The organism is Flavobacterium cryoconiti, assembly GCF_048158645.1.
GTDB lineage: Bacteria > Bacteroidota > Bacteroidia > Flavobacteriales > Flavobacteriaceae > Flavobacterium > Flavobacterium cryoconiti.
Window position 1 is genome coordinate 173,015 of record NZ_JBLNKW010000008.1, and the last position, 57,671, is coordinate 230,685.

Annotated in this window: 52 protein-coding genes (2 of these 52 running past the window's edge); 17 read left to right on the forward strand and 35 right to left on the reverse strand. The window is 31.1% G+C overall.

All coding sequences use genetic code 11. The features are described 5' to 3' along the window. On the reverse strand, nt 1-220 hold the 5' end (the start) of the coding sequence (locus ACM55H_RS12935; RefSeq protein ID WP_416836878.1) for an MFS transporter. 998 nt of this gene lie to the left of the window's left edge; 220 of the gene's 1,218 nt are visible here — the first part of the coding sequence; it begins with the start codon at nt 218-220; its stop codon lies off the left edge, out of view. Nucleotides 221-316: 96 nt separating this feature from the next. Between ACM55H_RS12935 and ACM55H_RS12940 the strand changes: the two genes are divergently transcribed. From ACM55H_RS12940 to ACM55H_RS12960, 5 genes are read left to right on the forward strand one after another with little or no spacing between them, the layout of a single operon-like run. After that, complete coding sequence (locus ACM55H_RS12940) at nt 317-919, forward strand: DUF1684 domain-containing protein (protein WP_416836879.1); 603 nt, start codon at nt 317-319, stop codon at nt 917-919. Continuing rightward, nucleotides 919-1,575: a TatD family hydrolase gene (locus ACM55H_RS12945; protein ID WP_416836880.1), complete on the forward strand. Its 657-nt coding sequence runs from the start codon at nt 919-921 to the stop codon at nt 1,573-1,575. Before ACM55H_RS12940 ends, ACM55H_RS12945 begins: the two co-directional genes overlap by 1 nt. A 25-nt stretch (nt 1,576-1,600) precedes the next feature. Then, nucleotides 1,601-2,317 carry a tRNA threonylcarbamoyladenosine dehydratase gene (locus tag ACM55H_RS12950; protein ID WP_416836881.1) on the forward strand — a complete coding sequence of 239 codons (717 nt, stop codon included), beginning with the start codon at nt 1,601-1,603 and terminating at the stop codon, nt 2,315-2,317. 54 nt (nt 2,318-2,371) lie between these two features. Next, nucleotides 2,372-3,046, forward strand: coding sequence for an HAD family hydrolase (locus ACM55H_RS12955; protein WP_416836882.1), 675 nt, complete (start codon nt 2,372-2,374; stop codon nt 3,044-3,046). A gap of 50 nt (nt 3,047-3,096) precedes the next feature. Further along, a complete protein-coding gene (locus tag ACM55H_RS12960; protein WP_416836883.1) occupies nt 3,097-3,942 on the forward strand; it encodes a DUF2911 domain-containing protein in 846 nt (281 codons plus the stop codon). Nucleotides 3,943-4,008: 66 nt separating this feature from the next. Here the strand turns inward: ACM55H_RS12960 and ACM55H_RS12965 are convergent, their stop codons facing one another. The 13 genes from ACM55H_RS12965 to ACM55H_RS13025 all read right to left on the reverse strand — a co-directional run bounded on the left by ACM55H_RS12965 (nt 4,009) and on the right by ACM55H_RS13025 (nt 17,586). Further along, the gene (locus ACM55H_RS12965; RefSeq protein WP_416836884.1) at nt 4,009-5,736 is read right to left on the reverse strand and encodes a sodium:solute symporter family transporter; all 1,728 of its coding nucleotides are present in this window, start codon (nt 5,734-5,736) and stop codon (nt 4,009-4,011) included. A 122-nt stretch (nt 5,737-5,858) separates the two neighbouring features. After that, nucleotides 5,859-8,390 (reverse strand): PIG-L family deacetylase, encoded by a 2,532-nt coding sequence (locus ACM55H_RS12970; RefSeq protein ID WP_416836885.1) that lies wholly within the window; start codon nt 8,388-8,390, stop codon nt 5,859-5,861. A gap of 162 nt (nt 8,391-8,552) precedes the next feature. Beyond that, entirely contained in the window at nt 8,553-9,086 is a 534-nt protein-coding gene (locus ACM55H_RS12975; protein ID WP_416836886.1) for a hypothetical protein, read from the reverse strand. 169 nt (nt 9,087-9,255) lie between these two features. Beyond that, entirely contained in the window at nt 9,256-9,573 is a 318-nt protein-coding gene (locus tag ACM55H_RS12980) for a hypothetical protein (protein WP_039110683.1), read from the reverse strand. A 228-nt stretch (nt 9,574-9,801) separates the two neighbouring features. Next, nucleotides 9,802-10,323, reverse strand: coding sequence for a hypothetical protein (locus ACM55H_RS12985; protein WP_416836887.1), 522 nt, complete (start codon nt 10,321-10,323; stop codon nt 9,802-9,804). A gap of 172 nt (nt 10,324-10,495) precedes the next feature. Further along, the gene (locus ACM55H_RS12990) at nt 10,496-10,813 is read right to left on the reverse strand and encodes a hypothetical protein (protein WP_416836888.1); all 318 of its coding nucleotides are present in this window, start codon (nt 10,811-10,813) and stop codon (nt 10,496-10,498) included. A gap of 167 nt (nt 10,814-10,980) precedes the next feature. Further along, a complete protein-coding gene (locus ACM55H_RS12995; RefSeq protein WP_416836889.1) occupies nt 10,981-12,702 on the reverse strand; it encodes a BamA/TamA family outer membrane protein in 1,722 nt (573 codons plus the stop codon). 146 nt (nt 12,703-12,848) lie between these two features. Further along, nucleotides 12,849-14,048: an AI-2E family transporter gene (locus ACM55H_RS13000; RefSeq protein WP_416836890.1), complete on the reverse strand. Its 1,200-nt coding sequence runs from the start codon at nt 14,046-14,048 to the stop codon at nt 12,849-12,851. A gap of 168 nt (nt 14,049-14,216) precedes the next feature. Then, nucleotides 14,217-14,747, reverse strand: coding sequence for a mechanosensitive ion channel domain-containing protein (locus ACM55H_RS13005; RefSeq protein ID WP_416836891.1), 531 nt, complete (start codon nt 14,745-14,747; stop codon nt 14,217-14,219). A gap of 11 nt (nt 14,748-14,758) precedes the next feature. After that, nucleotides 14,759-15,343, reverse strand: a complete 585-nt coding sequence (locus tag ACM55H_RS13010; RefSeq protein ID WP_416836892.1) for a Maf-like protein — start codon at nt 15,341-15,343, stop codon at nt 14,759-14,761. Further along, nucleotides 15,336-16,256 (reverse strand): geranylgeranylglycerol-phosphate geranylgeranyltransferase, encoded by a 921-nt coding sequence (locus ACM55H_RS13015; protein WP_416836893.1) that lies wholly within the window; start codon nt 16,254-16,256, stop codon nt 15,336-15,338. The genes ACM55H_RS13010 and ACM55H_RS13015 overlap by 8 nt, the downstream gene beginning before the upstream one ends. 45 nt (nt 16,257-16,301) lie before the next feature. Then, complete coding sequence (locus ACM55H_RS13020; protein WP_416836894.1) at nt 16,302-16,829, reverse strand: KdsC family phosphatase; 528 nt, start codon at nt 16,827-16,829, stop codon at nt 16,302-16,304. Beyond that, nucleotides 16,813-17,586, reverse strand: coding sequence for a Rossmann-like and DUF2520 domain-containing protein (locus ACM55H_RS13025; RefSeq protein WP_416836895.1), 774 nt, complete (start codon nt 17,584-17,586; stop codon nt 16,813-16,815). Before ACM55H_RS13025 ends, ACM55H_RS13020 begins: the two co-directional genes overlap by 17 nt. Before the next feature lie 199 nt (nt 17,587-17,785). On the opposite strand from ACM55H_RS13025, the gene ACM55H_RS13030 reads away from it, so the two are divergent. Next, nucleotides 17,786-20,929 (forward strand): cytochrome c biogenesis protein, encoded by a 3,144-nt coding sequence (locus ACM55H_RS13030; protein ID WP_416836896.1) that lies wholly within the window; start codon nt 17,786-17,788, stop codon nt 20,927-20,929. Between the two features lie 53 nt (nt 20,930-20,982). Here ACM55H_RS13030 and ACM55H_RS13035 read toward each other — a convergent pair whose 3' ends face one another. Further along, complete coding sequence (locus ACM55H_RS13035) at nt 20,983-22,155, reverse strand: helix-turn-helix domain-containing protein (protein WP_416836897.1); 1,173 nt, start codon at nt 22,153-22,155, stop codon at nt 20,983-20,985. A 269-nt stretch (nt 22,156-22,424) separates the two neighbouring features. Between ACM55H_RS13035 and ACM55H_RS13040 the strand changes: the two genes are divergently transcribed. The 3 genes from ACM55H_RS13040 (at nt 22,425) to ACM55H_RS13050 (ending at nt 29,671) form a co-directional block, all read left to right on the forward strand. Then, nucleotides 22,425-22,895 carry a T9SS type A sorting domain-containing protein gene (locus tag ACM55H_RS13040; protein ID WP_416836898.1) on the forward strand — a complete coding sequence of 157 codons (471 nt, stop codon included), beginning with the start codon at nt 22,425-22,427 and terminating at the stop codon, nt 22,893-22,895. Between the two features lie 262 nt (nt 22,896-23,157). Further along, the gene (locus ACM55H_RS13045) at nt 23,158-26,568 is read left to right on the forward strand and encodes a beta strand repeat-containing protein (RefSeq protein ID WP_416836899.1); all 3,411 of its coding nucleotides are present in this window, start codon (nt 23,158-23,160) and stop codon (nt 26,566-26,568) included. Between the two features lie 25 nt (nt 26,569-26,593). Then, nucleotides 26,594-29,671 carry a fibrinogen-like YCDxxxxGGGW domain-containing protein gene (locus ACM55H_RS13050; RefSeq protein WP_416836900.1) on the forward strand — a complete coding sequence of 1,026 codons (3,078 nt, stop codon included), beginning with the start codon at nt 26,594-26,596 and terminating at the stop codon, nt 29,669-29,671. 101 nt (nt 29,672-29,772) lie between these two features. Here ACM55H_RS13050 and ACM55H_RS13055 read toward each other — a convergent pair whose 3' ends face one another. Then, complete coding sequence (locus ACM55H_RS13055) at nt 29,773-30,558, reverse strand: anti-sigma factor (protein WP_416836901.1); 786 nt, start codon at nt 30,556-30,558, stop codon at nt 29,773-29,775. Next, a complete protein-coding gene (locus tag ACM55H_RS13060; protein ID WP_039107274.1) occupies nt 30,558-31,088 on the reverse strand; it encodes an RNA polymerase sigma factor in 531 nt (176 codons plus the stop codon). Before ACM55H_RS13060 ends, ACM55H_RS13055 begins: the two co-directional genes overlap by 1 nt. 230 nt (nt 31,089-31,318) lie before the next feature. Between ACM55H_RS13060 and ACM55H_RS13065 the strand changes: the two genes are divergently transcribed. From ACM55H_RS13065 to ACM55H_RS13085, 5 genes are all read left to right on the forward strand, one after another. Continuing rightward, nucleotides 31,319-31,969, forward strand: a complete 651-nt coding sequence (locus ACM55H_RS13065) for a DUF4331 family protein (protein WP_416836902.1) — start codon at nt 31,319-31,321, stop codon at nt 31,967-31,969. A 26-nt stretch (nt 31,970-31,995) separates the two neighbouring features. Next, entirely contained in the window at nt 31,996-32,547 is a 552-nt protein-coding gene (locus tag ACM55H_RS13070) for a DUF4331 family protein (protein WP_416836903.1), read from the forward strand. Between the two features lie 89 nt (nt 32,548-32,636). Next, nucleotides 32,637-33,932: a tetratricopeptide repeat protein gene (locus tag ACM55H_RS13075; RefSeq protein WP_416836904.1), complete on the forward strand. Its 1,296-nt coding sequence runs from the start codon at nt 32,637-32,639 to the stop codon at nt 33,930-33,932. Between the two features lie 8 nt (nt 33,933-33,940). Further along, nucleotides 33,941-36,154, forward strand: a complete 2,214-nt coding sequence (locus ACM55H_RS13080; protein WP_416836905.1) for a TonB-dependent receptor — start codon at nt 33,941-33,943, stop codon at nt 36,152-36,154. 230 nt (nt 36,155-36,384) lie between these two features. Beyond that, entirely contained in the window at nt 36,385-36,972 is a 588-nt protein-coding gene (locus tag ACM55H_RS13085) for a glutathione peroxidase (RefSeq protein WP_416836906.1), read from the forward strand. Nucleotides 36,973-37,049: 77 nt separating this feature from the next. Here the strand turns inward: ACM55H_RS13085 and ACM55H_RS13090 are convergent, their stop codons facing one another. The 11 genes from ACM55H_RS13090 to ACM55H_RS13140 form a co-directional block, all read right to left on the reverse strand. Further along, complete coding sequence (locus tag ACM55H_RS13090; protein WP_416836907.1) at nt 37,050-38,063, reverse strand: tRNA dihydrouridine synthase; 1,014 nt, start codon at nt 38,061-38,063, stop codon at nt 37,050-37,052. 93 nt (nt 38,064-38,156) lie between these two features. After that, nucleotides 38,157-38,369, reverse strand: coding sequence for a hypothetical protein (locus ACM55H_RS13095; protein ID WP_416836908.1), 213 nt, complete (start codon nt 38,367-38,369; stop codon nt 38,157-38,159). 401 nt (nt 38,370-38,770) lie between these two features. Next, complete coding sequence (locus ACM55H_RS13100; RefSeq protein WP_416836909.1) at nt 38,771-40,021, reverse strand: hypothetical protein; 1,251 nt, start codon at nt 40,019-40,021, stop codon at nt 38,771-38,773. A gap of 690 nt (nt 40,022-40,711) precedes the next feature. Next, nucleotides 40,712-41,920: an ImmA/IrrE family metallo-endopeptidase gene (locus ACM55H_RS13105; protein WP_416836910.1), complete on the reverse strand. Its 1,209-nt coding sequence runs from the start codon at nt 41,918-41,920 to the stop codon at nt 40,712-40,714. Nucleotides 41,921-42,076: 156 nt separating this feature from the next. Beyond that, entirely contained in the window at nt 42,077-42,775 is a 699-nt protein-coding gene (locus ACM55H_RS13110) for a hypothetical protein (protein ID WP_416836911.1), read from the reverse strand. A 160-nt stretch (nt 42,776-42,935) separates the two neighbouring features. Next, nucleotides 42,936-43,544, reverse strand: coding sequence for a hypothetical protein (locus ACM55H_RS13115; RefSeq protein WP_416836912.1), 609 nt, complete (start codon nt 43,542-43,544; stop codon nt 42,936-42,938). Nucleotides 43,545-43,688: 144 nt separating this feature from the next. Next, nucleotides 43,689-44,681 carry a PDDEXK family nuclease gene (locus ACM55H_RS13120; protein WP_416836913.1) on the reverse strand — a complete coding sequence of 331 codons (993 nt, stop codon included), beginning with the start codon at nt 44,679-44,681 and terminating at the stop codon, nt 43,689-43,691. 133 nt (nt 44,682-44,814) lie between these two features. After that, complete coding sequence (locus tag ACM55H_RS13125; protein WP_416836914.1) at nt 44,815-45,714, reverse strand: hypothetical protein; 900 nt, start codon at nt 45,712-45,714, stop codon at nt 44,815-44,817. Between the two features lie 165 nt (nt 45,715-45,879). Further along, on the reverse strand, nt 45,880-46,116 hold the full coding sequence (locus ACM55H_RS13130) for a helix-turn-helix domain-containing protein (RefSeq protein ID WP_416836915.1): 237 nt from the start codon (nt 46,114-46,116) through the stop codon (nt 45,880-45,882). Nucleotides 46,117-46,546: 430 nt separating this feature from the next. Then, nucleotides 46,547-46,939 carry a hypothetical protein gene (locus ACM55H_RS13135; RefSeq protein ID WP_416836916.1) on the reverse strand — a complete coding sequence of 131 codons (393 nt, stop codon included), beginning with the start codon at nt 46,937-46,939 and terminating at the stop codon, nt 46,547-46,549. Nucleotides 46,940-46,978: 39 nt separating this feature from the next. After that, entirely contained in the window at nt 46,979-47,257 is a 279-nt protein-coding gene (locus ACM55H_RS13140) for a helix-turn-helix transcriptional regulator (RefSeq protein ID WP_416836917.1), read from the reverse strand. 143 nt (nt 47,258-47,400) lie between these two features. On the opposite strand from ACM55H_RS13140, the gene ACM55H_RS13145 reads away from it, so the two are divergent. Continuing rightward, nucleotides 47,401-47,691 (forward strand): hypothetical protein, encoded by a 291-nt coding sequence (locus tag ACM55H_RS13145; RefSeq protein WP_416836918.1) that lies wholly within the window; start codon nt 47,401-47,403, stop codon nt 47,689-47,691. A gap of 148 nt (nt 47,692-47,839) precedes the next feature. Continuing rightward, the gene (locus tag ACM55H_RS13150; RefSeq protein WP_416836919.1) at nt 47,840-48,475 is read left to right on the forward strand and encodes a recombinase family protein; all 636 of its coding nucleotides are present in this window, start codon (nt 47,840-47,842) and stop codon (nt 48,473-48,475) included. A gap of 161 nt (nt 48,476-48,636) precedes the next feature. Here ACM55H_RS13150 and ACM55H_RS13155 read toward each other — a convergent pair whose 3' ends face one another. The 4 genes from ACM55H_RS13155 to ACM55H_RS13170 all read right to left on the reverse strand — a co-directional run bounded on the left by ACM55H_RS13155 (nt 48,637) and on the right by ACM55H_RS13170 (nt 52,926). After that, nucleotides 48,637-49,929 carry a hypothetical protein gene (locus tag ACM55H_RS13155; RefSeq protein WP_416836920.1) on the reverse strand — a complete coding sequence of 431 codons (1,293 nt, stop codon included), beginning with the start codon at nt 49,927-49,929 and terminating at the stop codon, nt 48,637-48,639. After that, complete coding sequence (locus ACM55H_RS13160) at nt 49,922-51,304, reverse strand: CFI-box-CTERM domain-containing protein (protein ID WP_416836921.1); 1,383 nt, start codon at nt 51,302-51,304, stop codon at nt 49,922-49,924. The genes ACM55H_RS13155 and ACM55H_RS13160 overlap by 8 nt, the downstream gene beginning before the upstream one ends. 18 nt (nt 51,305-51,322) lie before the next feature. Beyond that, a complete protein-coding gene (locus ACM55H_RS13165) occupies nt 51,323-51,481 on the reverse strand; it encodes a hypothetical protein (protein WP_416836922.1) in 159 nt (52 codons plus the stop codon). 353 nt (nt 51,482-51,834) lie between these two features. Then, nucleotides 51,835-52,926, reverse strand: a complete 1,092-nt coding sequence (locus ACM55H_RS13170; protein WP_416836923.1) for an SPFH domain-containing protein — start codon at nt 52,924-52,926, stop codon at nt 51,835-51,837. A gap of 190 nt (nt 52,927-53,116) precedes the next feature. Here ACM55H_RS13170 and ACM55H_RS13175 point away from each other — a divergent pair, with 190 nt between their 5' ends. Continuing rightward, nucleotides 53,117-53,332: a helix-turn-helix transcriptional regulator gene (locus ACM55H_RS13175; RefSeq protein ID WP_315193446.1), complete on the forward strand. Its 216-nt coding sequence runs from the start codon at nt 53,117-53,119 to the stop codon at nt 53,330-53,332. A gap of 152 nt (nt 53,333-53,484) precedes the next feature. On the opposite strand, the gene ACM55H_RS13180 is transcribed toward ACM55H_RS13175, so the two are convergent. The 3 genes from ACM55H_RS13180 to ACM55H_RS13190 form a co-directional block, all read right to left on the reverse strand. Further along, nucleotides 53,485-54,057, reverse strand: a complete 573-nt coding sequence (locus tag ACM55H_RS13180; protein WP_416836924.1) for a hypothetical protein — start codon at nt 54,055-54,057, stop codon at nt 53,485-53,487. Nucleotides 54,058-54,167: 110 nt separating this feature from the next. Further along, complete coding sequence (locus tag ACM55H_RS13185) at nt 54,168-57,191, reverse strand: sensor histidine kinase (protein ID WP_416836925.1); 3,024 nt, start codon at nt 57,189-57,191, stop codon at nt 54,168-54,170. Continuing rightward, nucleotides 57,169-57,671 carry the 3' portion of a LytR/AlgR family response regulator transcription factor gene (locus ACM55H_RS13190; protein ID WP_416836926.1) on the reverse strand. Its footprint extends 253 nt past the window's final position, so only the last 503 of its 756 coding nucleotides appear in the window; its start codon lies beyond the right edge, outside the window; it ends in the stop codon at nt 57,169-57,171. The genes ACM55H_RS13185 and ACM55H_RS13190 overlap by 23 nt, the downstream gene beginning before the upstream one ends.

Below are 57,671 nucleotides of genomic sequence, written 5' to 3' on the forward strand. Positions count from 1 at the left end.
CACCCAGCCAGGAACCTAACATGGATCCAAAACCAAAAGCGACCATAATCCATCCTACTTGTGCGTAGGAGAACTGTAAATCTTCTTTCAAATATTTAGATAGAAAAGGCAAAACCATCGTCCCAGCGCGATTGATAAAAGTTATCAAAGTAAGAATCCATACTTCTCTTGTGAATCCTCTAAAATTGTTAATGTAGCGTTGGAAAGCGGTTTGGAGCATATATAAAGTTATAATTTTGTAAAGGTAGAAAACTTTGTAGCGATGCGTCTTTGTAGCATTGTAACTTTTAAACTATTTTTGCTTAAAATTATAAAAATGAGAACACTATTCGCTTTGGTTTTTTTAGCGCAGTTTAATTTTGGCTTTGGCCAAGAAAAATTTGATGTTTCGGCTGTTGCCAAATTTCAAAAGGATTTAAATACAGAATATGCGGATGTTAAAACGAGTCCTTTGACAACCGAAGATTTGGCAGTATTTAAAGCGTTAGATTTTTACCCGGCTAATGAAAAGTTTTTTGTGATTGCTAAATTTGTAAGAACAAAAAAAGAAAAACCATTTGAGATGAAAACCTCGACGGACAGAAAACCTTTGTATGTGAAATATGGAGAAGTCTTTTTTACGCTTGATGGAAAAGAATTAAAATTGAATGTGTACAGGAATATTGAACTTTCGAAAAAAGCATCCTATAAAGACTATTTGTTTTTGCCCTTTTCTGATTTGACTTCGGGGAATGAAAGTTATATAGGTGGAAAATATATTGATTTGAGAATCCCAAAAGGGGATACAATTGTAATCGATTTTAATACTTCTTACAATCCGTATTGCGCTTATAGTCATAAATATTCCTGTCCAAAAGTACCTTTAGAAAACGATTTGAATATCGAAATAAAAGCTGGTGTTAAAAAATTTCATGACTAATGGAGTTCTTTAATTTGCATACCCATAAATTCACCAATGAACCTGGATTATTGGAATTAGTCAATCAATATCCATGGGAATTTGATGCTGCGATTCCATTTTATTCTATTGGAGTTCATCCCTGGTTTATTGTTGAAGAGCGTCTTGAATCTGATTTTGCGATAATCGAGCGCCAATTGGAAGAACCAGGTTGCCTTGCTATTGGAGAATGCGGACTGGACAAACGAATTGAAGTTCCAATGGAATTGCAACAATTGGTTTTCGAAAAACAGTTGCTTTTGGCACAGAAATATAAGAAACCAGTAGTGATTCATTGTGTTGCCGCTTTTCAGGAATTGATTGAGATTACAAAAAAATTAAATATTACTGTTCCAATACTAATTCATGGGTTTTCCAAAAGTGAACAGTTAGCGAAACAGTTATTGGAAAATGGATTTTATATTTCGTTTGGAAAATATTTATTGCTAAATCCCGAGCTGAAAACGGTTTTTAAAAGCATGCCCAATGATCGATTTTTCTTGGAAACGGATACTGCGGAAGAAAGTTTGGCAACCGTTTATGCTTTGGCAGCAAAATACAAAGGAATTTCGGTAGAAGAAATTCAGGAAATAGTGAATAGTAATTTTAATACTATTTTTAAACAAATAAACAGATAACCAAATTAACGAATAAACTTTTATTATGGCAGAGTGGACAGAAAGAGCCGAACTTTTATTTAAAAAAGAAGGTTTAAATAAATTACAAAATGCAAATGTACTAGTCGTAGGACTTGGTGGTGTGGGCTCCTTTGCAGCCGAATTTTTGGCGAGAGCAGGAGTGGGGAAAATGACAATTGTAGATGGTGATGTAGTTGATATTACCAATATAAACAGACAATTGCCAGCTTTGCATTCTTCTGTGGGACAACCAAAAGTTACGGTTGTTGGTGACCGATTAATGGATATTAATCCAGAATTGAAATTGACCCGCGTGCAGGAGTTTCTTTCGCCAGAGCGCGCTTTCGAAATTGTTTCGGAGGAATTTGATTATGTATTGGATTGTATTGACAGTGTGACTCCAAAACTGAATCTGATTATTGCAGCCAAAAGAAAAAGAGTAAAAATCATCAGCAGTATGGGTGCTGGCGGTAAAATGGAAGCTTCTAAAGTAAAAGTGACGGATATTACAAATACCGTGAATTGTTTCTTTGCAAAAACAATCAGAAGACGATTGAAAGAAGTGAAAATTGATAAATTGAAAGTGGTCTTTTCTTCTGAGATTCAAGATGAGTCCAGTTTAAAAATGACCGACGGTTCTAATTTTAAAAAATCGTTTTACGGAACGAACAGTTATATGCCAGGATTATTTGGATTATATGCTGCGGAAACCGTGATTCGGTATTTACTTAAAAAAGAGTAGTTAGTTTTCAGGTAGCAGATAACAGAAAGCAGATTTAAAAAAAACTAAAAAAAAATGATACAAACAGTAATTTTCGACATGGATGGTGTAATTGTCGATACAGAACCAGTACACCGTTATGCTTATTTCAAACAATTTGATGAATTGAACATTGCTGTCACGGAAGACTTGTATACATCATTTACAGGAAATTCCACTCGAAATATATTTCAGAAATTGAAAGAAAAATTCCACTTGGAGCATGATGTTGAAGATTTAATTTTGAGAAAAAGATCTATTTTCAATGATGCTTTTGATAGCAAAGAAGATTTAGAGTTATTAGAAGGTGTTGAAAAATTAATCAAAGAATTACACGAAAACGGAATCCAATTAATTTTAGCTTCCTCAGCTTCGAAAGTAACTATCGAGCGTGTTTTTCGCCGCTTTAAGCTACATGAATATTTCACCCATGTTGTGAGTGGAGAAGACTTTCCAAAATCAAAACCACATCCTGCCATTTTTGAGCATGCTGCTAGTTTATCGATTGCTCCAAAAGAAAACTGCATCGTGATTGAAGACAGCACTAACGGAATTAAAGCTTCAAAAGCTGCGGGTATTTTTTGTGTTGGTTACAATAGTATTCATTCAAAAGATCAAGATTTATCGGAAGCTGATGTAGTAATCAATCATTTCAATGAATTAGGTTTTGATGAAGTAAAAAACATTGATTCCAAATTAAGGAATAATTAACATTTAAGAATACCTGAATTTGTAAATTTGGAAAACATAAAACCAATACTATGAAAAATATTCTAATTGCATTTGCTATTATTATTGCAAATTTTACGATTGAGGCTCAAGTGAAAACGCCACAAGCCAGTCCAAGAGCTACAATCAGCCAAACAGTAGGTTTGACAGATGTAGAAATTAATTATTCAAGACCGAGTGCCAGAGGAAGAGCAGTTTTTGGTGATTTGGTTCCTTTTGGGAAAGTATGGAGAACCGGAGCAAATGAAAATACAACGATATCATTTAGTGATGATGTGATTATTGATGGCAAGACTTTGAAAAAAGGAAAATATGCTTTGTATACTAATCCTAAAATTGAAAGTTGGGATATAATTTTTTATAAAACTACTGATAATTGGGGAAATCCAGCGGAATGGAACGAGGCTAATGTGGTCCTTAAAGCTACTGTTAAACCAGAAACGTTATCCAAAAAGGTAGAAACATTCACTTTAGGAATAAGTAATTTAGATAATAATTTTGCTTTTTTAGAATTGTATTGGGAGAATTCTTATGCGGCTTTAAAATTTGAAGTTCCTACTCAAAAAACGGCTACTGCTAACATAGAAAAAGCATTAGCGGGTCCAACAGCCGGAGATTATTTTTCTGCAGCACAATTTTTATTTCAATCCAATGGTGATATTGCAAAAGCAAGAACTTATGTTGATAAAGCTTTAGATATGAATCAAGATAAACCATTCTATTATTACCGTTTAAAATCCTTGATTCAAGCCAAACAAGGGGATAAAAAAGGAGCTATTGAAACAGCTAAATTATCATTAGCTGCAGCAGAAGTTGCTAAAAATCAAGATTATGTAAAAATGAATAAGGAAAGCATAGCAGAGTGGAGTAAAAAATAGATTTTCACTTTCTTTAATAAAAAAATCCCGTCTTGATTATTTCAAGACGGGATTTTTTTATTTGAATTAATTAATAATTAATTCTTTTTGCTTTCTGAAAATGGTCCATTGTAAGAGCAAAGAAATCACAATTGTTAACATTGCACCAATGAAGTTAAGCCATAAATACCCCAGTTTTTCTTCACCACTTGGGTAAATATAAATAGCGAAATAATAGATTATAAAAATGGTTAATTGACTAAAAATTGCACTACTAAAAATGGCTTTGGCATGAACTTGTTTGATATAAAAACCAACCAAGAAAATCCCTAAAACGGTGCCGTAAAATATGGAACCAATGATATTTACCAATTGAATTAAATTTTCGAATAATGTTCCAATACAAGCAAAAAGAATAGCAATAATTCCCCAAACCAGTGTGAAAAACTTCGTGGCATTGAGATAATGCTTTTCTGATTTTTCTTCCTTTAGATTGCGTTTGTAAATGTCTATTGCTGTAGTCGATGCTAATGCATTCAGTCCGGAAGCATTAGATGACATGGCTGCGGAAATAATCACGGCAAGTAATAAACCAATAAGTCCTTTGGGTAAATAATTAAGGATAAAATGAAAAAACACATAATCTTTATCGTTGGTTTCACTATGAATATCAGCTTTTAGGATAATTTCTTTGGCGCGGTCTCTCAAATCTTTTTCTTTATTAGATAAGGCTACTAATTCTTTTCGAAGAATCGGGTTATCATAATCTTGATTCAGCTGATCGATATACAATAAATTAATCACTTTTTTATCTTCGGATAGTGCATCCAGTTTTTTTTCTAAAACATGATATTCGCCTTTGTATTGGGATTTCTCAACAATTATTTTATTGTTTGGATTAAAATTCAAAGGGACTGGATTGAATTGGAAAAAAACAAAAACCATAACTCCGGTAAGCAAAATAAAAAATTGCATGGGTACTTTTAATAACCCGTTCATAATTAATCCCATTTGGCTTTCTCGAACTGATTTTCCTGATAAATAACGTCCTACCTGAGATTGATCGGTACCAAAATAGGCTAATGCCAAGAAAAAACCTCCAGTTATTCCACTCCAAAATGTGTATTTTTCCTCAGGATCAGTTGAAAAACTAACAATATTCATTTTATCATTTGCACCAGCAATATGCATAGCATTACTAAAAGTCATATCATTTGGCAAATAATGTAAAATCAGAAAAAAGGTGATTAACATTCCGGACATAATCACAAACATTTGCTGTTTTTGAGTTACGTTTACAGCTTTCGTCCCACCAGAAAAGGTATATATGATTACCAATAAACCAATAATAATATTCATTATGGTAAGGTTCCAACCCAATATTGCGGACAAAATGATAGCTGGTGCATAAATGGTTAAACCAGTTCCCAAACCTCTTTGAAATAAGAAAAGTATTGCGGCAAGCGAGCGGGTTTTTAAATCAAATCGTTTTTCGAGGTATTCATAAGCAGTATAGACTTTGTATTTGTGGTATATTGGGATAAATGTGACACAAATAACCACCATGGCAATAGGCAATCCAAAGTAGAACTGTACAAATCCCATTCCGTCATGATACGCTTGCCCTGGTGTTGAAAGAAAAGTAATCGCGCTGGCTTGTGTAGCCATTACCGAAAGACCAACCACATACCAAGGCGTTTCATTACCGCCCAGAATAAAGTCTTCTACATTTTTACTCCCTTTTGTTTTCCAAGCGCCATAAATTACAATAAATAGTAAAGTGACTATAAGTACAATCCAATCAAATAGTTGCATAGTTTAAGAGTATATTTCCATTATTAGATAAAAAATCAAAATATAGATAACATTGGCTACGAGAACCCATGTATAGTTTTTTTTCCAAGTTTTTATTTTTTTTGTTTCCATTTTGGATTGTTTTAATTCTTGATTTTTTGAGCAGGAATGGTCACGGGCGATTTTAGCGAAATCATATTTGATAATAATCTAAAAGCACCCGGGACACCTTCCGGTAATTCCCTGAAAAAACTTAAACCGGTATAAATATAATATCCTTTTCCGTAAGGAGCGACTAATAAAGCACCATCTTTTGGTGTTTCCCCTTTATCATTTGATGATAAAATAGGAGTAAAGGCTTTATCAAATTCATTAGGATAATACAATCCTTGTTCCTGTTTCCAGCCTTCAAAATCTTTTGAAGTGATTTTATTTGGGAAATTCATTATAGGATGATTTGGTGCTAAAAATCGAACTTCAGCATTTTCCTCGGTAACTCTGTCTCCAGAAATTTTTAGGGCGATAGGCGCTATGTTTGGGGTTACAAGATCATTTGGGTTATTGTATTGTACAATCATTGTTTTCCCTTCTTTGATAAAATCAAAAAGAATATTTTGTTTGTTTGCCAATAATTTAACTATATTATATGCTCGAACTCCAGTCATCACTACATCAAAATTAGCTAATTTTTCAGGAGTTATTTCTTCGGGTTTTAGCAGTGTTACTTTATAGCCCATTTGCGATAAGCTTTTTGGAACTTCATCGCCGGCTCCCATAATATAAGCAATGCGTTCTTCGTTCGTTTTTAAATCCAGTTTGATAAATTTTGCTTCGGCAGGTTTCAAAACTTGTTGCTTGGTAATATGATTGTAATCGATTATGATTTGGTCCTTATCATATTGTGTATTGTCAATGACAGCAATACTTTTGGCGACAGCTTCACTGGGCTGATTTGGTGGAGTAACCTCAAAATAAACGATTTGCTCCATTCCCTTTTTTTCTAAATTAAAAGGAATTATTTTTGGAGAAACCATCCAGTTACTTGGTAATTCCAGTTGTAAATTACCTTTTACGGCATCTTTTCCAGCTTTGATTTTTACTGCTACAGTTTTATTTTTGTTATCCTTAAAAAGGGCTACTTTATCCAGAATACTGGTGGTTATTTCAGGAACTATATCTAAATAATTATACATTTCGCCTTTTACGCCATCATTGTATTTATAGACAACGGTTCGCTCAAAAGGAATATCAATTCCATTGATTTGCATGTTAAAAACCACTTTTACTTCCCGAATGATATCAGGAATTCCAATGTTCTTTTGATCATCTACCGTGTACATTCCTACTGTTCCATTATCTTTTAACCAATACGGTTGTGTGTATGCTATTGTTGGCGGTAATTGTAAATCGAGGTTGATGTTTTTTAAAATATTAGTATTTAAAGCTGTATTTTGAGGCGTGTTTTTCTCTTCCGGTAAAGTGGTGACACTCATTAATTGTATCGGAATAATACTTCTATTTATTGCTTCAATTTTTAGTTTTACAATGCTACCGGGAGTTGCTTCCTGGTTTTGGGCAACTGCTTCAAGATACAATCCGGAACAAGCAGCAATAATTTCTTTTATTGCAGAAGATTTTAATGTGGTCCAATGCTTTTCGTCTAAAGATTGCATCATCGTATAGGCTTTCGCCAAATTTGGAATACTGGCCGAAGGATTTGTATAATCAAACTGAGAGGCGATGGTTGTCAATAATTCTCCGATAGGTTTCCCGCCTTTTACACGGTTCCAACTCGTGTCGATTCCTTCAAAAATTGAAGATTTATTTTTTAATGGTTCGCCATTTATAAATTCTAAATACTCGGTTTCCTCACCACGACTTCCGGTACTGCCAAAACCCTGAGATTGATGGCGACTGCGGCTTAAAGCGGCAATTTCCTGATTTGATTTTCCAATTGATGGGAAATAAGTGCCTATTTGCATCTCCATTAAATTTGATTTATCAGCGGCATCAAATTTTTCTTTGCTACCATAAAACCACCATGAGGTATTAAAAAACTGGCGTTTAGGTTGCCAAGGCTGCACTAATTTTAATTGTTCCGGAAAAATGGTTGGATTATTGGCTAAATCAAAACTTTCTACGCTCAACATTGCCGATGCAGTATGATGACCGTGCGTAGTTCCTGGAGAGCGATGATCAAATCGATTGATGATTACATCAGGTTGAAATTTTCGAATAGCCCAAACAATATCGGAAAGCACTTTTTGTTTGTCCCAAATTTCTAATGTTTCAGTTGGATTTTTAGAAAAACCAAAATCATTGGCACGGGAAAAAAATTGTTCGCCACCATCAATTTTTCTGGCTTCTATAAGTTCTTGAGTTCTTATTACTCCTAATAATTCGCGCAATTGCGGACCTATTAAATTTTGCCCGCCGTCACCGCGTGTTAGTGATAAGTAGCCAGTTCTTGCTTTAGTCTCATTTGATAAATAAGAAATCAAGCGGGTATTTTCATCATCAGGATGAGCGGCTATATAAAGTACTGAGCCTAAAAAATTAAGTTTTTGAATTTGATTATAAATTTCAACAGAATTTAATTTTTGAGGTTGTTGAGCGATTGCTATTTGAAAACAAAAAAGAAATAGTAGAACCGCTAGCAGGTGTTTTTTTTGCATTATTTTGAATTTAATTTGCAATAGCTTCAAATGTAGGAATTAAATAATTTTTTTTGAAATGTTTTGGGTTTTCTTTAAAATAAAAATTCGATTTAATAAAAAAAGAGAGAACCAAAATTGGTTCTCTCTTTTTTTATTATTTTTTTGATTACTTATAAAGTATTAATGTCTTCCGTGTCCATTACCATTTCCTCGTCCATTACCTTCATTCCCTCTTCGGTTATCGTTGTCTCTACGATTATCATGTTCTCTACGATCATCATTTCCTCTTCTGTTATCATAGTCTCTACGGTTATCATATTCTCTGCGATTATTGTTATAACCTACATTTCTTTGCTCATTACCGCGGTAACCTCTGTAATATCTAGATCTATCATTATTAAAGTTTCTGTAAGGTCTTGAGCCGTGATAATCATTTAAGACTACTTTGTATCCACCATACAAATCATAATTTCTATATTGTCTCGGTAAATATCTTGATCGAATCCATCTTCCATCACCAAAATAAATAAATTGTGTTGCTCTTACATCATAATAGGCTTCAACATCCGGTAAATAATAATACTCAGCTTCAGCATATCCTGAAGGACCCCAATCTGGTCGTGTACCAATGTTTAAACTTACTGAAACTTGTGCATGTATTGTACTAGATGCAAAAAGTATAATTCCTACGGCGATTAATTTTAATGTTCTCATTTTTCAAATATTTAATTAGTAATGATTTTATATTAACTCGTTTGTCAATACTTTTTAGTTAAGCCAACAACTGTGCCAATATAAGTTTTTTAACATTTAATTAAGATTTGATTGCTAAAAAAAAGAGAAGCTCTTAAGCTTCTCTTTTGATTCTATTTTTTAAATTTAATTATAGTAAAAGGATCAATAAAAGGATTATAATTATAATAGCTCCAACTGATAAATAAACACCGTTTCCAGTTGATCTTAACTCAGCGTTAATGGCTCGAACTTCTTTTCTAAGTGCTTTCTTCTCTGAAGATTTCATTGAAGATTTGTCCATTGCTTTTATTTCATCTAAACGAGAAAGCAACGTTTTAACATTTTCAGGAACTTCTTTTGTATTGCTTGTTACTGCAATTGGATTTTTTTCGGCAGCAATACTATTGGTTGGAATAACTGTTAATGATAGTACCATTATCATTAAATAAAAGGTAACTTTTTTCATCTTGTTTCTGTTTTTGATTAAACACTATTGTTCTTGTAAATATAAAAAATAATTAATAATAAATTTCATATAATTGAATGTCAAAATAATATTTTAAAAACTAAAAAGAAAGAATGTCGATAGTAATTTGCTTAAAATTAAAGGATTACTTTTAAATCATTTTATTAGAGCTTGTATGAAAAAAGAAAGTCCCAATTGGGACTCTCTTTTTGATTGTATGAATCAGTCTTAATGTTTCCCATTTCCATGGCCACCGTTTCCTTTTCCATTTCCTTTTTCATGACCACCATTTCCGCCACCGTGGTTTTCGTTACCTTCGTGGTTGCCATTATTACCGTTATTTTTATATGCTTTATTATTGTTATTCCCTCTTGAACCTATAGCTCTTTGAGGAGCACCATGATATCCTTTGTAATATTTTACTTTATGATTTTTAAAGTTACTGTAAGGTCTTGAACCATGGTAATCATTCAATACAACTTTGTATCCATTGTACAGATCATAATTTCTGTATTGTCCAGGTAAATATCTTGAACGGATCCATCTTCCTCCATTAAAATAAATAAACTGTGTTGCTCTTATGTCATAATAAGCTTCTACATCAGGTAAGTAATAATAATCTACATTAGAATATCCTGAGGGACCCCATGACGGAGCTGTACCTATATTTACATTTACTGAAACTTGTGCGTGTATCGAACTTGTTACTAAAAGGATTACTCCTGCCGCAATTAATTTTAATGTTTTCATTCTTTAAATATTTAATTAATAATTATTTTATATTCACTATTTAAGTCAATGCTTTTTGTGTAAATCCAACAACTGTGCCAGTTTAAAAGGGTTAACATATTATTGGGTTTTAGTTTTCATAAAAAAAGAGAAGTAATATAGCTTCTCTTTAAATTTTATTTTGAAAACCGGATTACAATAAAAGAATCAATAAAAGAATAACGATTATAATTGCACCAACTGATAGATAAACACCATTTCCTGTTGATCTTAACTCAGCATTAATGGCACGAACTTCTTTACGAAGGGCTTTTTTCTCTGATGATTTCATGGATGATTTGTCCATTGCTTTAATTTCATCTAAACGAGAAAGCATTGTTTTAACGTTTTCTGGAATTTCTTTTGTATTGCTTGTTACTGTAATTGGATTTTTTTCAGCAGCAAAAGTAGTGGTTGGAATTGCACTTAATGATAATACCATCATCATTAAATAAAAGGTAACTTTTTTCATCTTGTTTTTTTTAGGATTAGTTGATATGTTTTTTATTAATGTAAAGATAAAGCGAAACTGAAAGAAGGAACTTATAGAATTATTGTATTAAATTATATAATTCACACTTTAGAAATAGAAATATTTAATTTTTATAATTCCTTTTTAATTAGTGGGTTGTGTTTTTATTATTTATAAATAACAGTGCGAGGTTTTGCCAATTCAAAATCCTGAAAACCAAAATCAGTAGTCTCAAAAGAATTAGTTTTAAACACATTTTCTCCGATATCTGGAATTGATGGATAATAAGAAAGTGATATTTGGAAAGAACTAAATACTAAATAATCATTATTTATAATAAAACCAATCCCAATTTTTGAATATGCTTTACTTTCACCGAGTCTTTTTTGAGAATTTCCAAGCATAGCAATTGAATAGTTAAAATATGGATTTACCCGAAATCCCCACAAATCCCATGGTGAATAAGCTTGAGTTTGTAAAGTTAACACTGCTTTTTGGGTACCATATTCAGCACTTGTGAAACCAATTAGCCCATTATTTTCATTAATTGATAATTTATCTCCTATAGAATTTAACCTGTTTATCCCTAAAATAAGTTGAGGCTTAATAAACTGTCTTAATTTCCATTTTCCAATATCAATTAAATTAGTGAAATAATTTGCCTGAAAAGAAAAAGCAGTCTGGTTTGTGGTCGATTTATCAAAAAAAGAACCTAGTTCTATATTGGTACTTAAAAAGCCCCATTTGTAAAAATTCCCAAAAGCAGCTCGACAACCCAAATAGAATCGGCCAGTGTTATTTTTATATTGATACCCGCCGGTTATTCCATAAATTTTCCCAATGGGAACATCCTCTATAACTCCATTTTTAAAAATATATTTGTCTTCAACAAATAGTCGTGAAGTAACACCGATTCCAGCAAGAAAAAATTTCTCTCCAGAATAGAAATCGATTGGATCATATACTATTGTAGGACTTTCTATGTATTTTATATTTAAAAAGCGCCCTGATAAAATTAGATTTGTGGTTCTGTCTCCTTCAGTGTTTCCTTTAAAAATTTTAAAAGCGTGTCCCACCCATACATCTTGTGAATTGTATTTAAAATTTTGTTTGGCATATATTAAATTGGAATCCTGAAGTGTATCTTTTCTAAATTGCTGATCAATGTAAATCCCAGCGGCCCATTTTGTAAAAGGAGAATAAAATGGACGATCAATATTCACGCTTTTGCCATAATAATTATCTAAATCAATATGATAATTAAAAGTAGTTTTAATAAATGTATTCTTAATGTTGGGAATGCTATAAGTCAAACTATAAGCTTTTTTTCCATCGCTGAATCTGGTTTTATATTCATTGTCAATTTCATGGCCAGATCCCAAAAAGTTACGTTCATTCAATTCGAAAGTGGCTCTGGAATTAGAAACGGATCCTTTTGGAATAATGCTCCAAGTATCCAATACTCGAATATAAACATCAACTGAATCAGGATTGTTTTTAATTAATTGAGGCGTTATACTAACTCTGCTAACGAATCTTTGAGTCCTAATCAAACGTTCTGATTCTTTTACTAATAAGGAATCCAACGGTTCGTTTTCTCTTATGAGTAATAAATTTTGAATCGCCAGTCTATTGGTCTTAATGTGTATTCTATTTCCGCTTCTTTCTGCCCAATTTCGAGCTTCTTTAGTTGTATCAATTTCTGAAAATCCAAACGGATCAAGCGTTGTAATGTTTATATTTCTAATGGTTCTGCCTTCAAAAGCAAGGTATTTTTTGTGTATTACTTTTTTCTTTTTAGTTTTTACATTAACAGGTTCAAAAATTAAATGATGCAACATTTTAGTGAACTTTCTTTTTTTGGAATAGGTTTGAATATCCTTGTACACTTCAGAAGAATCTTTTTTGGGCTTATTTACTTGCGAAAAAGAAATCTGAAAGCAACAAAAAAGTAAAAAAATTAAAATCAGTTTTTGTTTTTGAAACATCTTAAAAAAAATTAGCTTTAAAAAATAGATTTTGAAATTTTAAGCAATTAATTTTCAGTACGATTTATATCATTTTCAGTGGTTGTTTCTGTAAACATTGGAACAGTAATATCCGTTTTGATTATGATTTTTTTTGGTGTTGTTTCTGAATCAAAAAGAGGCAATTTTATATTACGCCACGTATATGTTTTTGGTAAATCATCTCCCATTAAATAGCCCCAAGGTTCCAGCGATTCTATTCTGTCAAAAATCACTTTAAGAATGGCAATTATTGGAATGGCTAAAAACATTCCAGAAATTCCACAAAGCGCACCGCCTATAATAATCCCAATAATGGAAACGAATGCATTTATTTGAACTTTTGAACTAACAACTAACGGGACTAAAATATTATTGTCAATTAATTGTACAATTATATTTACTACAATGACACCAACAATAATAGATAAGTCGGGCGTGCCAGTTAGGGATGCTATAATGCTTAAAGCACCGGCAAATAATATTCCAACATAGGGTATTAGGTTTAATATTCCCGTAACAATTCCCAATAAAATAGCATATTTAACGTCTATTATCATGAATCCAATTGTTGTCAATAGGGAAACCAGAATCATTTCTATAATTAAACCAACAATATAACTTTTTACGGCTACTTTTATTTGAGAAAGAATATCCTGTAATTTAGGATGGTATTCTTTTTTTATCAATTTAGAAAAGAACAGCATAAAATGGGTTCTGTACAAAAGGATTAAAAAAGTATAAATGGGAATTAAAATAATGTTTAAGATTGTATCTGTAAAGGAAGCTAAGGTTGTACCGAGCAATTCTTTTCCTTTTTCCATAGAATCTTCCGTTGCAGTGTCAAGATATTCTTTTTGTTCTCTTGAACTTATATTGAAATGTTCCCTGATGTATTGCTGAATGTTATGAATGTGGATGGAAATATTTCTCTCGATTTTATTAAAATCATTAGCCATTTCACTAACCTGAATGGATAAAAATGCAAAAAGCCCAATAAAAAGTAAAATAAACAGCAAAACGGTTATCATAACTGCTATAACATGTGGAAAACGGAGTTTATGTCTTATAAAATGAGCAATTGGTCTTAGTATTATAGCAAATATAAAAGACAACAGAATTGGAATTAAAATTTCCTGACCAATATAAAAAATATAGCCAAAACTGATTAAGCTCAATAAAATCAGCGTAAGCTTTGCATAGAAAGGTAGTTTTATGATTTCGTTCATATTTTAGTTTTTTTAGATGTTAAAACTATTTCTAAATTTAACAAGTAAATATGATAGAATAAAAAATCTAAAGCGTTATAGATTTTTTTAAAATAGTTATATAATTTACACTTATAAAACTATAAATTTCGCAATAAAGTGAATAAGATAGAAGTGTTTAAAATAAAATTAATCTATGAATTCTTTATCATCAAAATGATTTTTCATAATTGAAATTCCTTTTTGCAGAAGCAAATTATTAGGAAAGATGACCATTTCTCCAGTATGAGTTCTTAAATAGACATGAAAAGCCCCAATATCTTCAATCTCAGCTTCAATAGGGAAATCTTTATCATGAATTTTTATTACATCACCAATTTTAAACGGAAAAGAAAAGAACAAAATAATACCAGATGTGATGTTGCTTAAAATAGACCATTGTGCAAACATGGCTACACCTACAACCGTTGTAATAGAGGAAAGTGCAATGAAAATATCTTTAGTTTGAACTCCCCAGATTATTATTAAAGCAGTTACTGTCAGAATATTAATTAATAAATGAATGTATTTGATAACTAAATTAGTTCGATGTTCAATAGTATGACTAGATTTAGCATAGCGTCTTACTAGTTTTGTAGAGATAATTCGCAATGAAATTAAAAAAACTAAAACAATTCCAGTTCCAATTAGTTCTCGTGTAAAATCATTTAAAAAAATCATATTTCCGGTTTTTATGCTAATTTACAAAAATATTCATAAACTTTATCGGTTGGCATACCCATAACATTGGCATAAGAGCCTTCAATTTTTGCAACACCTATAAAACCAATCCATTCCTGAATCCCATAAGCGCCCGCTTTGTCATATGGCTTGTAATTTTCAAGATAATAGAGAATGGCTTCATCACTTAATTCATTAAAAGTAACCTTAGTCAGTTCATTAAGAACTGTTGTAGCTGAAGTAGTTTTGAAACAAACTGAGGTAATTACTTCATGGGTAGTATTTGATAATGATTTTAGGATTTCAAAAGCATCTTGCTGATCTTTTGGTTTACCCAAAGCCTTATTATTATGCCAAACAATCGTATCACTTGTTATTAGGATATCTCCGGGTTGCAATTCCCCTTCAAAAGCGCTGGCTTTCAATTCAGCCAAATAATCAGTGATTGCTGCGGCTTTTAATTCCGGAGGATAAATTTCTTCGATTTCTTTTAACTTGATTTCAAAATCCAAATCTAAATCTTTGAAAAACTGTTGACGTCTTGGAGAACCTGAAGCAAGAATCAGGTTGTATTTTTTTAATTTATTTCTAAGCATTGTATTTCATATTTATGGTAATAATAACAATGGATACAATCCCGAAAAAGAGAATCCATTTTAGTAATAAGCTCAATTGAGAAAAGTCTTTTTTTGTTTTGGCATTCCAAATTTTAAAAGTAAAATAAAGAAGCGGTCCTAATACTGAAAGCATTAAATAAAGTGTGGCAAACTGCAACTGAAAAAGGTAATTGTTTATGTAAAAAAGAATAGCTAAAACTGGAATGAAACTTAACGCAAAAACTATTTTTGAAGTTCGGTTGATTCCTATTGCAATAGGTAATGTATTCATTCCTTGATTGTAATCGCCATTTACATCTTCTAAATCTTTTACTATTTCCCTAATGAAATTAAGAATAAATGTAAACAAAGCATAATCAAGAAGAATAGAGAAAATCACTGCCATTTCCCGTTGATTTCCTTCATAAATTGCAGGATATAAATCGAAAACCCCAATGATAATTACACTAAACGCAAGTAATAAAGCAACAATAACATTCCCAATGAGTATCATTTGTTTTAGACTTGTAGCGTAAAAATAAAGTGTTGCAGCTATCAGAATGAAAATTGAAGCAAAGCCAGGTTTTTCTATGACATTCGACAAATAAAAACCAATCCCAACACCAATGCAATTAAGTACAACATATATATTGTAAGCCTTTGCTTCAGATATACTTTTACCAACAATTACTTTATTGGGTTTGTTTATGGTATCCGTATCTTGGTCAAATATATTATTAATAACATATCCGCCGGCAGCAAGTAAAACTGTAGATAGGACTAATAATCCATATTGCCAGTCATTTAAAGACAAAGGAATATTCTGAAATTTAAAAAAACCGTACCTAAAAACAAGTTGCATAAAAGCAAGCATGAGTAGGTTTTGGTATCGAATGAGTTTTAAAAAGTTCAATTTAAGTTTATTTGTTTATGCGTTGATTTGATTAATCGTATATATCTAATCGTGTTTCCCATCAAAATGTGCCATCCATTTTCCTTGCGCTTTCATCACTTGTTCGATTACATCACGAGCGGCACCTTTCCCACCATTTTTATGTGAAATATACCTTGAAATTGCCTTAATTTCGGGGCTTGCATCTTGTGGACAAGCGGGTAATCCTACTAATTTCATAACGTGATAATCAGGAATATCATCTCCCATGTATAAAACATGTTCTGGCTTTATATTGTAAACATCAGTGTATTCATCAAATGTTTCCACTTTGTTTGGTGTCCCTAAATGAATGTCGGTTATCCCTAGATTTCTTAGTCGAACTCTGACACCTTCATTGCTTCCTCCCGAAATAATGCAAACATTATAACCGCTTTCTACTGCTGCTTTCATGGCGTAACCGTCACGAATATTCATTGTTCGCAGAATTTCTCCTTCATTGGTTACAAAAACGGAACTATCAGTAAGTACGCCATCTACGTCAAATATAAACGTAGTAATATCATTCATTATTTCTTTATAACTTTTTGCCATTATGTTGTATTGATTGTGTTAGTGTTTTATAAATTTTCAGATAATTTTCATTGGATAAAAAGGCTTCATGCGCTTCAATAGTAGCCGTATCATTGCGTTTTGCAGGTCCAGTTTGCGCTTCCTCTGGCGAAAGCACCATTATCTTCTGGGCAGTTTCGGCAATAAGAGGTTTTAAAATTTCAAATGGAACCTGATGTTCCTGGCAAATTTCATTTCCTATTTGGTACAAATGATTGGTAAAATTATTGACAAAAACTGCTGCAACATGCAATGCTTTTCGTTGTTCCGAATTGATAGCGAAAACTTTGTCGGAAATTGCTTTTGCCACTTTATCCAATAATTGAAAATCAGTTGCATTTTCGCTTTCTAAACAAATTGGGATGCTTTTAAAATCAACGGCTTTGTTTTTAGTGAATGTTTGCAAGGGATAAAAAACGCCTTTTCTATTATTGTCATTCAAAGTATTCAAGGAAACACTCCCAGAAGTATGAACCACCAAACGATTTTTGAATGGAAGTTGTGAAGAAACCTCGGCAATCGCATCATCCGAAACGGCTATGATGTACAGATCAGCTTCTACCAAAGTATCCCAATTATCAGTGATTTTATCATAATCAAGTACCAGCGACAAATTCGCGGGCTGCCTTGAAAAGACTTGAACCAATTCGATTTCTGATCCCAAATTTTGGGAATCCTGAAATGCTGCAATCAAATGTTGCGCTACATTTCCAGAGCCAATAATTATTACTTTAATCATTTGACAAAATTAGCAAAAAAATATTAAGAGTTTTATTCGAATTTGGGATCGCTTATAAACCTAAATTAGCAATGAAATATGCTTTTTTAACAAAAAACAGAAAGGCTTAATTTTGGATTAAATTAACAATTGTACGAATATAGAAGTCAACATTTTTAAGTACTTTTGTCGCACTTTAATAAAACGTAATCCCTTACAAATGATTAAAAAAATATCCTCTATTTTGTTTTCTACTCGATTAATGGCCATGCTTTTCTTAACATTTGCAATCGCAATGGGTACCGGAACTTTTATCGAAAGTAAATACAACACTGATACTGCTAAAATTTGGGTTTATAATGCTTGGTGGTTTGAAGCTATAATGGTGTTTTTCATGATTAATTTCATTGGAAATATTAAAAGATACCAATTGTTGAAAAAAGAAAAATGGGCTACATTATTGCTTCATTTGGCTTTCGTATTTATCCTTTTAGGAGCTTTCGTAACTCGATATATCAGTTATGAAGGAATGATGCCCATCCGTGAAGGCGCAGCAGAAAATCAAGTTTTTTCAGATAAAACCTTTCTTACTGTTTTTGTTGACGGTGATTACAAAGGGGAAATGAAACGTAGAGTTTTTGAAAAACCATTGTTGCTTTCGCCTGTTACCAATAATGATTTTACCATTTCAGATAAATTTGCCAACACTAATTTTGAAGTAAAATACAAAAACTTCATTATGGGTGCTACTGAATATATAAAACCGGATCCTAAAGGTTCTCTATATTTTAAAATTGTAGAAGCCGGTGATGGCGGACGTCATGAACACATGCTGAAAGAAGGTGAAATACAAAATATCCATAACGTTTTATTTTCACTGAATAAATATACTGAGGGTGCAATAAACATCACTATTACCGGCAATACCAGCACTATCCAAACGCCATTTGAAGGTAATTTTATGCGTATGATTGATAAAATGCAAGGGAAAGTAACTAAAGGTGATGCGCAGCCATTAATGATGCGTTCTTTATATACTATTGGTGAAATGCGATTTGTATTTCCTGATCCAGCAGTTAAAGGGGTAATAGATTATCAATCTAAAAATGATTTCAAAGCTAAGAATCATGAAGATGCTTTGGTTTTAAGTGTTACGGCTGACGGAAAAGTAAATGAAGTGACAATTTTAGGTTCCAAAGGTAAAATAGGCGAATCTAAAACAGTAAAAATAGGGAATATAGATTATACTTTGTTTTATGGAAGTAAAGCTTACGTTTTGCCATTCAAGATAAAACTGAATAAATTTATTGCCAAGAAGTATCCAGGAACAGAAAAAAGTTATTCTTCGTTTGAAAGTAAAGTTACAGTTCAAGATTCCACAAATTCATTTGATGCCCGAATTTATATGAATCATGTTCTAGACTACAAGCAGTTTCGCTTTTTTCAATCTTCATTCGATCCTGACGAAAAGGGAACAGTTTTATCTGTAAATCATGATTTTTGGGGTACAGCCATTACTTATGCGGGTTATTTTATGTTGTTTTTTGCCATGATGTCAATTATGTTTACCAAATATTCTCGTTTTGCTGATTTGAAAAGAAAACTGGAAGTAGTGAAAACTAAAAAAGAAATGCTAATTACGATCTTAGTTTTGATGCTTAGTTTTAATAGTTTTGCCCAAGGTCATGATGAACATCAACACCAAGCTCCAAGTGAAAAACAAATTGATTCTTTATTAAATAAATACAAAGTTCCTGAAGATCATGCAGCTAAATTTGGACGATTAATTATTCAGGATGCTGGAGGAAGAATGAAACCGGTTAATACTTTTTCATCTGAATTGCTTCGAAAAGTAAGTCATATGGAAACCTATAAGGGCATGAATTCTGATCAGGTATTATTGTCGATGACACAATATGCTAAAGTTTGGATTGAAGTTCCTATTATCTATATTAAAGCAGGAAATGATAGTATTCGTAAGATTATAGGAATTGATAAGGAAGCACAATACGCTCCTTTTATCTCTTTTTTCGATGAGAAAGGAAATTATAAACTGTCTCCTTATTTGGATGACGCCTTCAAAACTGCAAATCCAGATCAATTTCAAAAGGATTTTATAGAGACGGACAAGAAAGTAAATCTAATGGAATCAGCTTTGAGTGGAAGAATCCTTAAGATTTTCCCTATTCCGAATAATGCGAATAACAAATGGATTTCCTATTTAGAATTGAATGAATCTGGAATGAAAGGAATGGATGCTACTTATACTAAAAGTGTATTGCCATTATATTTTGGAACTTTAAACGCTGCAGCTGATACTAAAGATTATAAAACGGCAAATGAGCTATTAGAAAGTATAAACGGTTTTCAGAAAAAATTTGGAGCTAAAGTAAGACCAAGTGAAGATAAAATTTCATTGGAAATCTTGTATAATAAATCCGATATTTTCAAGAATCTTTTTATGGCTTATTTTACAATTGGCTGTTTAATGCTTGTGTTTACGATTCTTAATATCATTTTCGAAAAAAAGACCTTACGTATTGTAATTAATTCCTTTCATGTAATCATTGGGATATTATTTGGGTTGCATACTATTGGGTTAATAGCCAGATGGTTTATCTCTGGTCACGCACCTTGGAGTAATGCTTATGAATCGATTATATATGTGGCTTGGGCGACGATGTTTTTTGGTTTAGCTTTTGACAGAAAATCAAAACTTACTGTTGCTGCTTCGGCCTTTGTAACTTCTATGATTTTGTTTGCGGCTTTTATGAACTGGATTGATCCTGAAATAGCTAATTTACAACCCGTTCTTAATTCATATTGGTTGATGATTCACGTAGCGGTAATTGTTGCGAGTTATGGTCCATTTGCATTAGGAATGATTTTAGGAACTGTTTCTCTTCTGTTGATTTTGTTTACCAATGAAAAAAACAAAGTTAAGATGGATTTGAATATTCAGGAAATCACCTATATCAACGAAATGGCTTTGACTATAGGTTTAATCATGCTTACCATTGGAAACTTCCTTGGAGGACAATGGGCTAATGAAAGCTGGGGTCGTTACTGGGGATGGGATCCAAAAGAAACTTGGGCCTTAATCAGTATTATGGTTTACGCTTTTGTGATTCATGCCAGATTTGTTCCTTCTTTAAGAGGTAAATGGATTTTTAACCTGATGAGTATGTTTGCTTTTGTATCCATTTTGTTTACATATTATGGCGTTAATTTTCACTTGGTAGGATTGCATTCGTACGCAAGTGGTGAAGCTAAGTCATTGAGTTGGATTTGGATTTCTTTAGGAGCAATTGCTTTATTTGGAGCTATTTCCTATCCAAAATACAGAAAGTATTATAAAAAATAAGAATTGGATTAATTACATAAAAAAAGGTTCAACAATAAAGTTGAACCTTTTTTTTATTCGTTAAATTCGACTTTTACCATTTTATAATATTCTAATGGTGAAACACCCGATATCTCTTTAAAACTAGTAAAAAATGGATTGTATGAAGTAAATCCAACCTTTTTTGACAAGGAGTCTAAGGTATTGTTTTTTAAATAGTTTAATTCGATATGCTTTATGGCATCGTGAATTCGGATTACTTTTTTATACTCAGAAAAGGAAATTGTTGAATGGTATTTAAATATATAAGAAATATGACTTTTTGGGATATTCAGTTTGTTAGAAAAATCAGTAAGTGTCATTTTTGAGTCTCTAAAAGTTTCATATTCAAAAGATAATTTTTCAATATGATCTATATATATTAGAATATTTTTGTCTATTTTTTCTTTTAAAATACTATGTTGACTATTATTTAAATTGATATTAGGAGCTATTTTCCAAATTTCATTTAGAACTAAATCAGTTTTTTTATTTTCATTTATTTTCTTGTTAAGCGCATTGTAACCATATAATATTTCTGGCGTAATTAGTATTTTTATTAAAATTAATAACCAAATACAAGAAGATATCCATTGGTAATTAAATCCTTTCATACTTTGATTGTAATATAAATCTATAAAAAGAGCTGTAATAAGTCTAATTGATATCAATACAAGTGCAATAAGTAAAAAGGAGGCCCAATTATTAATCACTTTATTTTGTTTCATAATTACTTTTACTACACCTTTTTTTGACCAAATATTGTTTTTTAATATTCGATATGACAGTACATTATAAAACACAACAAATGAAATAAAGACGGCATATAGAAAAAGTTTTAAACCTGGTATTGGAAAACTTTGAGTATTAAGTATAATTCCTAATATGGAAAAAGACAATGGGAATATAAAATGATATAACTCCATAGTATTAAATGCTTTTTCATTTGCAAATAAATTTTTGAAATACAAATAACAAAGTGGGATTACAACGGATGAAAAGTTTGAATAGGTAAAGTAGATGTTTTTAAAAGAGGAGTCTGATACAAAATAGGTCAATCCATTTAAGAAAAACCGTAAAGACATTATGATTATCAGTAAGACTATATAAAAATTCATAATCTTATTTGATTCGTAATTATTGTAAATTAAGGTAATGGTCAGTAAACCAATAAGGCCAGTAATGATGAAAAGTAAATTTGTCAGCATTTTAAATATTTAATTTTAATGTTCTAAAAATAGATAATTTATATAGGAATATCTAATTATTTTAAAACTATATATTTTAAGAATGGCAGATGAAATACCTCCTGATTTTTGTGTTCATAGGTATAAAAAAGAGTCTTTAAACTACTTATTTTCAGTTTTTAGTTACTAAAAACTGAAAAACTGTTACTGATTATGGTTATTATCAGCTATTTCTATTTTTATCGATAAACGACAAATAATATAGCTTAAATTTGATAAAAATAATTTTTATGAGGTATTTACTGATATTTTTTACTATAACTTTTCATGGTCAAGTATTGCATCACCAAATGCTTTCTTCACAAGGAATCTCTAAAAAAATGCCAGACGGTTTGATCGTAACACAGACTATTGGTCAACAAAGCCTTATAGGCACTTCTAGTAACAAGTTTGTGGTTATGCAGGGATTTCAGCAAAGTGTTTGGGGCAAATATATTTCTTCTAATTTATTAGACGATATCAAGACGACAACTTACCCAAATCCATTTATTGAAACTGTTAGTTTTGAATTTTCAAAACCAATTAACCAATTAATAAACATAAATGTTTTTGATATAAGTGGACATTTGGTTTTTGAACAGAAGATTAAACCCAATAATACTATTTTGACTATTCATTTACCGTCACTACCCAGTTCAGAATATTTAGTTAGATTAAATACTGATAACTTCAATTATTATACTAAAATTATAAAACGATGATAAAAAACTACTTTCCACTTACTATTTTGATTACTGCACATAATTATTTTTTCGATAAAATTATCTCAACTAGAAATTAATTTCTGGAAATCGTATTAATAATAAATAAGATTTGGAGTGTAGTTTCACATTTTTCTTTTGTTTTAATTCTTGACATTTTATGTACAAGTTTGGAATACCTAAAAAACAATTAAGGAAAGTTATTATTCAATACCAATCAACTTTATCACGGCATTCATTTTAACAATAATTCATTTAAATTATGAAAAAAATAATTTTACTTTTTATATTTTTTTTAGGTGCTAAAAGTTTTGCACAAACTAATGGGATTACCTATCAAGCTGTAATTTTAAATCCTAATGAGAAACAAGTACCTGATGTAAACTCAAATACACCACTTGTTAGTAAGGATGTTTGTATGTTGTTTAAATTCTATGATGAATATTCAAAATTAGAATATCAAGAAGTTATTCAAACGAAAACAGATCAATACGGTATGGTCAATTTAATCATAGGCACCGGATCACAAACAGATGGTTATGCAACTTCTTTTGAAACAATTTTATGGGATTCCATGAAAAAAAGTTTAGTAGTTGGTATAAGTACAAATGGAAATTGTTCTTCATTTACAGAAATAAGCAATCAACCATTTACTTATGTTCCTTTTGCCTATTCATCAATAAATGCCACTAATGTTGTAGGAGTTGTTTCCATTGAAAATGGTGGTACAAATGCAACGACCCTTCTGGATGCAAGAAAGAATTTGGCTATTGAAAATATTGATAATACAAGTGATTTAAATAAACCTCTTAGTTTAGCAGAGCTAAATGCATTAAGTTCAAAAGAAAATAGTTCAAATAAAAGTACAAATGTTATTATTGATGGTGGCTCTGATGTAAAATATCCAAGTGTAAAATCAGTAAAAGAATATGTAGATGCTAATGCTTCAACAAATAATTTAGCTTTAGAATCGGAAATCTCACGTGCTAAATATGCAGAAGGCGTTTTGGCAACAGATTTATTATCCGAAACTAAGGCAAGAACGAACGCTGATACAACATTAACATCAGATTTAGCTACAGAAATAAATCGCGCCACAACTGTAGAAGGAACCTTGGAAACTGATTTAGCTTCCGAAACTACGGCAAGAACAAATGCCGATACAGCATTAACATCCGATTTGGCAACAGAAATAACTCGTGCTATAACTGCGGAAGGAGTTTTATTAACTGATTTAACTTCCGAAACTACAGCAAGAACGAATGCTGATGCAACATTAACATCAGATTTGGCAACAGAAGTAACTCGTGCCACAACTGCAGAAGTAACTTTAGGAACTGATTTAGCATCCGAAACCACATCAAGAACGAATGCTGATACAACATTAACATCTGATTTGGCAACAGAAGTAACTCGTGCTACAACAGCGGAAGGAACTTTGGCTAGCGATTTAGCATCCGAAACTACAACAAGAACAAATGCTGATACAACATTAACATCTGATTTGGCAACAGAAGTAACTCGTGCTACAACAGCGGAAGGAACTTTAGGAACTGATTTAGCATCCGAAACTACAGCAAGAACAAATGCTGATACAACGTTAACATCTGATTTGGCTACAGAAACAACTCGCGCCACAACAGCGGAAGGCATTTTGGGAACTGATTTAGCTTCCGAAACTACGGCTAGAACAAACGCCGATACAACATTAACATCTGATTTGGCAACAGAAGTAACTCGTGCTACAACAGCAGAAGGAACTTTGGCTAGCGATTTAACATCAGAAACTACAGTAAGAACAAATGCCGATACAACATTAACATCTGATTTGGCAACAGAAGTAACTCGTGCCACAACTGCTGAAAATACTTTGTCAACTGATTTAGCATCCGAAACTACAGCAAGAACAAATGCTGATACAACATTAACATCTGATTTGGCAACAGAAGTAACTCGTGCTACAACAGCGGAAGGAACTTTAGGAACTGATTTAGCATCCGAAACTACAGCAAGAACAAATGCCGATACAACATTAACATCAGATTTGGCTACAGAAACAACTCGTGCCACAACTGCTGAAAATACTTTGTCAACTGATTTAGCATCCGAAACTACAGCAAGAACAAATGCTGATACAACATTAACATCTGATTTGGCAACAGAAGTAACTCGTGCTACAACAGCGGAAGGAACTTTAGGAACTGATTTAGCATCCGAAACTACAGCAAGAACAAATGCCGATACAACATTAACATCAGATTTGGCTACAGAAACAACTCGTGCCACAACTGCTGAAAATACTTTGTCAACTGATTTAGCATCCGAAACTACAGCAAGAACAAATGCTGATACAACATTAACATCTGATTTGGCTACAGAAACAACTCGTGCTACAACAGCGGAAGGCATTTTGGGAACTGATTTAGCTTCCGAAACTACGGCTAGAACAAACGCCGATACAACATTAACATCTGATTTGGCAACAGAAGTAACTCGTGCTACAACAGCAGAAGGAACTTTGGCTAGCGATTTAACATCAGAAACTACAGTAAGAACAAATGCCGATACAACATTAACATCTGATTTGGCAACAGAAGTAACTCGTGCCACAACTGCTGAAAATACTTTGTCAACTGATTTAGCATCCGAAACTACAGCAAGAACAAATGCTGATACAACATTAACATCTGATTTGGCAACAGAAGTAACTCGTGCTACAACAGCGGAAGGAACTTTAGGAACTGATTTAGCATCCGAAACTACTCGTGCTACGACCGCTGAATCAACAAAAGAAGATTCCGAAAACAAGAGTACTGATGGAACATTTGCTTCTGATTCAGACGTTAAATTTCCAACAGAGAAAGCTACAAAAACCTATTTGACTAATAATTTTGTTGATTTAACAACTAATCAAACTATTGCCGGGACTAAATTTTTTAGCTCTGATGCAACTATTAACGGAGTTACTGTTGGTAGAGGAAAGTTTAATGAAAACTCAAATACTGCAATTGGATTAGGAGCTTTAGAAAGTAATGCTGGCTATGCAAATACGGGGATTGGTAGAGGAGCTTTAGCTGCAAATGTTGACGGTAGTGGAAACACTGCGTTAGGATATGTTGCATTATCTAATAATAGCTCAGGTACAGATAATGTATCTATAGGAAGTAGTACTTTATTAACAAATAGCTCAGGTTCAGAAAATACTGCTATAGGAATCCGAGCTGATGTTGCTTCTGATGGAATTACAAATTCTGTTGCTATTGGAGCTAATGCAATTGTCACAGCATCGAATACGATACAATTGGGTTCTGATGGAACGGGTTCACATAGTGCCATCACAGATGTTAAAACAAGTGGTAGTTTAACTGCTGCAGGATACAAAATTCCAAGCGGTACATCTTCTCAATTTTTAATGGCTGATGGAACTATTTCAACAGGCACTGCTGAAGTTAGAGAAATGGCGGATGAATTTAGTGCAGTTATTTCGCAAACAGAATTTACTTTAAATCAAGCTCCATCAGCCAATAGTAAAGTAAAAATGTATGTAAATGGTATTCGAATTAGTAATTCGGCTTATAGTGTAAGTGGAACTACATTAACTTATATTCCTGCTAATAACGGTTCCTATATATTATCTGTAAACGATAGAATTCAGTTTGATTATTTTTATTAATAGTAACTTCTAAAACAGTTATACCATGAAGTTTTATAAAAAAATAGTTTTCTTTTTTTTGATTTTTGCCGCTTTTCAAGGGTATGCTCAAAATACTTTGGATGTTTTAGGCTTAGACAATACTACACCAGCTGCTGTTGCCTATAGTTTACGAAAATTAAGTACCTCATATGTTGGCTATGCCATACAAGTGCGTCGCAGTAGCGATAATACCTCTCAGGATATTGGTTTTGATAGTAACGGAGATTTAGACACAAGTGCTTTACTGGCATTTGTAAGTGGTGATAGTGGTTATGTAAGTATTTGGTATGACCAAAGTGGAAATGGTAGGGATTTGATTAAAATAGATTATAATCTGCAACCACAAATAGTATTTACAGGAGCTTTAAAATTAATAGGATCAAGAATAGCCATTGATTTTTTAGGAAACAAAGGATTAGTCTATACTGGTTCATTAAATTTATTTAGTATTTCTACAGTTATAAAATCAGAATCTACCAATTGGCCAAGATTTCATTCTATATTGGATGCTACTCCTAGAATAGGAGGAATACTGACTTCAGGAGGTACAAATTTTTGGCAAGATGTTTATCCTCTAGCTATCTGGAAAAATGGAGTTTCAAAAACTACTTCTGAATCTCTTTCACCAGTTGATGAGGCTATGATTCTATCTATTAGTCCTCAAACCTATAATGTAAATCAAATATTTATTGGTAATTATGATGGTGGTAGTGATGGTGGCTCTATTTTAGAAACTGAAGCTGTTGCATTCTCTTCTTTGATTTCAAATAGTAATCAACTAAATGTTGAATGTAGTCAAGGAGCTTATTATTCTATTTTAACGAGTTGTAACACAACGATTAATACGCAACCCTTGAATACTAATCATAATGAATGTATGGGAACTTCAGCAACTCCATTAACAGTTGAAGCATCCGGTATTAATTTAACATACCAATGGTATAGTAACAATATCGCTAGTAATAGTGGAGGAGTAGTAATTAGTGGCGCTAACAGTAGTTCTTTCACTCCTTCCACCACATCAGTTGGAACAACTTATTATTATGTTGAAGTATTAGGCTCATATGGAATGTCATTACTAAGTGATGTTTCTGGTGCTATTAGTGTAGATAGCATGCCTTCGGTTAGTATTTCTCCATCCACAGCTACTATAAATTCTGGAGATTCTATTACGCTTACCGCTTCAGGAGGCAGTACTTATTTTTGGGGTTTTAACAACGCTACGCCTTTAGACAATGTGTCGAATTATAAATTAGCAGTAGGATTACGACTTTTAAGATCTGCTTATTCTGGCGCAGCTATTCGTTTGAGAAGAGCTGATGATAATGTGGAAGCTGATTTTGGATTTTCAGGAACAAATTTAAATACTGTAGGCATAAATACTTGGCTAAATGGATCCGCTGGTTATTGTGTTAAACTGTATGATCAATCCGGTAATGGAAATGATATGATTCCATCATCATATGGTGCACAACCATTATATGTTTACAATGGTTTGAATAATAGACCTATTTTAAGATTTAACACAAGTCAAAACATAAAAAACAATGTGAATTTTTCTCCTCCTTACACCGTTATTTATGCTGGAAAACAAACAGGTCCTAATAGAGGCAGAGTTTTAAATGCCAATAATAACTGGTTACTGGGATGGTGGGGAGGTAATAAAAGTCAGGCTCATTTTGATGGTTGGGTTTCACAACCAGGAGGAATCCCTGCCGATAGCAATCCATATGTTTACACTGGAACTGGAAACGGGAGTGAATCAACAATTTTTGAAAATGGGATTTCTAAAACTGTAAATACAAATGGAGGACCTACTGGGCCAAACGGGTTGAGAATTAATGATAGTGAATCTTCAGATGCAGATGTTGCAGAGATTTTTGTTTTTAATTCAGTACTATCAACTAACGATAGATTAGCTGTCGAGAAAAGTTCTGGTTCTTATTACGGAATTTATGGGGAAGAGCCTTTAGGGAATTCTGCATCAATTATAGTATCTCCAACAGAAACAACTACATATGCACTAACGGGTTATTCATCAAATGGAGGTTGTTTTGTATCTGATAATGTAACAGTAACAGTACTGAAAAACCCAAATTTAAATAATTTTAATGCGCAAATAAAAACCTATTTTGATGGTTCTTACACAATTACACCACCAAGTAGTGTTAGTGCAGGCGCTATTACATATAGCAGTAGTAATACTGCTGTAGCAACAATCAGTGGTACAACTGTAACTATAACAGGAGCAGGAACTACTACGATTACTGCTACTCAGGAAGGTAATGCTACTCATTATGGTGGTTCTATAAGTGCGACTTTGACCGTAAACAGTGTTTCTGTTTTAACAAAAAACGGGCAAGTTTCTACCACTGATTTTAATTACATCAATAAAAATGGTGCATTGGCATCAAGCAATTCATTAACTATTAATGGAAAAAAAATAGCAACCAAATCTAACGATGGATTATCAGCAGCATCAGCAGGTGCAAGTGCATTACAAATTAAAGCTGATTTTCCGGGTGCTACAGATGGATTGTATTGGATAACAAATCCGAGCATTAATGGAGGAACTCCTTTTCAAATTTATGCTGATATGACAACTGATGGAGGCGGCTGGACGCTGATATTGTGCAATAATAATAGTTCAGGATGGGATGGAAGTAATGCTATTTTAAGAAATGAAACGACTCCAACTATTAATGGACAATATTCCATAATTGCTTATGCAGATTATCTTAAAAAGAGTCCTAGTGGTTTTCAATATATGATAGATGCAACCAATAGAGGACATTGGGGTGGAATTTGGACTGCTAATCAAGCCTATAGTTTTGTAAATAGGAATAACACTCAAACTGATATTACAATAAATACAATGTTTGATTCTTGGTCTTATCAAGGAAGTGGAGTTGAACAAATAATGCCTTGGTATGCACCGGGATCCTGCGGAGCAATTACAACAAGTAACGATGCAAATGGTGATTGGTGGGGAACTTTAGTATCAGTTTGTGGTTGGAATCCTGTACCTTGGATGGCTTCTTGGAATCAACAACCTGGAATTATATGGTACTGGGTACGATAATTTTTTTGACTTAAATAAGTTAATTAATAAAGATTTAGGTATAAAAAAAGGTTCAACCATAAAGTTGAACCTTTTTTATTTGTATCAAGAAGAAGTACTATTTATACTTTTCCTAACGTATATAATTGTTCCATTGTAGGCGTTAAACTTCCGCCTTTAGGTTCGAGTGTAATACCAAAAGCTTCTGCATCAGTTGCATTGTCTACAGCAAACATTTTTTGATTGTTAACCTTGAAATTTTCTAATAGTCCAATGCTTGTAGGAGTCAACGGGTTCAATTTTAATGCCCACACCTGATACACCATTCCTTCTGGTGGTTCCGGTAATCCTGCGGCATCTACATAAACCACTTTGGTTTCTTTATTCCAATATACTTTCGCAGAGGATTGTGGAGCAACCGCTTGTCCGCCAAGAGCTACAACGGTATTGTTAACATCTCTTACAACTGCTAAATTGGTTTCGCTTGCTTTGTTTTTTAATTGTAAAGCATTCAAATCTTTTTCCATTTTTGCTTTTTCCACTTCGGCGTTTACTACCTGAGTATTGGTTTGATCCAACTGATTGTATTGGTAACCAATGCCTACTAATAATAGAATTGCTGCAGCCCAACCAATGTATTGTGACCAATTTCTTGTTGGTTCCAATTCGATTACTTTAGCATGTTTAAGTTCTAGTTTGGATTTTATTTTCTCATAATTCGCCACAGAATGAAACGGTGAAAAGCTCGAAGATAAAGCTACAATTGCTTTCTCTATTGCAATAATTTCTTCGTTTATTTCTGGATTATTTTTTGCCATGGCGTTCACTTCTTCATTTTCGGTTTCAGTGAGTAAACCATAAACGTAGAGTTCTAAAATCCCTGATTCTATATATTCTTTTGCTTCCATTATACTTTCAAATAATTTCTTAAATCATTAATACAGTTTCGATTGTGAGTTTTAACGGTTCCCAAAGGAATTTCCAATTCCTCCGAAGCTTCTTGTTGAGTATACCCTTTAAAAAACAGTAAATCTATTATTTGAATACATTTGGGTTTTAGCTTTTTTACAAACTCTTGTATCCCAATGCTGTCAATTTTATTGACCAGTTTGTTACTGTCGTCAAATAGATGTACGAAATTATCTGAAGAAAGGTTTTTTTGACTGTTATTAAAATTTTTTGAACGTAGTTTATCGATAGACGTATTTCGGGCAATATTTAGAATCCAAGTATAGAAACGTCCTTTGCTTTCATGGTAGGAATCAATATTTTTCCAGATTTTGACAAATACATCCTGAAGCACATCTTCGGCTTCTTCTCTATTTTTTACAAGAACATTGATTACTGCAAACAAACTTTTTGAATACATATCATAAAGATGTGTGAACGCCTTTTCATCTTTCTTATAAATTAATACTAATAATTCATCTTGAGTCATATATTTTTATTTTGCTTTTACAAACTTATACATTCTTATTTACAATTGGCAAATTTTATGAATAGCTACTTTAAAATAAATTCAAAATAAAAATAATTGTATTTTATTTAAGTAATTAAATTACTGTAAATCAGTGTTTTAATGTATTTATTGTTTTTTTTTTATGATTTTTAAAACCAAAGCGAATACAATCCCGTAAATGCTTCTATAACCTTTTAATTTTAAACAAAATGAAAAAAACAAAAATGATATTAGGTCTATCGCTAGTTGCGGTTTCGGGCTTAATTTTAGTAGCTGCTGACCACGTTGATGCTCCAGCAGTAACAGGTAATGCAGCAGATATTACTGATGTATACACTTTTCAGGGACAAGACACAAACAATCTTGCATTTGCAGTAAACACACAAGGATTGTTAAGTCCTAATGCTACAGCTGCAGCGACATTTAATGAAAATGTTATGATTGAAATCAATATTGATAACACAGGTGACAATGTTGAAGATTTAGTTATTCAAGCCATCAAAAGAGATGACAAGATGTATTTCTTTGGTCCTTATGCTCCTACGGCTACTGGAACTTCAAGCACTATTAAAAAAGAAGCTGCTTCAGGAAGTGTAACAATTTCTACTTATGGTTCAACTCCTTTAATAGCAGAGAAAAACGGAATGAAATTTTTCGCAGGACCAAGAGATGATCCTTTCTTTTTTGACTTAGGTCAATTCAAAGCAATCCTTGCCGGAACTGCTTCTGGATTCAAAAACCCAGGTACAGATACTTTTGCAGGTACAAATGTACTTTCATTAGTAGTTGAAGTTCCAAAAGCAATGTTAGGTACTTCAAGTACATTAAATGTATGGGCAGAAACTAAGAAAAAACAATAACTAATTTTATTTTAAAACATAAAGACATGAAATCTAATAAATTCAAATTAATAGCTGTAGCAGTAGTTTGTGCAGTTGTTTCAGTAAATTGTGATAATAATGATTCGACAACAGATCCTGCAGCAAGTCTTGATTTTTCAGGAAGTTTTGTGCAGCAAGATCAAATGGCCAGACCGGCAATAAACACTGTATTTATTGCGGCGGGAGCACCAAAAGATGAATTCAATGCAGCTATTCCATCAATGATGGGCGCTAAATACCAACCTATTTTTCAATCTAGATTGTTAGCTTTAAATTCAGGCTACACTGTAAATGCTTTAGGGCAAACTGCACCTCAATTAACAGGTCTTCTTTCTACTGATGTTTTAAATGTATCAAAAACTGCAAAAACAACTTTCTTTGATGGAACGAATGTTCTTACAGGTAGAGCTTTGGCAGATGATGTTATTGATGTGGAATTATTATTAATTTTTGGAGGACCAATGGGAACTTCAAATGCAGCACTTACTTCTGATCACGTAGATGCAAATGATAAAGCATTTGGGACTTCTTTCCCTTATTTGGCAACAGCCTGGTAATATTTTTATAAAAAAAACAGAGTTCGATATTTTTAATTTCAACTCTGTTTTTTTTCTTTTCAAAAACAAACAAACAAACAAAACAGATTATGAAAACTTTAAAAATAATTCCATTATTGGTTTTTACAATCCTATCTCTTTTTAGTTGCGAGAAAAAACCAAGTCAAATTACCAATACTTCAGATTATGATAAATATCTGAATGTAAAAGGGAATAAATCATTGACTTTTGCAAATAACGAAATTGATTTCTGGCAAAAAAAATTCGATGCAGCTCCTAATCAAATTAGTTATTTAAGCATGATAGCATCTAATTATGCGACTCTTTTTGAATATACCGGCGATATTAAAAACCTATATAAAACAGAAGAACTGTTAACAAAATCGAATGAAGCTTATGATTATTCAAGAGTTTCTACCATTCGATCTTTGGCAAGAAATTATATTGCGCAACACCGTTTTAAAGAAGCGTTAGTATTGGCAAATAAAGCTTTTTCGATAGGAGAAGGCTTGAAAGAAACACAAAAATTACTCTTTGATGTTCAAATGGAATTAGGGAATTTTCCTGAAGCCGTACGAAATTTGAATGCCATGAGAGATATGAAAGATTATGATTATCTCATTCGTTTGGCAAAATGGAATGATCACAAAGGCGAGTTGAAAACGGCTATAACTTTTATGGAAAAAGCCAGAGATATTGCAGAGAAAGAAGACAATAAAGTACTTAAAATATGGTCGTATTCTAACTTAGGTGATTTTTATGGTCATGCGGGAAGAATCCAAGAATCATACGATAGCTATTTAAAAACATTGGCAATAGATCCTAATTATTCTTATGCTTTGAAAGGTATTGCTTGGATTGTTTTTTCTCATGAACGAAATACAGTCGAAGCAAAAAGAATTGTTGAAGCGATTGAAGTGACGCACAATACACCTGATTTTTATTTGTTGAAATCTCAAATAGCCCAATTTGAAGGAAATAAAAAAGCAGAAATCAGCAATAGAAATGCCTACTTCTCTATGTTGCAAAAAAATAATTATGGTGCGATGTATAACAAATACAACGTTTTAATTTATGCGGATGATAAACAAACGGCTTCAAAAGCATTAGAAATTGCAAAAATTGAAATTGATCACAGACCAACTCCTGATTCCTATGATTTATTGGCATGGTCGTATTTGAATTTAGGTGAAAACAAAAAAGCATTAGAAATTGCTCAAAAACATGTAGTTGGACAATCATTTGAACCTAAAGTGCAATACCACTTGGCAATGATTTATAAATCGAATAAAGAAGCTGATAAAGTGTTGTCTATCAAGAAAGAATTGCTTTCTAGTGTATATGAATTAGGACCAAATTTGGAGAAAAAGGTAAATCAATTATAAATTTCCAAATGAAGAATTTTTTTATAATCCTGATAACTCTTTTGGGTTTGACTACGTATGCCCAGATTCAAAAAGGAATAGTAGTTGATAGCGATGGAAATCCTGTAGAAAATGCGTATATCAATAATACAAACTCAGAAAGTCATGCGCATACTAATGAATTTGGGATGTTCAGTATTGATAAAACGGTTACAGGAAATGTTTTGAAAGTAAATGCGCTTGGGTTTAAAAAAATGAATTACACATTTTCTGGTTCTGAACTTAGAATTGTTTTAGACGATGATATTTTTAGACTGAATGAGATTGTAATTCAAGCAAAACTTTCGGCAATGAATGTGATTTCGAAAATTGATTTGCAAACAACTCCTGTAAATTCTTCACAAGAAATTTTACGAAAAGTACCTGGTTTATTCATCGGGCAACATGCAGGTGGTGGAAAGGCAGAGCAACTATTTTTGAGAGGTTTTGATATTGATCATGGAACTGATATTGCCATTTCAGTAGATGGAATGCCGGTAAATATGGTTTCTCATGCGCACGGTCAAGGCTACGCCGATTTACATTTTGTGATTCCGGAAACAGTGGAAAAAATAGATTTTGGAAAAGGAACGTATTATGCTAGCAAAGGGGATTTTGCTACGGCAGGATACGTTACTTTCCAAACTAAAGATAAAATTGAAAAAAGCAGTATTGGTCTCGAAGTAGGACAGTTCAATACGCTAAGAGCAATAGGATTATTTAATCTTTTGGGAAACCAAAAAACACAAAGTGCTTACATTGCAACGGAATATATCCTGACAGATGGTCCATTCGATTCCCCCCAAAATTTTAATAGGATCAATCTGTTGGGTAAATATTCAGCCATTTTAGCCGATAACAGTAAGTTTTCTGTTTCAGCCTCTCGTTTTTCTAGTCGTTGGGATGCTTCTGGTCAAATACCACAACGATTGGTTGATAACGGAACAATATCAAGATTTGGTTCAGTGGATGATACAGAAGGAGGAAGCACATCAAGAACAAATGTAAATGCATCTTTGAGTAAACCAATTGACGAAAATACATTCGTAAAAGCCAATGCATTTTATTCAAAATATGATTTCGAATTGTATTCTAACTTTACTTTTTTCCTTGAAGATCCTATTAATGGCGATCAAATTAGGCAGAAAGAAAATAGAACAATTTATGGCATGAATGCTGAATTGAATAAGAAAACGAAGCTTAATGATGTAAATGTATTGATGCAGTATGGAATAGGTTTTCGTGCAGATGCTACAAAGGATACGGAGCTTTCACATACATTAAATAGAAGGACTACTTTGCAGCAAATTAAATTAGGGGATATTGATGAGTCTAATTTATTCTCGTATGTGAATTCAGAATTCAGTTTTGGAAAATTAATGATTAATCCTGCTGTTCGATTGGATTATTTTAAATTTAATTACCGAGATAAATTGACTACTGATTATAACACACAGTCGGAATCTAAAGTGAAAATTTCGCCAAAACTGAATTTTATTTATTCGCAAAATAACAATTTGCAGTTTTATGTAAAATCAGGAATAGGATTTCATTCGAATGATACTCGTGTTGTAGTTCAAAATAGTGGAAAACAAATTTTGCCCACTGCGATAGGAACAGATATTGGTACCATTTGGAAACCATTTCCAAAACTAATTGTCAATTCGGCTTTATGGTATTTGTATCTGGAACAAGAATTTGTTTATGTAGGTGATGCTGGAATTATAGAACCAAGCGGAAAATCAAAACGCATGGGATTTGATTTAGGATTGCGGTATCAACTGAATGATTGGTTTTATTTGGATACAGATGCTAATTATACCTATGCCAGAAGTATTGATGAGCCAAAAGGACAAGATTACATTCCGTTAGCACCTGATTTTACTTCTACGGGAGGTTTAAGTTTTCAGAATCTAAATGGTTTTTCGGGAGGAATTCATTATCGCTATTTAAAAAGCCGTCCAGCAAACGAAGATAATTCAATAGTTGCCAAAGGCTATTTTGTTTCTGATTTCAACATCAATTACAAACTTAAAAATATTTCATTCGGAATAGCAGTTGATAATTTGTTTAACACCAAATGGAATGAAACCCAGTTTGCAACTGAATCAAGATTAAAAAATGAGCCAACAAGTGTAGAAGAAATACATTTTACACCAGGAACACCTTTCTTTATGAAAGGGAAAATTACCTATACGTTTTAGCTTACTATAATGAAGATTAGTTTGTTTTGTTTGGAAGCCTGGTATTTTGTTTGATATCAGGCTTCTTTTTATTTAACTTGTGTTTAACCAAAATAAATTTTTAAGCAACAATTAATTGTTATAATTTTATAAAAAATATAATTTCAAAATCAGCATAATTGAAATACGGTAAAATACTGATATTAATATGCAAATTCCATATTCAAATAAAAAACAAATATTATCTATTTATGAAAAACCTATTATTCTTAACATGTGCTATCATGTTTCTTTTTAGTTGTCAAAACCAGGCACAAACTAAAAAAACAAAATTAAATAAAAGTAATACTACTATGGCCAAGGAAACTATTTATCAATTTAAAGTAGAAGATTTATCAGGAAAGATTTTTGATTTTGCTTCCTTGAAAGGTAAAAAAGTAATGATTGTGAATACCGCTTCAAAATGTGGTTTGACTCCTCAATACAAAGATCTTGAAGCTATCTATAAAGAATACAAGGATAAAGGTTTTGTTATTGTAGGCTTTCCAGCCAATAATTTTGCTTCACAAGAACCAGGAACTAATGAAGAAATTGCTACTTTTTGCCAATTGAATTATGGTGTGACTTTTCCTATGATGGACAAAGTTTCAGTAAAAGGAGACGATATGTGTGCAGTATATCAGTTTTTGACTCAAAAATCAAAAAACGGTTTACAAGATTCACAAGTTGAATGGAATTTTCAAAAATACTTAATCAATGAAAAAGGAGAATTAGAAAAAGTGATTTCTCCAAAAACGTTACCAACAGATGCTTCAATCGTAGATTGGATTAAAGCATAGTTAAGTTATAAATGTAAATAAAAAGCGATTTTCAGTTTCCTGAAAATCGCTTTTTTTATTCTAGAAACTGTTAGAAATTAAATTTTCTCATTTTTAAAAATTGCTGCAACAGCCGCTTCATAATTTCTAATACTCTGCGCTTTTTTTATTTGTTTCAATACTTTATGTGGATTTGAAAACGTAGTAGAAAAGTATTCCCATAAATGATACATCTTCAGTAAAATATGGGCTGAACCAGATAACGACTCACTGTATATAGCATATAAAGTGTCGTGAAAAGCACTGAATAATTCCATTTTGTTTGCAGGATATTCCATAGTATTGCTTTTTATCATACTTGGTAAAAAAGGGTCGGAAATTAATCCTCGACCTATCATCCAGTGGTCTATTGAGGGAAAGCGTTGCTGCATTTCATGAAATTTAGCTACGGAAGTGATATCACCATTGTAATACAGTTTGTGCTTAGTGTTATCAACACATAGCTGAAATGCATCCAGATTTACGCCACCTTTATACAATTGTTTCCCAATGCGTGCATGTATGGCAATATTTTTAATTGGATACGTATCCAAGATGGGTAAAACATCAAGAATTTCTTGACTATTTTCATAACCCAAGCGCATCTTCATAGATACAATAATGTCAGATTCAGAATGTGCTCTGTGAAGAATGTTATTAATTTTCTCGGGATTGCTGATAAGACCAGAACCCATACCCGATTTGTTTGCGATTTGAGACAATGCGGACTGCTTTTGTCCAGCAATATTCGGTGGATTCTTTGGTCTAGCAACCATTGGGTAGGGGCATCCTAAATTCCAGTTTAGCTCTTTATAGCCTAATGACTGTACGTATTTAGCAACAAATAAAAATTCATCTGCATCGTTGGTTAGTACTTGTGGTATTACTTCTAATCCTTCATTATTTTCAGGAAGCAAATCACGGTGATAGGAATTTTTTATTTCAAGTTTTCCGTTCAAACGGATATATGGAGAATAAAAAGTATCGATTCCACCGAAAAATTTATTTTGAGCATTTCTAAAACGAAAATCGGTAAATCCTTGTAAGGGTGAGGAAAGCAGGGTAAAACTCATAATTATTTCTAAAGGTGCAAAGGTAAGTGATTATTTAAACTTGTTTAAGAATATCATCTTAAATAGATAATTATCTTTTATATTTATAAAACTTTATACCCCTTCATTTATAAGCATCAAAAAATCTGAAGTTAATTCAGTCGTTCTTGAATAACATTCTGAAACTACTTTAGTTTTGATATATCCAACTACAAGTAAGTTTTCTATTGCTTCTAGGATTATTTTTCTGGTAGTTCCAAGTTCTTTTGCTATGTCGCCAGCTCTTAGATTGAATAACCCAATGGAAGGAAAATCTAGTATGAGCATAAGTACTAATTTTTCAGTACTGCCAATATTTTTAAGTTTTAATAATTTTGAGTTCATTTTTTTTATCTTTTAATTTCATTATTTTAATAGTTGTAATTTTATGTAATAGCCATCTTCATTTGAATAGTCAATTTGTGAGTTGATATAGCTTCTAATTTCTTCAGTAACATCACTCATGAATTTCAGATTCCAAATTTCTTCTAGGTCTTTTTTTAATGTATCAAATCTTTTATCTGCAACATAGCTACCAAATTTATACTTACAATTGCGTATAAAATCTTTCAACACTTATTGTTGAGTTTATTATTGTTGGTACATGTTTTGTTATTAGTTCTTTATGATGTGGTGGCAATGACTGAATATTTTCAATTTGGTTTTCTATTACTGTTTTAGAATCGATTTTAAGCATCTCTGGAGAATCTTCTTTTGCTGACACTATTTAGTTTATCCTTAATTATTAAGTCTTCTTTAGAGCTGTTATTTAGTTCTGAAACTAATTCTTTAAATGGAGACCAGTTACGTTTAATGGTAGCTAGACTTTTGTTAAGCTTTTTAGTAATTTTTTCTTGGGTTATTTTACCATCACTTTGAAAATTCCAGTCCTCAATAGTATCATTGATAGATTTTTGAGTCTTATCAGTTTTTATTTTACCCATTAATACAGCGGTCATTTTTTGTTTTTCTTCTTTAGATATTTTTTTATTTGGGTTAAAGAGAATTCTTCTTTCCTTGTTCAAGTATGTCTCTAGTGTTCCTTCTTTGCGTTTTTTGATAACACCAGCAACAATTGATTGAATTTTTTCTGGGTCATATTTTTGAGTAAAATGCTTATTGATTTCGTTGGCACATGCCATTAAAAAACCAATTTCCTTAGTTGGGTTCAAAAGTGCGTATTGTGATATTACACCAAACATGGTTCTATTTCGTTGACCAACTTCAATTCTTTTTGGTATAAAAGGAATACATAGATTTTTCTTTTCATCAAATACAATATAATCACCATCAGTACCGTCAAAGTAATCATCAATATTATTGAATCTTATTTTATCTGATGGTAAAAAGGTGTCATCTACTGTTATAAGTCCTTCTCTCTTCTCTCCCTCTTGTATAGAAGTAAATGATACCTTTTTATTAATTGCTTGAAAAGTAAGTGAATATTTGTTTTCATAAAGATTAGCATCATACGTCAATACATTCTGTTGTGTAGCTTTACATGCTCCTAAATCCATTGGAATACCTAACATATTACCAATTCCATGATAAGTATCTTTGAAGTTATTAAGAGATAAACCATCAACTTTAACTAGTATTCCTAATCCCGTTTCAGAAAGTGATTTCCAACAAGCATAAATGTGTGGATTGGTCAAATCAATAGTAGTGCTGTCATCGACATCAATATATATTAAACCAGTTGGTTCAATTATTGTTTCGTTTGTTGCTTTACCTTCAAATTTAAAGTTAAATCGAAAAGTTGGAATGTTATTGCTTTTAGTCTTTTGGTAAATTGAAGATGATTTACCAAGTTTTCTGATGGCTAAAATTGTTTCTAAATTTGAGTCACCATTTTTGATTGTTGAAAAGACTTCATCAATCGTTACGTTTTTGTCTATAAATGAATTTTTTACATTTTTAAACTGGTTAATAGTTAGCATTAAAAGGTTAATATTTATTCTCTTGTTATTTTTCTTGGCTTCCTCTTGGTAAGAGAAGCTGGGAGATATGCCTATCTTTTATCCCAGCACCCAAGGCAATCATTCCTGACTACTTTTATAAATATCTGAAGATTTACCCAAATCCAATTTTTCTATCAATTAATCGATAAAAATGGGTTTCAAAAAGATAAAAACCAGATATTTTTAAATATACTAATAATTTCTGACCTTATCAAGTGTAAATTGAAAATAAAGTATGAAAAATATGTACCACTATGCACCAGACGCTCCTGTAACGACTGGGTGACCTAACTTAAAAAAAACGCTTTAATGGGCAAAAAACAACATTAATCATGAAGAGGTTCAAAAGCACTTTGGAAAAATAAGGGTATGTTAATTTTTTAATCTATAAATAGCTCATTTATTCAATAACAATATCAAAAATCACTAAATGATTTAAAAAAAAAGGTATCATTTAGTGTTATAAGTTTTTCTCTTTCCTCTTTTTTTGCTTGTATAGAAGTAGATGCTACTTTTTTATTTATTGTACCAACGTTCTAGCTTTTGAAGAGGTTTGTGACTAAAATAATAATTTATTTTTCGGTTAAACACAATCTATCAAATACAAAACAATCTTTAAATTAAGCCTAATACCCAAATCTCGTAAACAGCTATTAGCAGAAGTGCTTATCATTTAAGATTTTCAATTAACTTTCTGTATGAAAATCTTGTTGTATCTTTCAATAAACTTGTATCAATAAGTTTTAAGCGTACAGCTTCTTTAGATGTATTAAATTTTATACTTATTTCTGAAATTAGATTATGAGCAAGAATCTGATTAACTGGTTGCTTATCTAAGTAAATATAATTTTTTGATATGTTATTTTGAATAAAAAATTTCATTACTTCCAAAAGAAAACTTTCTGTCGGCAATAAAAGATAACTAGCAAATATGTTAGCTTGAATTTCTATTCTTCTTGTATTTAAATCTGAAATATTACTGTTAAGAGATAGGGTATATTCATAATCTTCTTTATCAATTTTATTATCAAATAAGTTTTTATGTAATACTAAATGACCGATTTCGTGACATAAAGTAAATCTGAACCTATGTACTTCGAGTGTAGAATCAATAGTTATTCTCAAGGGATTAAATTCGATTTTCCCCATTAAAGGATGAATTCTCTCTACTTTGATTTCTATCGGGTATTTTTCTGAAATAAATTGAATTAACTTTTCTGTATCTAGTGCTGAGTCAGTTATAATGTCATATTTTAAAAGTCTGTCAGCAATAGATTTGATATGTTCTAGAGTTAAATATTTAACTTTTAAGAATTTGTCTTTATGAGTGTAGAAATCAATTGCATTTATTTGTAATAAAAAATCTGCAACATTATTACATACTTTATTTTCAATTTTAGTCAAAAATGGTTCTGTTGTATCATTCTCAAAGTCAATTGAACCGTATTCTTTTCTGTAATTTATCCAATCTAATTGGTTGTCAGTTTTTATTTTAAGTAATCCAATCTTTAACGATTTGGCAAAATTGATTGTACTTTTAGCAAACCCTTTATTAGAAGCAATTATGCCTTTAGTATTATGTTTTCCAATTTGAGAAAGTTTAGAATCGAATTCTTCAATATCATCGATTGCAACATTTTTGTTTAAATATTTACATTCTATAATATGTAATAATGAATATTGCTCTGCATTTGGAAGAAAAGTTTCAATCGAGATGTCAGTTATTATTTCTCCTTTTCTATTTTCAGAATAGTACCCTCTTTTTTGATAAATTCGACTTCTTTTTCCAGGAACTGTGAATTCATCTTTTTCAAGTAATTCGTTTATAATAGCAAATACTTTATCTTCAAAATTATTTCCTGTTTTTGTTGTATTCATTAAACGATTGCTTTTAAAATTACTTCAACTAAGTTCTGGTTTATAATTAAAGGTGCGAGTTTTTTTATTATGTACAATTTTTTTTACAAGTACAAAATCAATTTCAAATTAATCCAAATATCCAAATCTCGTGTAGCTACTGGTAATAGTTTTTTATTATAATTTATTTCGTTTTATAAAATTATACCTAAATTCTAACCATTCAAATGACTCTTTTTTAAATGTTCTGCTAAACAATTCTTTTTTTACAATTTCTTCAAGTATATTTTCTATTTCTATTGTAAAAATTTTCATTATTGGAATTAAATCAACCTCTTCATAACTTTCTTTGCCTACAATTAAAATTCCATTTCCCCATTTATTCAATGATGATTGTGCTAATTTAAAAAAATCTATTTCTTTATTAGAGTTAGGCACGTTATAGCTTGTTGTATGTGACGCAATTTTATTTCTGGTTTCTATTATTTTGCTTAATTTTAACCTTCTAATTATTTCTTTTTGATTTTTTAAATTGAATAATTTCATTAAATCTATAACCGCACCTAATTGCAAATAATAAGCATTTAAAACACCATATAATCTTAAATACATTTCTCCTTGGTGCTTTGGTTTCGTTATTAAACCATTTTCAAAAACTTCATTTATTGCATATTGAGTATCTTCCAATAAATCTATACAACTTCTGTACAATTCAAAATCTGTTTGTTTTTCAAATTTCAGTTTTTTAGTTAACACTGCTTTGTATTCTTGTTCATTATTATAAGTTTTAACATTGGTATATCTTAAAATTCCTAGTAAGATTTCAGCATATATTTCAATTGTTGAAAGCTGTGATAAATATTCTTCGTCAGTCATTAATGTTTTTTTAGGTTTTTAAATTACAGAGTGCAGTTTAAAACTATATGAGATTTGGAATTTAAAAGATATTTTTGATTGTGCAATAGTTTATCAAATACAAAACCATCTTTAAATTTAGCATAATATCCAAATCCAGTGTACGGATGTTAACAAGTTTTTATATCAGTTTTTGCTCAATGAGGTCTTGCAAATCTTTTATCATTTTAATGCTTATTTGACCAGTCATGTCATTTTTATTGTAATAAATTAAATTCATACTGTCTAGTTTAAAAAGTATTTTGAAAATATTAGATGGGTCAAGTAAAATAAGTTCGTGATAGATTCTATTCCAAGATTTAAGATAATAAATTGCCTTTAAAAAATTTAACTCGTCCTTATCTAAACTCAACCACAACTTATATTTGAAAGCTAATTTCATCCAAACAATTTTTTTATCTTCTTCTGATAGATTTCTGCAAAAATAATTGGCTTTTTCTCGACAGGAACTACAAAAGTGGTGATAGTATTCGTTAGAAATTATTTGTCCTGCTCTTGTTCTATTCCTTACCGTTTCTATATTTTTCTTGTCACAAGCATTGCACTTTCCATAATCAATATAGGAATAAATATTTGATATTGAAGAACTTATTTCTTTTGGTGTTCTTTTATATTTTTCCGCTAAATCTTGGACATGGTATGTGAATTTTCCAGAAGTATTTTGCCAATATTCTTCTATCAGATTTTTTGGGAGTAAATTATCTTCATCTAAATCATAGAAAATATTCATGGTTATTCTGTTTAACGTAAACGTCAACCTTCTAATACTACTTATCATTTAGTATTAAAGAAGCGAGTTTATTCCATTATACCTAAATTTTATAAGTACTAAACCATCTTAAATTTAACCTCAAGCCCAAATCTAGTGTAGTTGTTAGTTGCTGTGCATTTTTATTTTTTTACTCAAATAGTCAAGTGTTAATGGTTCGGTATAATTAATTTCTATTAATGTAATACCGAGTTGTGAGCAAAGTTGTCTTTTCCTTTCATCCCGCTTTTGCATGTTCTCAAAGGCTTTATCTCCTCCCCAAGCTTTTATTGGGTAAAAATGCTGTTGTCCTTGATACTCAAAAGCGATTTTTTTTTCGGGCAAAAAAATATCCAATTCTAAATTTTCAAGCCAATCGGGTCTTATGTTCCGTTCTATTATACACAAAGGAAAAACATTAGACACTAAGTGAAATAAAATTGTTTCGCTAACCCAACCTTCTCCAATTTTTCTAAATCCAAATTCTGTCCTTGTAGTGTTTTCAGGTAATCTTTTTAATTCTTTAGAATATTTAATTGCTAATTCTCTTTCCTCTTCATTATTAAAAGTAGGATTGTCAGCAATCAATTTTTTTGAAAGTTTTAGTTTTTCAATAATTTCAGGAGGGCAAACATTATCAATAAACTTAAAATTATTAAAACCAAGTTTTAAGGATGCTAATTGGATATACCAACCATAATATTGTTTAAAGTTGCCTCCATACATTTCGTGACACCATCTTAAAGTTGGTGTTGCCATATTACAACGGTGACAAAGTTTTGGAAGAAATTTAAAAATATCATTAATGTAACTTTTAGGTTTTATTTTGTTTTTTAATGAATTTGGGAATGGTACTTGCCAAGGAGTGTGGGTAATTTCTTTTTTGTCGTCTGAAAGAGATTCTGATAATTCAAAATAATTTATTACTGCTTGTTCCGTACACGAACAAAGATATTGTTGACTATTTCGTTTTTCAGAAAAAGAAATAAATGTTCCGTAATGTTCAGGATAATGAACATAAGGAAATGGTAAGCTTTCCAATTGTGTTGGTGAGCGTAAAGCAACTTCTGGAAGCTCAATGATATGATAAGCTATATTTCTAGTCGTTTTGTTCTTCATTTTGCATTGCAACTTACGTAAGATTTGGGGTTAAAGATGCGAGATTTTTCCATTAGCCCCAAATTTTCAAGTACAAAATTATCTTTAAGTTAAGTTTAAAATCGTAATCTCTACAAACTACTGTCGTGTATAGTTATTTAATTTTATTCACACTTATCACTCTGTCTTGAACTGCCATAAAATTTACAAACGAGATAAAATAGATTGATTCAAAAGTTGTATTATCAAATTTCTCTGTTAATGCTTTAATTATGTATTTCTCGGTATTCATAAATTGTCTTTCATCTCCCCAAATAATTAGGATTTCCGAATTTCCATTATTCTTGTCGTTATAAACTTTTTCTGCTGTTTCGTTAATGTCTTCCTCACAAATTAAGATATCATCAAATCCATAATCTATATACACGTTATTGTTTCCAAAGAAATTTGATTTATTATCTTGAGGAATAGGGTATAAGTTGAAATCTTCTGCAATTTCTTTAAATTCAGTTTTATTTAGATAAAAATTCAAATATTCATTTTTTGAAGTTAACACTTCAATGTTTTCAGAGATTTTATTTGCAATTTCTTTCGCTAATTTTTTGTATTTTTTTGTTGGAGATTTGGGGACTTCATCACTATCCCAAGGTGTACTAATTTGAATATTAATCTTTATTGGTGGCTCATAGGTGTCACTAATAAATTTGGAAAGTTTCTCGCAAATTCTTTTTGCTTGGTTAAACCTCGACAAATATTCACGTAATACAAATTGAGTTACTTGTATTCCGTAAACTTTACCATCTAAATGGATTAATAAATCTGGATTTTTATGGTCGTCCTTTGCATTATGGGAAAAGTAAAGAACTTTTCTTTTTTCCACTTCTCGAAGATATTTAATAAATAAATGTCCGATTAAATTCTCTACTTCTTCAGTATCTTTTTCATTTACCCATTTTGGTTGATTTTCTAAAGCTCCATTTAAAGAAAAAGGGAGTTTAAATCTTCCAGTCAGTTGAGTTTTTCTTTTATTCAGATTTTTATTCAGTTTAAGCATCGAAGTTTTGATTGGTATAATTACACACAACTGGTTAATTAATGCGACTCTTTAAGTTGTATAGACCTAAAAACATGTAAATATGTGAAAGTTTGTATGGATATCTTCCTTTCAAAAATAAAAAAAATAATCTTACAAATTATTAAATATATATAGAATGATTCTTTATTTTTTACCCTCTAATATTTTAAGACTCATTACCAGTAGTTCTTTAGCTTCTTCAATTTCCATTTGAGAAACTGATGTTTCTTTAGTTGGTACAAACATTTCTCGAATGTCAACATTTAAGGCTTCTGCTATTTGAAGTAACAAATGTATTATAGGTAAATTCTTTTCCGAGTTAATATTACTTATTGTAGTTATTGACACTCCAGCTTTACTTGCCAAATCTTCACAGCTCATTCCATTTATTCTGAATGCTATAATTTAGAGATAAATGCAATTTGTATAGAGTTACAAACGTCAGAAATGATTAACTGCTGTTTATATTCAGATGAAGTCAAACCTAATCCGTGGCACATGCATCAATTTCTATTAAATTCAGAAGGGAGCGAAAAAGTATGTTTGAAATTATATAAATAATTACACTCCAGAATTGAAAGGTAGTTATTCAATTAAAAATGTTTTGCCAGCATTAGTTCCTGAACTCTCCTACCAAAATTTAGAAATAAAAGAAGGGTGGTACTGCAAGTTCTATATTTACTCAAATGGACTAGAAGAATACCCATCGAATTTCAAATCATTCCTTATTAAACTTTCAGTATTAACCAGTGGTAAAATTTTTGAATAGAAAACAAACTTATAACGGACACAACTGTGTACATTTATTTCTTTAAAAGTTGAAATTTTCAGCGAGTTTGTCATATTTAAAACCTGCTAACCCTTCCTGAATAATTTGTTTAACTGATTTCTCAATTTGTTCTTCACCAAACCAACTTACAACTAGTCTGCTACCATCATATTGATTTTCGGTATCATCAATTGAGTCCGATTCTAAAAATGCAGAATAAATGACTGGTTTTAATGTGTCTTTTGAAACGTAGTCATTACTAGTAAAATGAAAAATAGATTTACGATGACCTTTTGTTAATGAATTTATGTAATCAGACAAGATTTTGGTATTAATAACTTCGTTTGGTGACCCAATTATTAGACCACTATAGGTGTGTTCAAATTGAAATTTTTCAATTATTAGTTCTCTTTTACCAATTTTAATATTTTCCATAAAGTGCTTTAATTATAAATATCTGATAATTTTTAATACTTACATTTTTCCTTTTAAAATACCAAGTCCTTTTTCAATTAATACCTTAGCTTCATCCACTTCCAATTGAGTTATAGAAGTTCCTCTGGTTGGAATAAACAATTCCCTAATATCAACATCGAGAGCTTCAGCTATCTTTAATAAGAGTTGAATCGTTGGTAAATTCTTTTCCCTTGAGATATTTGATATAGTTGTTGGTGACACATCAACTCTTGAAGATAGTTCATCCCTTGACATTCCCTTTAATGCCATTATTTCCTTTAATCGTAGTACAGCCATTTTAATATTTTTTACAAATATAGAAAATAAATCAAGTAAGACTTAATTTATTTAATGAAATATCAAACAAAACTTGTTTTATAATCAAATATTACTTTACTTTGTAGTATATTAATCAAGTATTACTTTACAACCTAAACAATATGGAAATCGCTAAAACAATCATTGAACAAATTAAATTTGCGGACAAATGGGCTTTAATGGCTTATGGTTCTTCAAACTTTATGGCATTACCAGAATCTAAGGAATATCAAGGAGGGCTACAATTCCAATGTTCAGGTTTCAAACACAAAGGAACTGTTAGAATCCAATTAAAATGGATTGATACTTATACTATATCATTCATCAGTAAAAAAGGAGAAATCATAAAAGAAGTAAATGATGTGTATTGCGATATGCTTGTAGATATTCTGGATTGGATTGAAGGCAAATAGCTTTCAATCCTGTGCAAAATTAGGTTATAGTCATACAGTTCACATTATAAAAATTTATTACTCACTAATATCAACTAAATAAACTGTGCAAAATACACCATCCTAAAAATGCACACTTTTTCCAAATTTCACACTAAATAATCCAATTATGAAAAAAGCTAGATACATTCGCCAAAGTACGGCTCAACAATCTAACCTGCGCCAGCTGGCTAAAGCCCATCCAGATGAAATATTATTTATTGATACTATAAGCGGTTCAATTCCATTTGCAGAAAGACCAGCTGGAAAAAAACTTACTGAAGCAATTGAGGCTGGAGAAGTGAATTACGTTTCATTCCATGCAATCGATAGAGCGGGAAGGTCAACTATCAATGTTTTACAGACACTTAAATTTTTCTTTGATATGGGGGTAATCGTTAAAATTGATAATTTAGGTCTTGAATCTATGATTAACGGTAAAGCAAATCCAGTTTTTAACTTAATTACTACAATCCTTTCGGAGCTTTCAAGTTTGGAAAAATCTTCTCTTCTTGAAAGACAAAAAGAGGGTATTGCACAAGGTCGTCTTCGTGGAGTTTATAAAGGGAGATTAGCTGGAACAAATGATTCACCAGAAGAAACACTAGCAAAACACAATAGAGTTGTTAAGGTTATAAAATCAAATACTACAATGTCACTTAGAGACATGGCAAAACTGGCAAGCGATAAAAGCAAAGGTTATAATGTATCGCCAAACACCGTAAAAAAGGTAAAAGATTTGATGTTGAATCTTTCAATCATTTGAATTCACTACCCCCTCCAGTTACTTCCCCTGGGGGGAGGGGGTGGTATATCGTTCAAAGTGGGGGTACGATGGTGTTCGCCAAATTTTTTTTTCAGATTTTTTGCAAAATATTATTTTAAAGGACTAATTATCAAAAATATTTTTTTGGGAAACATTGATAATTAAAACTTACTTATAAAAATTGCCATTGGAACCCTATAATCTCTTGAAGTCGTCCAAAATGAATTATCTGATGATGTGTAACCCAAAAAATTACCATTTTTAGAACCATCTAATAAACACCAGTATTTACCATCCTTTAATAGATTATCATTTTTATTAGCAAAAATCATTTCTAATTCTTCTGATTCTGGTAAATACCAATCATCAAACCCATCATTAATATACTCTTCACTTGATTGTTTAGCCATATCCCATGTAAACCCATCTTCATTTTCTATAGTATTTGTACGTATCAAACCATGTTTTTTATCATAATCTAAATGAAATATGATACCTCCATGGTAATATCCTCCTAATAAAATTTTGTTATTAACTTCACTAGATTCTGAATTTTCATCAGAAACCACATCATCAATTAATTCAAAATCAGATTCCAGCATCCACATCCAACCATTATGCTCTTGACTGTCATTATAAACATATATAAAACCATTTTTCCTATTGCTATAGTTTATAATCATACCTTTTGATTCCCTTTTAAAGTAATAAGAGGTTCTGTTATTAATATTTGGTTCAAAATAAAAATATACTTTTTCAACATTCAATTTAGCCTTTGGTAAAGTATCATTAAGAGATGAAACAAATTCAACCTCACTTATTTGTTTTTCGTTGTTTACTTCTTCCACATTATTGCTTAATGTATCTACCTCTACAGTGCTTTTATTGTCAACATTTATTTCATTATGATTTTTTGTAGAAATCGAATAAAACCCCAAACCAATTATAATTAGTAGAAATCCAAGTATTATCAATTTCTTGATGTTTGATTGTGTATGATTTTTATTTATTGAATATTCTGTTTCATTAAATAATTCCGAATCTGCAATAAAAATCAAAGCTAATAATGTTCCAACTCCATTAATGATGTAGAAATATATTGCAAATTTTTCTCCAAAAAGCCCCTCATTGAAAGCCCCGTCCGAACTATTGTATCCAAATAATAAATAACCAGAAATCCAGTTTTTATAAACATCTATAAAGAAATATAATAAAGCTAAAACAGAACCTATTCCCGCATAATATCTTTTGGATTTTACCATCGAAAAGCCAAGTAATGCTATCCATAATGGTAGCGTTAATATTAAACAAAATACAATGAAAATAACAACCCCAACAGCTAGGATTGCTCCTAACGCACCACCTCCGCTATCGGCTCTTGGTACAAACTTCCAATGTCCTCTTTCAAAAAATGAACCTTTGACCCATATAGCATCATATTTTTTATTACTCATAATTATTTTTTAAAAAACGAGATAAATAAACTAATGGCTTGACAATAAAAATGTAACTGATTTTTTTTAATAAAAAACTTTTTTCAATAACCTTAGCTACTTTTGAACCATAATGATAGTACCATTTAACAAAATTATCTCCCCAACTTTTTGCTAAAATCCAATTATCTCTAAAATTTCTTAATTCCATAACAATAGGATGGTCATAAGAACCCATAGTTGCTGTTGCAATAAAACATCCTGTTTTTTTATAACCGAACCCTAATCCCCAACATGAATCTTCCTTGACGAAACCAATTTGAATAAGGCTTTTGGGTATCATTACATTTTCATTTACATAAATTGTGAAATATGTAAGTTCAGAATTTGCTTTGTTAAAAATTTGGTTAAAATTTATTTTACTCATAGAATTATAATCAAAATTGTCACATCCTCTTAGATGTATAGTTACATTGGATATTTTTACATCATAAAAACGCTCAATTGCCTTATCGGTAAATTCTTTTAAGTTTTTATTATTATCAAAAGTAAGTCTTAGTGTAGCACCACTTAATCCACTTCTGAATTTAGGTAAATCATCTATTAATGTTAAACTATTATTAGCAAAATTAATTTCATTACAACTAAATTTAGAAAGACTTTTTAATGTGTTTATTCTATTATTTGTAAAGTTAATTTTTCCAATTTTATATAATTCATCATTCGAGTATAAGTCAATAATTTCTTCTAAATTCTCAATCTCTTTATTATGATAATTAAGTATAAAAGTTTTTTCCAAAGAATCATGAATCAACTCAGCCTTCGTTTTGGTTAATAACAAAAATTTGAAGTTTGAATAAAATATTTTTTGTTTAGCATTAATTTTTTTTTCGATAGGATTGCCTGCCAAATTAACTTTAGCAATATTTTGTAAAAAACTATCACTTTCGGGTAATTCAAAAATTTCGTTATTTGATAAATCAAGAAATTTTAGTGATTTAAAACGCTCTATCCCTTCTAAATTAGTTATTTTGTTATCCTTTAGAATTAATTTTGTTATTTCTGACAACTCATTATCTGTAAACCATGAAGAAACCTCGTTTAATGATTTAATTTCTCTATTAATTAAAGAAAGTTCACCACCATAATCAATAATAGTATCTACTTCTTTATATTTTTTTAAATCGCCAGATTTTGAATATTTCGGTTCAAATTCTTGTCCTATTTTCCGTTTTGATACACTAGGTTTCGTTTTGATACTACTTTCATTATTTATCGTATTCGTTTTTGTTATAGTTTGTATAGAGTTCCCGCAAAACGCACAAAACATTGAATTTTTACCGTAAGGTAATTGATTTGAAGCACCGCATGAATTGCAATTAATTATTTCACTCATAATTTTAAAATTATTTTGTTAACGATTTAACTCTTCCATTCTTCTTATTAACTCCTTAACTTCTTCTTTCCATTTTTCAGTTCCAATTTTTGAGGCGCATTCTGAAATTACATTCATTTGCTGATTTTCATTAAGTTCTAATAAAATTTCTTGAATTCTTTCTACAGCTGTTTTCATGAGTTTTTTTGATTAATTGTGAATATATTTTTCGATATTATAAAAAATGCTATTTCAATAAAAAGGATTATAATAAAACCGATAAAATATAAGTTGTTTTTTATTTCAGGTGGACTTAAAACGGCTAAAACATAAGATACAAAACCTAAAACGGGGAAAATAATAGATAAGCTTACCTTGAATCCACTACTTAGTTGACTGTTTGCTAGATTGTAAATCAGCAATGTATTAATCAGTATTACAACATCAGAAGACATCCAATTTAAAAAAGGATAATAGGATAAAATAACACCAACCAATGAGTTAACGACAATTAGAAGAAATCCGAAATAAAATATTAGTTTATTCATAATTTACAAGATGGGTGGAGGTGTTTGACTAAAAAGAATTTTTAATTCATCAAAATCAGTTATTAATTTCCAATTGTCTATACCTTGTCTCCAAACCATAGTTTGTCTAGTGATTTCACCATGACTAATCATAGTTTTTATTAGATTAATATCATTTATTGGAGTTGACTGATTATCAATTAAAAAATGAAATTGGATAGGAGGTGGAGGTGGAGAGGAATTAGTATTTAAGTTACTAGATATGGAGTTCATCTGGCTTCCTAGTCCTGAACCAAGCCCTAGTCCTAATCCAGCACCCATTAAATTTCCAGAAACTCCACCCTCATTTTGAGCTACTTTATCTAAAACATCAAAACTTCTATCCATTTGATAAAGCTCTTTTCCTGCAATTTTTACTTTTGCAACAAGGTCTTTAGCTTCTTTTAGTTTTTCTATACTCTTGTCATTTTCGGGTACATTAATAGACAGGAAATAAAAATTAACTAATTCTAAACCAAATCGTTTAAATTCTTCTGCAATTTTGTCTTGACAGTATAAAGACAATTCTTCCAAGTAAACATTAATTTCTAAAATTGATATACTATCTAAAACTAATTTCTTTGATATTAAACTAGTTAGCGATGAAATGATTTTGCCTTTAAAATACTCTTGAATTTTGTCAGCTGAATAAGACGGTAAATTTCCTGTTAGATTTTCTAAAAATACCCTTGGATTACCAATTTTAAAACCATATTGTCCAAAAGCCCTAACTGGTATAATGATTCCATATTTTGGGTCTTCCAACAATATAGGCGAAGTTGTTCCCCATTTATTATCTAGTTTTGTTAGCAAATTAACAAACCATATTTCTGCTTGAAAAGGAGATTTGTCCCCAAAAGGAAGATTAATTATTTTATTAAGTAAAGGGATGTTCTCTGTTTTTATGGTGTGAGTTCCATTAGTAAACTCATCAAATATTTCTCCTCCCTTAATAAAAAAAGCATGTTGGGCTGGGTTTACAACTATTTGTGTACCTATTCGTAAATCAACCGATGGGAATTTCCAAACAAATTGATTCTCCTCTGCTTGATACTTAACTACATCTATTATTGCCATATTCAAAAATTTCAAATCAAACCTACATTAAAAAATCTCCTCAAAAATTTACATTTAGTTACCGTATAGATTCTACGATTTAACGTTAGGTTTTAAAGTTTCCACAAACATAATTTAAAATTTTAATTAACATATTATAGTATGTTAAAAAAATTAAGCATTATCCTCAAATTGGCTTGAAATAGAAGCTATGGATAATACTTGTGAATTAAAGCGGTTGGGATTGCGTATTAAGCAATTGAGGACGGCTCGTGGATTGTCGCAAGCAAAACTTGGTTTGAGTATTTTAAAAGACCAACAATCTATTCACAAAGTCGAAGCGGGAGAATTCAATCCTACATATCTCTATCTTCTTGAAATAAGCAAAGGACTTGACATAACTTTAAGTGAATTACTTGACTTTTGAAAACACTTCTGAAGTTTTGTTTTCTATATAATGTTAAAGTTTTGGGTGTTTTTTCCCTTGCAAGAAACTAGTAAAAGCAAAAAAAAGAGCATTACTTAAATTAGTAACACTCTTTTTTTTATTAAATCTTTGTGTATATTAAAATAAAAAAATTACGGAACAGCCGTAAATGTACCATTTGTAATATTGAATATTTTCTCTACTATTTTAGTACCGTTACAGTAGCCCAATGGATATCCACCGTCATTGGTTAAATTACTTATACTGAATTCTCCTTTTAAAACTGTTCCGTCAAAACTTGTTATTTTTACTTTACCAGATGTTCCACTTTTGCTCCATAAATTCACCTCTTTATAACAGAGTGCTGGGTCATTTAGCGGTATAAATGCAGCCATGTTATCTGTGTATAAATCGTAAGTTTTATTTACAGCTAATACATTATCAGTCGTTCTAATTTCCAAATTAAGTATTTCTAAAAAATCACAAGGAACTCCTTTTATTTTTGGTGATGTAACTATTATAAACTCATTGACATTCGTAGATGTGGTAGTCCTTTTTTCCCAATACATTTCAGAAATTGCGGAATCATGCTCGTATTGTGCATTATTTAGTGTAAAGCTTAATGACGATTTTGTGGAATTATTTGTATTTGAATCTGAATCATCCTTTGAACAAGACAAAAAAGTCATTAAAAGAATGGATAAGAGTAGAAATTTTTTTTTCATTTTTATTTTGTTTTATATGTTAATGTTTTTTCAAAAATACACCTAACAAAAAAGAAAGAAATAAAGAATTAGTTTCCGTAAAGATTTTATGATTAACCGTTGAGAATTAGTCAATTTTGAAGTTTCAAAACTACTGTAGTCCCTTCATTTGGATTTGAAGAAATAGATATTGGATTCTCATTATCCTCTTGAAATAAAGTAATTCGTTCTTTGGCTAAATCAATTCCTTTTGAAGCATGAAGTTTATTTAGATTTCGGGACTGCATTCCTTTTCCGTTATCAATAATTTTACAAAAGAGGTAATTGTCACTTTGTGTAAATGATAGTACCAATTTTGGATTTACAGAATGAGAATCAAAGGCATGAACAAATACATTTTCGATAAAGGGCTGAATCAGCATTGGAGGAATTTCTGTTTCAAACAAATCCAGTTCTTCATCAATAATCAACTCAAATTCAACTTGATTTTTAAAACGCATATTTTCTAGTTTAATATACGACTGCAAGTATTCAATTTCATTGGACAATGCAATTCGTTGAGCCGATGAATTATTAAGTGTTTGACGAATTATTTTTGAAAACTCTCCCATATACATTAACGCATCATCGGTGTTATTATCGATGATATAGTTCTGAATAGAATTCATAGCGTTAAAGATAAAATGAGGGTTCATTTGGCTTTGTAACGCTTCCATTTTGGTTTCAGCTAGACGTTTTTGAACTTCTGATTTTGCACGTTCCTCGCTTTTAATTTTTTGAATACGATTCCTGTAAATCAAGTACACACAAAGGCAAATCAAAATAAAACTACTTAACAAAAACCACCATGTTTTCCAGAAAGGAGGTGTAATTTGAATCTTCAAAATATCTTTTGAAGATACTGCTCCAGAAAATAAATCTTTAATCTCTAATCTTATTTTATAGTTTCCATTTGGCAAATAGGTAAGATTAACATTTTTATCTTTTGTCCATTTGCTCCAATTCGAATTTGTTAATCCTACTACTCTGTAGCGGTATTCTAACTTATTTGGATATTGAGCATTTTGAGGTTCGAAGCCTATTGATATTGTATTTCTGTTATATGGAAGTATAATACGGTCAGAATCATAACCAAACCATTTAAAATGATTTTGATTGATTGCTTCAAAATTGACATCTATTCCCGTAATTTTAATATTTCGAGCTGTGTTTTGTGTAGAAATATAATTTTTAAAATCAAAATCATAATAACCGTCTTGCGTTCCCATTGTCAAAACTGTCCCATTAATATTTGAAGAAGTAAAAGTCTTAGCTACCAATCCTTGTTCCTTATCAATTAAACGAACTGTACCATTTTTATAGACATTCAGTCCTTTTTCTGTCCCAATAAACAAACAGTCTTTGTAACATTCTAAAAATGAAATTGAATTTCCAATTAATTGTTTACGGTCGATTTTCTTGATTATTTTGAATCCTTTTGAAACATCTATAATAAAAACATCTCCAAATGAATTTGCAATTACAAGTTCTTTTTTATTATTGATTTTGGCTTGAACAAGTTCTTTCTCGTTCCAAATTTTATTAAAGCAATAGGAATAAGGTTTATCGTTTTGAAAAGTATATAATCCTCCAGATGATGAAAACATATAATGCTTACCATTTAAAGGCAAAATCGAAAAGACATCTCTTGGAGTATTTTCGTCTGTTAATTCATATATTTCGAAACCTTTATTGTCTTTATAATCATCTGACTTATAGAATTTACCGTAAGCTATTTGGTAAATTATTTTATTGGAGTTTATAAAGCCAAAAGCACTAACAGAAAATGGATAATATATCTTTATTAGTCCTTCATTGTTTATTCCAAACAATCCAATCGTAGAATTTACCCATATAACGGAATTAATTACTTGAACATCTTTTAATTCCAAATCTTTCAATCTTTTTTCATTAAGATTTACATTTTGGTCAAAATTCTGATAAACATCATTTCTTCGAAGCCAATTACGCATAAAATCACAAAACATTGATTTCGTGATTTCTTTAGTGATTTTTTCTCCCTTTAAAAAAAGCAATCCGTCATCATGTAGAATGAGATTTTGATTTTGCTTATTTTTGAGACTTACAACATTTAATTTTGTTTTTTTATAAAACGAAGCTGGATAATATTTGATTTGTTCTTTTAAATCAATCTTATACAAACCTTTATTATTTGTCCCTACATAAAGATTATCTGTTTGGGAATCGTAATACAGACTCCAAACCTCTGAAGTTTCAACTCCGAACTCATTGTTGAGATTGATGATTTTATTGTTGACAGTTTTAAAGATTCCTCCAGTAGCAAAATTAATTGCATTGGCAGCTAAATAAGTGACACCTCTTTTATCGGTTGCAAAATTCCAGAAAATACTACTCCCAAAATTGATATTGGAATCTTTATCCGCTAAGTAATCTTTAATGCTAATTTTACTTATAGCTTTATTAATCCCATCTCCACGACAAATAAACAGACTATCGTTTTTCTTATGAAGTGAAAATATATCAGGTTGCTTGTGATTTATAAGCTTTATACTTTTTGTTGCTAAATCAATTCTCCAAAAACCATCATTAAAAGTCCCAAAATAGATTTTAGAATTTATCTCAACAAAATCCATAACTTGAAATAAATTCCTGCAACCTACAATTTTCTTGCTAAAAATAATTTTATGCGTTTTAATATCTAAGACAGAAATTCCAAACTCCGTTCCTACATAAAGAAGATTTTTTTGGATAAACAATCTCCTTATTTTATCCTGAATAAGTCCATTTTTATGATTTATGGCACTGAACTTTTTACCATCATAAAAGGTCAAACCACCACGATGACTGCCAAACCACATATTGTGATTACTATCTTCTACAATAGCCCAACAACTATTATGCGCTAATCCGTCTGAAGTAAAATAATTCTTTACTCCTCCGTTTTGAATAGCTGATAATCCATTTGCTGTTCCGACCCAAAGAATGCCTCGACTGTCTTTGTATATGGAATAAATACTATTATTTGGCAGTCCATCAATTGTAGAAAAATTGGTTGACGGAAATTGTTGAGCAAAAGCTATCTCAACAAAAAGAAGTACAATAAGCAGTATTTTATTTCTTTTGAATAATAGCATTTATAAAATCTTCTTTTTTTCTAACTGATACTGGTAATGTTTCTCCATTGCATAGTTCTACAAGAAGTTCATTCGTTTTATTAAATCGAGTAACGTAATTAAGATTTACTAAATAGGATTTATGGATTCTTTGAAAAATAGAACTTGGAAGTAGTTCTTCAATATATTTTAAAGTTTTAGATAAGACAAGATTTCTACCATCTAAACAAACAATTTTACAATAATTACTATCAGCTTCACAATAAAGAATGGAGTTAGTCTTAAGCAACTCAAATCCGTTTTCCGTTGGTAATGCTATCCTGTTAAACTCCGAGCCACCAGTATCAATATTCTCTAAAAGCAACCTTAATTTTTCTTCTTGTGATGCCTTATTTTGTTTGTCATCATATTTTTTAATGGTTTCCAACAAATCAATATAATTGATAGGTTTTAACAAATAATCCAATGCACTACATTTTATAGCATCAATGGCAAATTCCG

Coding starts and splice junctions, on each gene's coding strand:
- ACM55H_RS12940 (WP_416836879.1), top strand. CDS start 317: ATGAGAACACTATTCGCTTTGGTTTTTTTAGCGCAGTTTAATTTTGGC.
- ACM55H_RS12945 (WP_416836880.1), top strand. CDS start 919: ATGGAGTTCTTTAATTTGCATACCCATAAATTCACCAATGAACCTGGA.
- ACM55H_RS12950 (WP_416836881.1), top strand. CDS start 1,601: ATGGCAGAGTGGACAGAAAGAGCCGAACTTTTATTTAAAAAAGAAGGT.
- ACM55H_RS12955 (WP_416836882.1), top strand. CDS start 2,372: ATGATACAAACAGTAATTTTCGACATGGATGGTGTAATTGTCGATACA.
- ACM55H_RS12960 (WP_416836883.1), top strand. CDS start 3,097: ATGAAAAATATTCTAATTGCATTTGCTATTATTATTGCAAATTTTACG.
- ACM55H_RS12965 (WP_416836884.1), bottom strand. CDS start 5,736: ATGCAACTATTTGATTGGATTGTACTTATAGTCACTTTACTATTTATT.
- ACM55H_RS12970 (WP_416836885.1), bottom strand. CDS start 8,390: ATGCAAAAAAAACACCTGCTAGCGGTTCTACTATTTCTTTTTTGTTTT.
- ACM55H_RS12975 (WP_416836886.1), bottom strand. CDS start 9,086: ATGAGAACATTAAAATTAATCGCCGTAGGAATTATACTTTTTGCATCT.
- ACM55H_RS12980 (WP_039110683.1), bottom strand. CDS start 9,573: ATGAAAAAAGTTACCTTTTATTTAATGATAATGGTACTATCATTAACA.
- ACM55H_RS12985 (WP_416836887.1), bottom strand. CDS start 10,323: ATGAAAACATTAAAATTAATTGCGGCAGGAGTAATCCTTTTAGTAACA.
- ACM55H_RS12990 (WP_416836888.1), bottom strand. CDS start 10,813: ATGAAAAAAGTTACCTTTTATTTAATGATGATGGTATTATCATTAAGT.
- ACM55H_RS13000 (WP_416836890.1), bottom strand. CDS start 14,048: ATGAACGAAATCATAAAACTACCTTTCTATGCAAAGCTTACGCTGATT.
- ACM55H_RS13005 (WP_416836891.1), bottom strand. CDS start 14,747: ATGATTTTTTTAAATGATTTTACACGAGAACTAATTGGAACTGGAATT.
- ACM55H_RS13010 (WP_416836892.1), bottom strand. CDS start 15,343: ATGCTTAGAAATAAATTAAAAAAATACAACCTGATTCTTGCTTCAGGT.
- ACM55H_RS13020 (WP_416836894.1), bottom strand. CDS start 16,829: ATGGCAAAAAGTTATAAAGAAATAATGAATGATATTACTACGTTTATA.
- ACM55H_RS13025 (WP_416836895.1), bottom strand. CDS start 17,586: ATGATTAAAGTAATAATTATTGGCTCTGGAAATGTAGCGCAACATTTG.
- ACM55H_RS13030 (WP_416836896.1), top strand. CDS start 17,786: ATGATTAAAAAAATATCCTCTATTTTGTTTTCTACTCGATTAATGGCC.
- ACM55H_RS13035 (WP_416836897.1), bottom strand. CDS start 22,155: ATGCTGACAAATTTACTTTTCATCATTACTGGCCTTATTGGTTTACTG.
- ACM55H_RS13040 (WP_416836898.1), top strand. CDS start 22,425: ATGAGGTATTTACTGATATTTTTTACTATAACTTTTCATGGTCAAGTA.
- ACM55H_RS13045 (WP_416836899.1), top strand. CDS start 23,158: ATGAAAAAAATAATTTTACTTTTTATATTTTTTTTAGGTGCTAAAAGT.
- ACM55H_RS13050 (WP_416836900.1), top strand. CDS start 26,594: ATGAAGTTTTATAAAAAAATAGTTTTCTTTTTTTTGATTTTTGCCGCT.
- ACM55H_RS13055 (WP_416836901.1), bottom strand. CDS start 30,558: ATGGAAGCAAAAGAATATATAGAATCAGGGATTTTAGAACTCTACGTT.
- ACM55H_RS13060 (WP_039107274.1), bottom strand. CDS start 31,088: ATGACTCAAGATGAATTATTAGTATTAATTTATAAGAAAGATGAAAAG.
- ACM55H_RS13065 (WP_416836902.1), top strand. CDS start 31,319: ATGAAAAAAACAAAAATGATATTAGGTCTATCGCTAGTTGCGGTTTCG.
- ACM55H_RS13070 (WP_416836903.1), top strand. CDS start 31,996: ATGAAATCTAATAAATTCAAATTAATAGCTGTAGCAGTAGTTTGTGCA.
- ACM55H_RS13075 (WP_416836904.1), top strand. CDS start 32,637: ATGAAAACTTTAAAAATAATTCCATTATTGGTTTTTACAATCCTATCT.
- ACM55H_RS13080 (WP_416836905.1), top strand. CDS start 33,941: ATGAAGAATTTTTTTATAATCCTGATAACTCTTTTGGGTTTGACTACG.
- ACM55H_RS13085 (WP_416836906.1), top strand. CDS start 36,385: ATGAAAAACCTATTATTCTTAACATGTGCTATCATGTTTCTTTTTAGT.
- ACM55H_RS13090 (WP_416836907.1), bottom strand. CDS start 38,063: ATGAGTTTTACCCTGCTTTCCTCACCCTTACAAGGATTTACCGATTTT.
- ACM55H_RS13095 (WP_416836908.1), bottom strand. CDS start 38,369: ATGCTCATACTAGATTTTCCTTCCATTGGGTTATTCAATCTAAGAGCT.
- ACM55H_RS13100 (WP_416836909.1), bottom strand. CDS start 40,021: ATGCTAACTATTAACCAGTTTAAAAATGTAAAAAATTCATTTATAGAC.
- ACM55H_RS13105 (WP_416836910.1), bottom strand. CDS start 41,920: ATGAATACAACAAAAACAGGAAATAATTTTGAAGATAAAGTATTTGCT.
- ACM55H_RS13110 (WP_416836911.1), bottom strand. CDS start 42,775: ATGACTGACGAAGAATATTTATCACAGCTTTCAACAATTGAAATATAT.
- ACM55H_RS13115 (WP_416836912.1), bottom strand. CDS start 43,544: ATGAATATTTTCTATGATTTAGATGAAGATAATTTACTCCCAAAAAAT.
- ACM55H_RS13120 (WP_416836913.1), bottom strand. CDS start 44,681: ATGAAGAACAAAACGACTAGAAATATAGCTTATCATATCATTGAGCTT.
- ACM55H_RS13125 (WP_416836914.1), bottom strand. CDS start 45,714: ATGCTTAAACTGAATAAAAATCTGAATAAAAGAAAAACTCAACTGACT.
- ACM55H_RS13130 (WP_416836915.1), bottom strand. CDS start 46,116: ATGAGCTGTGAAGATTTGGCAAGTAAAGCTGGAGTGTCAATAACTACA.
- ACM55H_RS13135 (WP_416836916.1), bottom strand. CDS start 46,939: ATGGAAAATATTAAAATTGGTAAAAGAGAACTAATAATTGAAAAATTT.
- ACM55H_RS13140 (WP_416836917.1), bottom strand. CDS start 47,257: ATGGCTGTACTACGATTAAAGGAAATAATGGCATTAAAGGGAATGTCA.
- ACM55H_RS13145 (WP_416836918.1), top strand. CDS start 47,401: ATGGAAATCGCTAAAACAATCATTGAACAAATTAAATTTGCGGACAAA.
- ACM55H_RS13150 (WP_416836919.1), top strand. CDS start 47,840: ATGAAAAAAGCTAGATACATTCGCCAAAGTACGGCTCAACAATCTAAC.
- ACM55H_RS13155 (WP_416836920.1), bottom strand. CDS start 49,929: ATGAGTAATAAAAAATATGATGCTATATGGGTCAAAGGTTCATTTTTT.
- ACM55H_RS13160 (WP_416836921.1), bottom strand. CDS start 51,304: ATGAGTGAAATAATTAATTGCAATTCATGCGGTGCTTCAAATCAATTA.
- ACM55H_RS13165 (WP_416836922.1), bottom strand. CDS start 51,481: ATGAAAACAGCTGTAGAAAGAATTCAAGAAATTTTATTAGAACTTAAT.
- ACM55H_RS13170 (WP_416836923.1), bottom strand. CDS start 52,926: ATGGCAATAATAGATGTAGTTAAGTATCAAGCAGAGGAGAATCAATTT.
- ACM55H_RS13175 (WP_315193446.1), top strand. CDS start 53,117: ATGGATAATACTTGTGAATTAAAGCGGTTGGGATTGCGTATTAAGCAA.
- ACM55H_RS13180 (WP_416836924.1), bottom strand. CDS start 54,057: ATGAAAAAAAAATTTCTACTCTTATCCATTCTTTTAATGACTTTTTTG.
- ACM55H_RS13185 (WP_416836925.1), bottom strand. CDS start 57,191: ATGCTATTATTCAAAAGAAATAAAATACTGCTTATTGTACTTCTTTTT.